Origin of the sequence: Aeromonas sp. 55A (genome assembly GCF_051919665.1) — a bacterium.
Classification (GTDB): Bacteria; Pseudomonadota; Gammaproteobacteria; order Enterobacterales; family Aeromonadaceae; genus Aeromonas; species Aeromonas veronii.
Map to the genome: position 1 here is coordinate 4020989 of NZ_JBQBEH010000008.1, position 57671 is coordinate 4078659.

Below are 57671 nucleotides of genomic sequence, written 5' to 3' on the forward strand. Positions count from 1 at the left end.
GTTCGCTCACTGCCAGATACTCGTGGCGCATATTGGCCCCGACGGACTCAGGCGGCCAATCCAGCAGTGAGTAGTAGATGGCCTGCGCCTGGGTCGGGAAGCGAGCCAGCAACATGGTGCGATCCTGACGACTCAGTTTGCGCAGGATAGCCACCATTTCGCGACGGGGAATAGCCTCCTGCAACACGCTGACGATGCTGCCATGGAGCCGCTGCAACAGGCGCCCGGCACTCTCGGCCGAGAGTGAACCAAGCAGTGCGGCCCCTTGCGGGATTGGCAGGGTATCAAAGATGCAGTTGAGCTCTTCCGGACGCAGGGTCAGCAGTTGATCGGCGCGCTGAACCGGATCCAGATTATGTTCCAGCCAACCCTGCAGGGCGGCCAGATCGAGCAGTTGGTGACGGTTAAGAATGGTATGTGTTTTCTTCATCACAGATATCCTCATGTGATTTCAGGCGAGCCTGAATGCCTCCGGAAATAGCCGGGTGCAACGACAAGAAAACAGCAATTTGATTGACGAGTAATAGGCAGGAAATGACGCCGTTCGGCGTGTCATCATCCCCACGTACCAGCTTTAGCACTGTATAACGTATCCGGCATGCCGGAAGCCACTTGGGTTTACACCTTAATCCGATGAAAACTGTCCTGATCTTGGGCGTCTCTGGACGTCGTGAGATCAGTGGCCTGTGTTTATACAGGAGCCTCGCCTAACGAGATGCTGCAAATAATTCGCACAACCCTCTGTTGTGCGGGCGGCATGATTATCCAATCCCGCAGGGAGGTCAACCCCGCAGCTCCCATTAAATGGGCAACGGCAACAGCTTGTTACAATTGGCAGGAGATGACACGGAACCAATTTTCATAGTCTGGACAAAAGAAAAGGCCCCAAAGGGGCCCTTCTTTAATTAGCGAATATAGTCAAATAGCGTCAGACGACTTATTTTGCTGAAAGAGAGTTGCGAGGCACTCAATGCCGCATCCTCTTTTGACAGCGCGGAAATCACTTCATAGAGATCCGCTTCCGATACCTTGGCTCTCGCCTCGGCGTTGAGGGTACTCAACCCCTCGTTAGAATCCATGACTGCCTCGAGACTGTTCATCCTGCCACCCAACTCCCCCAATCCATGATCGATATTCAGACGAGCATTTTTCATATGGACGGTAGCATCGGCTACTTCCAGCGCAAAGTTGTCAGCGGTAATAGCGGGATCACGCAAGGCGGTAATAAAATCCGACATACCATTCAATATGTTGTCATTCTTCGGTGGATTAAGATCAAACTGCTCAGAACTGCCCGCAGGCGAGCTGACGGTCAACTCCAATCCATTGAAAGGGATCTTGGTGCCAGCAGTGTAGTTACCCGTTTGCAGGGTAGCACCACCGGCATCCTTGATATCGTAGGTATCCGGTGGGCCTATGGTGGTTGATACGGTATAGGTATTACTGGGCAGTGCCGAGTTATAATTGGACTTATAGAAATTATCAAAGTTACCCTGATCGCCTATCCCAACCTTGATATTTGCTGTGGTTGCACTGGCGGTTCTTCTGGTCGCCACGATTTCAAACAGATCTTGCCCGGAATCATTGGCAGCAATTTGTACCGTGGGTGAGACCTGAATATTTCGCTGACCAGGGTCACCCTGATAAATATATTTTCCGTTAGCGTCTTTTATATATGGCTGGGTCTTGCTCTGATTGCCGCCAAATATAAATTCACCCGAGGAGTTTTTGCTATTCATCAGGTCAAACATCTGCTGCTGCAACCCTTCCAGCTCGCTGGCTATGGCCTTGCGATCATCCATGCTGATAGCGCCATTATTTGACTTCTGGATCAGAGTCTGGGCACTAAGCATCGCATTGTTAATCGACGTTAATACCGTCTCCTCATGCCCCAGGCTGTTTTCCAGCAAGCTGCCATTGACACTGTACTGCTTGAACAGGTCGATCTCCTTGGTCAGTGCCATCTTCTGGCTCATCCCCGCAGGATCTTCGCCGGCAGTCTGAAATTTATTGCCGGTTTGCAGCTGTTGATAGGCAGTATTCAACCGCTCGTTGGCACTGTTGAGGGAATAGATATTCCGGTCGTAGATCATGTTGGTGGTGATGCGCATGACGTTACCTCACGGAAGAGAGCAGTGTATCGAAAATGGTTTTGGCCGTGCTGACGATTTGCGCCGATGCCGCATAGGATTGCTGGAAGCGGATCAGATTGGCCGCCTCCTCCTCCAGATTGACCCCAGACACGCTTTCAAAGATGCCGGTGCTCTGGATAAGCTTGGACTCATTGGCCTTGAGCAGCGTTTTTGCCTGACTGGTATTGTTACCCACTTCCATCACCAACCCGGAATAGGCCTGATTGAAGGTCATCTTGTCGTTGGTCGTCCCACCATTGGTGCTCTTGCGCACCAGATCCTTGTTTTGCAGCTCAGCCAGAACCAGGCCATTGCTGTTATCGGCAAAGCCATTGCTGTTGTAACTGAGCTTGAAGCTGTCACCGGCATCCACCGTTCCGGTGATGCTGAACTCGTAGCCTGGCGCCTGTTTCGGGTTGGCATAGACTGCAGCTCCGGCGGGGAAAGGGTTAATGATAGCCGACATCAGGTTTTGCCCCTTGCTGCTCGCGGGGGCCGTGCCAATCAAGGTAGTGCCATCGGCTTGAAACACCTGATAGTTACCACTGCCATCGATTTTGACCACCTGAGGCGCTGTCGGGCTCAGGCTATTGGTACCAAAACCTGACCCCGCACCTGTATTGAATACACCACCCAGTTTGATATCCGCCCCGCCGCCATTATTGGTGGTCTTTTCCGCTTTAAGCGGAGAGGCCAGGGCCAAATCTTCCGGTCGGGTGATCAGCTGACCCAGACCGGCGGCCGCACTTTTGGTGGGTTGCAGCAACAGTTTGTCACCCGCAGCCGGCGTGCCGGTGAGATCGATCGAGATCCCGTGCCCGGTCAGCTCAAAGGTTGTTGGTGGGGTAGCCCCCGCTGTGATCAAGGTACGATTGCCAGACTTGTCGAGCGAGAACACCTCATAACCGGTAGCACTGCTAAATTGCACTTCGTAATCAAACGGAGTCACTGATGTCCCCTTGCCCGGCACGAAGCTGACATTCGCCCCGACCGTCCCCGTGTTATTGCCGTAGGGTAAGCCCTTGCTGGTAGGCAGGGTGAAGATATCACCGCCAATCTCGTTATCCAGATCCATCCCGAGGCGGTTCTGCTGGTTCATCGCATCCGCCATCGCCACGGCCAGCTGCCCCAGTTCGCGCTTGGTCGGCTCAAGGTCGGTACGCGCCTTGAACAGCCCCCCCATGGCACCACCAAACGTATCGTGATCGATGGTTGCCTTGTTCGCCCCCAGGGTCAGCTGCAGCTCCTGATCCCGGGAGTCAGGATCTCCTGCAATCACCTTGAACTGGGCGACGCCCCCATCGAGGATCAGCGAATGGCCGGTGCTCATATTGACCAGCATGCTGCCGTTGGGTTGGGCTACGGTGCGAATATCCATCTTCTCCGACAGCTGGCGGATCGCCTCATCCCGCTGATCAAACAGCATCAGGTTCTCTTCGGGTGACCCCTGGGTGCGGATGATGGCCTGATTAAGATCATTGATGCTGGTGAGCAGGCTGTTAACCTGCTTGGTTTCATCTTCAATGCGGGTGTTGAGGGTATCGCTCTGTTTGTCGAGCTGCGCCGAGAGGGTATGAAAACGGTTGACCATGCCACTCAACTCCGTCATCACCACCTTGCGCCCACCGATCTCGGCAGGCGATTCATTGGCAGAGTGAAATGACTTGAAGTAGGAGGTGATGGCCGCCCCCACGCTGTTGCTGGTATCCCCAAGCAAGCTGTCAACGCCAGCCAGCTGTTCATAATGGGTCAGGGAGGCATGATAAGCAGAGGTATCACGGCGCACCTCCCCCTGCATATAGTCGTTGATTACCCGCTCGGTCTTGATGTCACCGGTCCCCAGACCGATGGTATTGGTATACACCAGCGTACGCTCACGCACATAGCCCTGGCTATTGACGTTCACTATGTTGTTACTGGTGGTCTGCAGCAGGCGTTGCTGTGCCAGCACGCCCGATGAACCAATCCCAAGCAGGTCGCTTGCCATACGTTACAGCTCCATCTCGTTGTATTGGGCAATGGCATCACTGCGCAATACCTGTTTCAATTTTCTGGCGTAGTGCGGGTCGGTGGCATAACCCGCCTGTTGCAGCGCCTCGAAGTAGCGATCAGGGCTATCCACCTTCGCCAGGGCCCCCTTGTAGCGAGAGCCGGAAGTGAGGAAGTCCACATAGTCGTTGAAGCTCTCTTCAAACGACTCATAGGAGCGAAATGCCGCTTTCTGGCGGGAGGCGACGCCTTGCTCATACTCGAGCGTGCTGACCACCGCCTTTGGCCCTTCCCAGCGTGGATCGGCCTTGATGCCAAACAGGTTATGGGTCACCTGCCCCTCGCCATCCTTAATCACCCGCTTGCCCCAACCGCTCTCCAGTGCCGCCTGAGCGACCAGTACCGCCGGGCTTAACCCCAGCTTGTCGGCCGCTTTCTTGGCCAGCGGCATCAGGCGATTAACGAACTCTTCCGGTGTATCGAACTCTTTGCCCCCACTACCGGTGGCACTGCCCTCTTCGCTGGCCATGCGTCCCATGGGCGGAATGCTGCGGTGCGGTCGACGGGGCATAGTGAGTGCGTGACTCTCATTGGCTCCCTCGGCCATCTCTTTTTCAGCAAAATCTTTGCCAACTTTTGATGCTGCGATCAAATCATCGGCAGCCGCCGTAGGGGGCTGATAGGGTTTGTAGGTCCGTTCGGTGCGCTGCGGCATCTTGAGCACCCGTCCATCCTGATGGGTAAAGGTCTCGGGAGAGAGCTGCTTGGCCACCATGTCAGCCAATCCCAGCCCCCCCTTGCTGGACATGTCGGCAACTCGCTGCTCATCCAGCATCCCTTCATAGAACTGGGTATAGCTGCTGTTCATCGGGTTGTCCTGAGTCAACACCCCGTTGGCCTGACGCATGCTCTGAAACAGCATCTGGGTAAAGATTGACTCGAACTGGCGCGACGCACTCTTGAGCGCTTCGGCCTGTCCCTCTTTGCTTTGGCTCATCTGGCGCAGACGGTCCAGGTTCTTGATGTCCTGTACCATCCCGAGATTCATGCCGCTGTTGCTGTCAAACTCCGCCATTTTGCTTACCTCATTGCCACCCGTGGCAACCACTTGCCGCTTGTTACAATATGACCAGTTGCCCCTCGATGGCGCCTGCCTGCTGCAGCGCCTCAAGGATGGCCATCAAATCACCGGGGGCGACCCCGACCTGATTGACCGCCCGGACCAGATCGTCCAGGGTCGCACCGGTATCAAACTTGAACATCCTCCCCGGCTCCTGCTGGACATTGATGGTCGAGTTGTTTGTCACCGTCGTCTCTCCTCCCGCCAACGGGTTGGGCTGGGAGACCTGCTGGTTTTCGGCGATGGTCACCGTCAACCCGCCGTGGCTGATGGCCGCCGGTTTGAGCTTGACCTGACTGCCGATCACTATGGTGCCGGTGCGGGAGTTGACGATGATCTTGGCCGCCTCGTTGGCCGGATCCACCTCCAGATTCTCGATGGTGGCGAGATAGGAGACGCGTTGACCCGGATCTCGCGGGGCATAGACTTTGACCGAGGTGGCATCGAGCGCCTGAGCGGTATTGGGCCCCACCAGATCGTTGACCACATCGGCCAGACGGCGCGCTGTAGTAAAATCGGGTCGGTTAAGGTTGAAGGTGATGGTGTCCCCCTGACTGAAGGAGTTGGGCACCTCCCGCTCCACGGTCGCGCCGTTGGCAATCCGCCCGACGGTCGGGGTATTGATCACTACCTTGGAACCATCAGCCCCCTCGGCCCCCAGACCACCGACCACCAGACTGCCCTGGGCGACCGCATAAACCCGCCCATCGAGCCCTTTCAGGAAGCTTTGCAGCAGAGTGCCGCCCCGCAGGCTCTTGGCCTCGCCGATGGCAGAGACCGTCACGTCGATGGTCTGGCCCGGCTTGGAGAAGGGGGGCAGGTCGGCATGGATCGCCACCGGTGCCACATCCTTGATCTTGGGCTTGATGTTATCCGGCACCTTGATGCCAAAGTTGTTGAGCATGGTACGGAAGGTCTGCTCGGTGAAGGCGTTGTTCTTCTCGCCAGTGCCGGGCAACCCCACCACCAGACCGTAGCCAATCAGCTGGTTGTTACGCACCCCTTCAACCGAGCTGATGTCCTTGATCCGGGCCGCATTGGCCACACCCAAGGGCAGCAGACAGCAAAGCAGAGTGACAAGACGGAGTGACTTCATAACATCTCCTAGAGCGGCCACCAGGGACCATTGAAAAAGCTGGTAAGCCACCCTTGCTCCTGGCTATTGGCCAGATCGCCGGTACCACCGTAGTAAATGCGGGCATTGGCCACTTTCTGGGACGAAACGCTGTTATCAGACGTCACATCCTCCGGGCGAATAAGGCCGGTGATCCGGATATATTCATTGCCATTATTGAGCATGATCCACTTCTCGCCGCGCACCACCAGATTGCCGTTGGGCAGCACCTTGGCCACGCTGACCGAGATATTGCCCTGCAGGCTGTTGCTCTGGTCCGCTTTGGCCTGCCCCTTGAACGCGCTGTTCTGACCAATGGAAGCCGAAAGATCATAGGGACTGGCGGTGACCGGCACGCCACCCAGCTTGACCGGATCCAGATTGAACTTATTGTCCTTGCCACTCTGGGTATTGGCCTTTTTCGAAGCGGAGGTCGACTCTGACAACTCGATGGTGATGATGTCGCCAACCTTGTGCGCCTTGATATCCGAATAGATGCCATTGACCTGATCCGGCTGGAAAATCGCCCCTGTCGGTCGCACCGACACCGGCTCCGACTCCCCGTAGACGGGGGAAAACTCGGGATCATCAGGCTTGGGCGTATTGGGAGTGCTGCTACACCCTCCCAGCACCAACAATCCCAGCATCCATACGGCTTTCATCATGCACCTCCTAATTAAGTACGCTGGATCAGGAAGGACATCATGCCGTCCACGGCGGAGAGCACCTTGGAGTTCATCTCGTAGACCCGCTGAGCCTGAATGAGGTTTACCAGCTCTTCGGTCACGTTGACGTTGGAGGTCTCCAGCATCCCCTGCTTGATCACCCCCAAACCATCGGCACCGGCAGTCCCCTGCGCGGCAGCACCGCTGGATTGGGTCTCGACAAACATGTTCTCCCCCATCGGCTGCAAGCCGCTGGCATTAACGAAGTCGGAGATGTTGATCTGACCGACAACCTGAGAAGCGCCATCGCCCTTGAGCTGCACCGAGACCTGACCATCTTCACCCACCGTAACGCTCTGGGCGTTTTCCGGGATCTGGATTTCCGGTTGCAGCGGGTAGCCATTACCCGGGGTCACTATGGTCCCTTCATCGTTGAGGGTGAACTGACCGTTGCGGGTATAGGCCGCACTGCCATCCGGCAGCTGAATTTCAAAGTAGCCACGACCACTGATCATCAAATCGAGCGAGTTGTCAGTGGTTTGTACGTTGCCCTGGCTGTGGTTTTTCTGGGTCGCCACCACCTTGGCACCCGCCCCCAGCATCAGGCCGGAGGGGAGCTCGGTATCAGCAGAGGAGCGGCCACCGGGCTGATTGATGTTTTGATACAGCAGATCTTCAAAGATGGCCCGTGACTTTTTGAAGCCCACGGTGCTGGCGTTCGCCAGGTTGTTCGAAGTAACCGAAATATTGGTCTGCTGTGCATCCAACCCGGTCTTGCTGATCCAGAGTGCGGGATTCATAGGTAACTCCTTGATTAGCTGATTCGCAGCAGTTGGGTTTGAGCTTCATCATTCTCTTCGGCCGTCTTCATGATTTTGACCTGGGTTTCGAACTGGCGTTGCAGCCGGATCAGGTTGGTCATCTCATCCACCACATTGACGTTGCTCCCCTCAAGGGAGCCAGCAATCAGGCCAACGTTGGCAGAGGCGGGTTCATTCTGACCATCCTTGCGGCGAAACAGACCATCTTGCCCCTTCTCCACCGCATCGGCGGCCGGGTTGACCAGCTTGATCCGCTGAAAATCTTCCGGCAAGTTGGCGGCAGCCCCCTCCGGACGACCGCTGATGGTGCCATCCCGATTGATCTCGAGTTTCTCCATCGGCATCGGCAACACGATTGGCTGACCGCCGTCATCCACCACATTCAGGCCGGTCGAGGTCTGCAAGTTGCCGGTCGCATTGACCTGCAAATTCCCCATGCGGGTATAGGCCTCGCCCCCCTTGGGATCCTGCACGGCAATCCAGCCAGGACCATCCACCGCCACGTCCAGATCCCGTCCGGTGGTCATCAGCATGCCATGCTGCAGGTTCTGACCCGGGCGCTCAGCCATGGCAAACACCCGGCTTGGCAAGCCCTCTCCGAACGCCTGCATGCTTCTCGCCTGCTCAAAATCGGACTTGAAGCCGGTGGTATTGGCATTGGCGAGGTTGTTGCCCCGAACAGCCAGGCTGTTCATGGTCTCTTTGGCCCCGGACATGGCGATATAAAGCAGGTGATCCATGGAATTCTCCGTCAAACAGATGACTCTGACAGGAGAAATGCAATTAGAGTGCCAACAGCAGAAATATGGGGGATAAGGAGGATGGGAATGCGACAGAAACAGAGAGGGGGCCAAGCCCCCTCTCATTATCATGTATTGCGCGATTAACGGATCTGCAGGATGGTCTGCTGCAGCGAACTGTTGACCTCCAGAGAACGAGAGTTGGCCTGGAAGTTACGCTGAGCAGTGATCAGGTCCACAAGCTCGGAGGTCAAATCCACGTTGGACTGCTCCAGGGAGGATGATTTGATGGTGCCAAATGTCCCTGAGTTTGGCGTCCCCGGCAAGGCATCGCCAGAGAGCAGGGACTGTCGCCAGGAGGTATCGCCAACCTGAGTCAATCCTTGCGAGTTGGCAAACTTGGCCATTGCCACCATGGCCACCTTGATGGTGGTTGCGTTACTGTAAGTCGCGGACACGATGCCGTCCGGAGTGATCTCCACCTTGGTCAACCGGCCGACAGTGGAACCATCCTGAGTCAACTTGTTGACTTCAAACGGTGAGGCGTATTGGGTCACGGTTCCAAAATTGATATCCACCTGCTGGGTGGGATCTGCGCCGTTAGTAATGATACCTGCGCCAGCTGCGCCCACGGTTCCCAGTTGCTCTGTCTTGATGGTCGCCGGTGTAGTCGGAGTAATCATCTTGCCATCAGCCCCGAAGGTAACTCTTGCACCAGCAGGCGCCTGGCTCAGGCCTGCCGTCATGGTAGGCGTTACACCACCAACAATATCAATAGGCTTATCCCCTTGGTAAAGATACATACGCCAAGCTGTTGGGTTGGCCGGTTTGGTCAGATCTGCCGGGTCAGCTTCTTTGACAAAATATTGCGTGATGGTATGCGGCTCACCCAATGAGTCATAAATCACCACGGAGGTAGAAGATGAGTAGGTTTTCGAATCTTTTGGATCAAAGGTTGAGGCATCACCGGCACCGGCGCCAGCAGGCAGCGGCGATGCTGTAGACGGCAGGTTGAAACTGGCGTCAATTTTGGATGTCTTGATTGGTTCACCAGCCTTGTCAGGGATCTGAATAGGCTTGGTAGCATTGATACTCACTGCTTTGGGCGTGCCATCGGCGTTAATTTCATAACCTTGCAGATAATGGCCCTGATTATTGACCATATAGCTGTTTTCATTGAGCTTGAAGGCCCCGGCACGGGTATAGGTGCGATCCAGATTGGTCAGACCGTCAGAGGTCACAAAGAAGCCATTCCCCTGAATCGCCAGGTCCAGCGCGTTATTGGTAAATTGCAACGCCCCTTGGTGGAACTGCTGGGCAACCGCGCCAGTCGCCACACCATTACCGACCTGGGTCTTGGCATTGACAAAAATGGAGTTGGCGTAGACATCCGCAAACTCGGCACGGGACTCTTTAAAGCCCATGGTGTTAACGTTGGCAATGTTGTTGGCGGTGACGTTCAAGTCTTTTTGTGCCGCGTTGACACCGCTCAAGGCATTGTTAAATGACATATCCAGCTCCTTAGATCGATGCTGTCGACGTGGTTTTTGACGGTGTAACCGTCTGGTTTGAATTAGTTCCTGAAATTTGCAAGATGCTACTCAACAGCGTGCTACCCAAGCCTTTCACGTTAAGCATTGTCGGATTGCTCGCATTGCCCAGCGCCACACTATCCACCTTGCCGTAAGCATAAGCAGCAATACTTTCGGATTTGCCATCCAGAGTACCGCTTGCCTTAATCACATATTTACCTGACTTGACCCGCTTTCCATCTTTGTCTGTGCCATCCCAGGCAACTTCAACGTTGCCTCGCTGCTCCCCTTCGAGAGAGAATTCCTTGATAACCAGGCCTTTTTCATCTTCGATGGTGACCTTGACGCTCGAATATTTATTCGTCGTTCCCACAGCCACAACACCGGGGAGAGAGCCCTCCTTATCCAGATAGCCGGTATTGCTCTGCAACAGCACATTTTGTCCCACCAATGCGGAGGCTTGCAGTGCCTGACTGGAAATCATCTGGTCATTAAGCTTACCCATCTGAGTGGACAAACTGCTGATCCCCTCAGATGTCGACATGGATGCCATCTGGGAGAGCATCTGGGCGTTATCAACAGGCTTGAAAGGATCCTGATACGACAGCTGCATGGTCAGCAGCTTTAGAAAGGAAGCCTGATCCAGCTCTTTCTTGGGCGTCGTGGTAGTGCCTGTCGTCTGGGTCGTGGTACGGCTTATACCGTTAGCACTGTTGGTTGTATCGACCATGCTGCATCCCTCCTATCAGGATTTGCCAAGCTGGAGTGTCTGCTGCAGCATCTTCTTGGCCGAATCAGCAACCTGTACGTTGGTCTGGTAGCTGCGCGAGGAGTTGATCATGTCGGCCATCTCTTCAACCATGTTGACGTTTGGTTTGAAGATAAAGCCGTCTTTGTCCGCCATCGGGTGGTTGGGGTTGTACTCCTTGAGTAGTGGCGCCTTGCTCTCGACAATCCCCTTCACCTCAACCCCGACTGAACCCTGTTTGTCAGACATCGCCTGATCGAGCTGGGCGGCAAAGACTGGCCGCCTGGCGTGGTAAGTATTTTCCACACTGGAGCTGACGCTGTCCGCGTTGGCCATATTGCTGGCAACCGTGTTGAGGCGCACTGACTGTGCACTCATAGCCGAGCCTGCTATGTCAAAGACCTTGAACAAACTCATCACTGCTCTCCTTTCAGGGCCTTGAGCAGGCCACTGATCTTGCTATTCATAAATTCAAGGGAGGTTTGATACTCGAGGCTATTACGCAGAAATTCGCTGCGCTCCTGCTGCACATCGACTGTATTGCCGTCACCGGTATCCGGTTGCAGCGGGTTGCGATATTGCACAGTACCCGGGGCGTCCATATTCAAGGCAAAGTGCTTTTCGCTGGTCGTTGCCAAACCAAACCCCTGATGCGACTGTGCTTCCTGCAATGCCTGAGCAAAATTGATATCCCTGGCTTTGAAGCCCGGGGTATCTGCGTTGGCAATATTGCTGGAAAGCACCTCAGCACGCTTGGCGCGAACGCTTATGGTGTGTTGATGCACACCGAATGCCTTGTCGAATGAAAAAGCCATAGCACACCTCCTGCTTGGTATATTTTGCCTGCAAGAGATGTGCCAGACGATTTTCAAAATGCTGCGGGCCGTCGAGCCTAGCTATAAAAGCCTTTAGACGGAGTGCAAGGATCTGCTGCGCGATAGATAGGAACATGGCGCAATGCCATCACGAATGGAGCCATAAGAATGGAGCCATAAAGAGAGAAGGAGGCACTGTGCCTCCTTCTCTTATAAACAATGTCACCAATCACAACTCATTGAATACCGTGGGCTGCAACGTTATTTGACCTTGTAAACAATTCCGGGATTGCACCGAATCATCTCGAATCGGTCAGTCAAACCCGCCAGCGATTCCGACGCTCCCAGCATCAGGTATCCACCAGGATTGAGGCTGGATGCAAACTGGTTGAGGATTTTTGACTTCACTTCCGGTGCAAAGTAGATAAGCACGTTACGGCAAAAAATGATGTCAAATTTACCGAGCAGACTATAACTCTCCAGCAGATTGAGCGGCCGGAAGGTGGTCAATTTTCTGACTCGCTCTACCACCCGCATTTTGTTGTCACCATAGGGCTCAAAAAACATCTTCTTGCGCTCTGGCGACAATCCGCGTGCCAAAGCCAGACTGTCATATACCCCTTCCTTGCACTGATTGAGCATGGTAGTCGATATGTCTGTCCCGACAATCTGCACTCCACCGGGCAAGGTACCCGGCTTCTTCATCTGCTGCTCCAGCGCCGTCATGGCAATGGAATAGGGCTCCTGACCTGACGAGGATGCAGCCGACCAGATCTTGATGGGGCGGCCACTTTTCCCCAACTCGGGGAAAATCTTGTCGGTAAGAAGCTGAAACGGATAGGTATCACGAAACCAGAGGGTCTCGTTGGTGGTCATCGCATCAACGACCGCCATTTTCAGGTCACGCTCTCGTACACTCATTGCACGGGTGACCAGTTCAGACAGACTCTCGATGCCAAACTGTGCCATCAAAGGTGAAAGACGGCTCTTCACCAGATACTGTTTGTTATCACCCAGCACGATCCCGCTCTGAACCGCAAGAAAGTTGCTGAACTGTTTGTATAGGTCATCCGAAAGTGTCTTCATGCAGCTGTTCTTCTTTAAATTAGAGTGCGTTTTGTACGGCTTTGGCCAATTCATCAGGCTGGAACTTGGCAATAAAGTTGTTTGCACCAACTTTTTGCACCATAGCCTGGTTAAATACACCACTGAGCGAGGTATGCAGAATAACATGCAAATCTTTGAGATTGGGATTATTCCGGATCTCGGCAGTGAATGTATAGCCATCCATCTCGGGCATTTCGATATCGGAAATCACCAGCGCAATCTGATCCTTGATAGGGCCATTTTTGGTCATCTCCAGCAGCATGTTCAATGCTTCGCGGCCATCTTTTGCCAGCACGCATTCAACTCCGATCGCCTCCAGCGCACGCTGTACCTGTTTGCGCGCAACCGAAGAGTCGTCAGCAACCAATACGGGACGTCCCAAGGTCGGATGCTCGACACTGGCCTCCACCAGCTCCTGGCTGACCTCAGTAGAAACCGGAGATATTTCGTTGAGAATACGTTCAACGTCGAGGATCTCGACCAACTCGCCATCAACCTCGGTAACCGCCGTCATATAGTTGATGCGACCAGCCCCCTTGGGGGGAGGAAGGATAGATTCCCAGTTCATATTGATGATGCGCTCGACCGAGTGCACCAAAAAACCCTGAATGGAGCGGTTGTACTCGGAGATGATAATGAAGCACTTGCTCAAATCTTCAATGGGGCGCTTGCCCATTGCCATGCTGAGATCGATGACCGAGATAGTCTGGCCACGAATATGAGCCACTCCGCGAATACAGGAGTTCAACTTGGGCATCACGGTCAAGGGGGGGCACTGCAACACTTCACGCACTTTGAATACGTTGATGCCAAATCTTTGACGTCCATTGAGACGAAACAACAACAATTCCAGCCGGTTTTGCCCCACTAGCTGGGTACGTTGGTTGACCGAGTCCAGGATACTGGCCATAAACACTCCCTAAAAACGCTTGGCATTAATCATGCATGCGTGATGGATTGCGTCAGACTATCGATGTGACAACAAACAGATTCTGAAGCAATCATAGTTAAATATGGTGATATGCGTGAACAACTTATCGACCGACGAGCGAAAATGATTAACCGACTTTTACTCATCAGCCTCTTTTTTGGCAGCATATCCTCGAGCCATGCCTCGGATGTCACAACCTATCTGAGAGAGCAGGCACAAGAGTTCGTTTATGGTCAACTCGATCTGCCGCTGGATGCCAGAGCAGAGGTCACTGCCGCGACCCTTGATGAGAGACTCCCGCTAACCCGTTGCGATGATCTGTTGACCATCAGCTTGCCAGCAAAAATGGAAATTCGTCGTAATACAACTGTTTACATGAAGTGTGAGGAAGAAAAACCCTGGGATGTCTACTTACCGGTAAGGGTCAGCATTCAAAAGCCCTATGTCACTGTGACCAACCCCATCGCCAAGGGGGACCTACTGAGTGAAAGCCAGCTGGTGTTGGCCTATCAGGATCAGACCCTTATCCGCGGCGACTACCTGACTGACACAGCCCCTCTTGTCGGAGTACGCAGCAAGCGGGAGCTAAAACCTGGGCAACCCATCCGTTTGAGCCAGGTTTGTGTCGTGTGCAAAGGGGATCAGGTCACCCTGACGGCAGAAAATAGCAACTTCCAGATCAAAACCATGGCCCGAGCCTTGCAAGATGGCAGCTTCGGAGAGATCATCAAACTCGTCAATATTCGCTCCGGCAAAACCGTTGAGGGTAAAGTCAGTGCAGTAGGTGCCGTATCGGTCACTTTTTAAATCCGGATCCTTGACAACTTTTTTCTAAAGTTTTGATCTGCCGCACCGATAAACAGGTAAGCAAACCTTAAAGCAGACGAAGGTAACTAAAATGGCCATCAACAATATCAACAACTTGGCGAATAATCGGTTACAAAATACCGCTAATAGTCAGGGGACAGGCAGCAAGTCAGTCACCTCATCGCCCGAAAACAAAGCGGCTAGTGTCAAGCTGGACTCCGTCTCCTTGACCAGTGAGGCGCAACAATTGCAAAAGATGCAACAAAACCTCAATACCGCCTCGACCGGCAATGAGAGCAAGGTCGAACGGCTGAAAAAAGCCGTCGCGAGTGGTGAATATCAGGTTAACAGCGACGCTGTGGCCAAGAAGATGTTCAGTTTCGAGGCCAATCTGGACAAAGTTCTGGGATGATGGATTTACCTTCGTTACTGCACACCCAAGATGATTACCTCAGCCAGATGCAAAGCATTCTGGAAGAGGAGTTCAGCTTGCTCGAACAGCATCAGGCACTGGCCCTGCCCGCACTGACCGAGCGCAAACAGCAGTTGCTTGCTGCGATAGAAACTCTGGACAAGACACTGGCAGAGATGCCGGAACTGGCACTGCAGCTGGCAGCCTATCCCGACGAGATGGCGCAACTTCGTGCAAAACTGGATGCCTGCCAGGCACAAAATGATATCAACGGTCGCTTGCTTGAATTGAGCATCGTATCAAACCGTCGTCTGGCAACCTTTCTGAGTCAGCTGCGCGATCGCAACAGCCTGACCTATGACGCCAAGGGCAACACTCGCTCTGGCACCCGCTCCTACGGTATCAAGGCCTGACATCTCTTATCAGGCCTTGCATTTTTGCTCTCCGTTTTAAAGCACCAGTCGCAACAACTCTCGCCCGTCCTCACACGCATTGACGCGCAGTACTCCGTCCTCATAGCTCCCGTAACTGGCAGGCAACTCGCCGCGCGGGAAACAAATTGACCCCGGGTTCATCAAGATCCGTTCCCCCTGCCACTCCAGCACCGGCACATGGGTGTGGCCGCTCAGGAACAGACTACCCGGCGGTAGCTGTACCTCGTCCGGGCGATAAAGATGGCCATGGCTGACAAACCAGCGCCGCTCATCGACCAGCAACTGGTTGTAGGGGGCTGTGATGGGAAAGCGCAACAGCATCTGATCCACTTCGGAATCACAATTGCCCCGCACCGCGATGATCTGCGGTGCCAGCTCGTTGAGCCGATCAGCCACGGCGGCAGGGTTATATCCCTCCGGCAGAGGATTGCGCGGGCCATGGTTGAGCAGATCGCCGAGCAGCAGATAGTGGTCCGGCTGCCAGGGCTCAAGTTGGGTCAGCACCCGTTCCAGCGCAATGATGCTGCCGTGGATGTCGGAAATGATGGCAAGTTTCATGAAATGCACCTCACTGCGGGCTGAAATAGAGATCCTTGGTGGCAATCGTCCCTTTCAAATTCTGGCTGGGCAGTCCCCGCAGCGCGGGATCGACCAGTCTCATCTGATTGTAATGATACACGGGGAGGATCGGCGCCTCCTCAAGCAGCAACTGTTCGGCATGCCGGTAGAGTTCAACACGGCTCGCGCTGTCCAGAGTATTGGCTGCCTGCTCCAGCAACAGATCAAAATCGGGATTGCAGTAGCCGCTCTCGTTGCGCAGATCCTGACTACGGAAGCTGCCCAGCATGGCTGACGGCTCCACGTAATCGCCAAACAGAAAGCTTCTGGCCACCTGAAAATCACCGCTATCCTTGGCCACCTGATAGGCGCCCCACTCCAGACTGTTGAGAGTGACCTGTACCCCCAGCTTCTGCCACATGGCGGCAATGGCCATCGCCATCTGCTTGTGGGTTTCTGCGCTGTTGTAGGTAATGCTCAGCTTGAGTGGATTGGCACTGTTATACCCGGCCGCTGACAGCAGCGCTGCCGCTTTGGCCTGGCGGGTTGGCATATCCTCAAGCGCCACAGGCAATATCACCCGGGGGTAACCCGGCATCTCCGGCAACAGCGACCATGCCGCCTGTTCATCCTGCCCGCTCACCGATCCAATGAGCTGCTGTCGATCAACCGCCATGGAGAGCGCCTGACGCACCCGCACATCCTGCAGTTCGGGGCGCTTCAGATTGAACGCATAGAGATAGGTGCCAAACAGCGGCAAGCCCCAGAGCCGCTCCGGAGATTCGCGCTTCATCTTCTGGTAATAGCCGAGGGAGACCTTGTTGGTGAGCTGTATTTCACCAGCCTCATAGCGCAGCCGCTCTGCATGTTGCGAGGTGATCGGCAGGTAGGTGACCCGCCCGATACGGCTGTGAAGGTCGTCCCAGTAGTGGATATTGCGCTCGGCTTCGATCCGCTCGTTCGGCGTCCAGCTTGTCAGCCGGTACGCACCATTGCTCACCAACTTGCCGGGCTCGGTCCACTGCTTGCCAAACTGGGCTATCGCCTTCTGATTGACCGGCACAAAGGGGCGCTGACTGATGAGCTGCAGGAAATAGGGGGCCGGCCGCTCCAGAGTGATTTTCAGGATCTGATCGCTTTGCGCTTCAATGCCCAGATTGCCGAGCTCCAGCGCGCCGGCATAGATGGATTGCGCATTGTTGATCCCCGTCGCCAGCAGCAATCCGGCAGAAGGGGAGTTGATGGCCGGATCGAGCAGACGGCGCCAGGCATAGACAAAATCAGCAGCCACCAGCGGCTCGCCATTGGACCATTTCAGTTGGGGTCGCAGGAAGAATCGCCACTCCAGCCCATCTTCACTCACCTCCCAGCGCTGTGCCTGAGCGGGGACGATATGCCCCTGACCATCTTCGCTGACCAGCCCTTCAAACAGATCGACCAGCACGGCCTCCCCCGGGAAACCGGAGCGCACCAGCGCCGGATCCAGCGACTCCGGCTCGGCACCGTTGCCCTTGACCAGGGTTTGCCGATCGGCAAGCAGAGGCTGCTGCTCAACGGTGGTGGCATGGGCCAGGGGCCCAGCCAGCACGGCAAGCAATAGCGGGGAGAGCCAGCGTTGCGCCAGCTTGGGGAAGAAACCATACCTCATGACAAAACCTCGAATAACACCACTGCTGGAGGGGAAGGCCGACGGCGCGCCTGATGAATGCCTGATGCCGCTCTTGTTATCCCCGAAAACGCCCCGTATTGTATCGGGCTTGCCCGGGAGATGGAGTCTTTCGGGTTAATTTTTTCAGGAGTTTTTATGGGTTATGAGTGGCTGGCCCTCGCGTCGGCCAGTTTATGGGCAATTGCAGCGCTAATTTCGGTCAAACCGGCCCTTCATCTCGGCGCATTTGCCTACAGCCGCTGGCGCATGTTTCTGGTCAGTCTGATGCTCGGCACCATGAGTCTGCTCACCGGTGGCTGGCAAACCCTCACCGCAAGCGCCCTGCACCTGCTCGCCATCTCGGGGCTGGTCGGCATCTTCGTGGGCGATACCGCGCTGTTTGCCTGCATGAACCGGCTGGGGCCAAGGCGCAGTGCCCTGCTCTTCTCCTGCCATGCGCTGTTTTCCGCCCTGCTTGGGCTCTGGCTATTTAATGAACAGCTGACGAGCTGGCGACTGCTGGGGGCCGTGCTGGTCTTTGCCGGCGTGATGCTGGCGATCCTGTTTGGCAGACGCAGTAGCAGCAACGAGTGGGAGCAGATCCGTGGCAATCTGGCGCTGGGAATTGGCCTTGGCCTGACGGCGGCACTGTGTCAGAGCCTGGGAGCCATCATCGCCAAGCCGGTGATGATGAGTGGTGAGGTGGATGCGGTGAGTGCATCGGGTATCCGGATGGGCAGTGCCCTGCTGGCCCATTGCGTCCTGCGGCTGGGGCGCTTGCCGCTCGCCATGCCGCTCAAACCGGTCAATCGCCATATCCTCGCCATGATTGCCACCAACGGTTTTCTGGCGATGGGGCTGGGGATGACGCTGATCCTGATGGCGCTGCGGCAGGGCGAGGTGGGCATGGTGGCCATTCTCTCCTCTACCACGCCGGTACTGCTGCTGCCGCTGTTGTGGTGGCACTCGGGAGAGCGGCCATCCATTGCCGCCTGGGCGGGGGCACTGATTGCCACCCTGGGCACCGCACTGGTGCTGGGTTTCAGCACTCACTGACACCCGGCACCATCCCAGATCAGAACAGGGCAATCTCCTCAGCGGTCAGCTCACGATATTCACCGGGTGCCAACTCTTCATCCAGCGTCAGACCGCCCACCCGCTCGCGATGCAAGCCAACGACCTTGTTGCCGATGGAGGCAAACATCCGCTTGACCTGATGGTACTTGCCTTCGTGAATGGTCAGGCGGGCCTCGCACTCGCCGAGAATTTCCAGCTGGGCAGGACGGGTTTTATCGGTCTCGTTACGCAGGAATACCCCTTCGGCGAACAGCTCGATCGCATCCGGGCTAACCGGATCGGCTAACCAGACGTGATAGGTCTTGGCACACTCGTGGCGCGGCGAGGTGATGCGGTGGGACCATTGACCGTCATCGGTCACCAGCACCAGACCCGTGGTATCGAGGTCGAGGCGCCCCACTACATGCAGCTTGCCCATCGCCGGTTCATCCATCAGGAAGAAGACGGTCGGGTGATCCGGATCCTCGTTGGAGCAGACATACCCTTCCGGCTTGTGCAGCATGAAATAGCGGTTGCGCTGCTCCAGCGTCAGCAGCACGCCGTCAAACTCGATCTGGCTCTGCTCATTGATATGAAAGGCGGGCTGCTTGACCACAATGCCATCCACCATGACCTCACCCTGACGGATCAGTTTGCCTGCCAGCGAGCGGGTCAAATCGGAACAATCGCACAGAAATTTATCAAGCCGCATTCACAACCTCGGAGTCCAACAAGTAAAGGGGCGTCATTATATCGGGCGGGGGCGACAACGCCACTGTTAAGGGGTTGCCAATTATGACGAACTGGTCATCCGATGTTACACTTCTCCGGTGTGACCCATCCGAACGATACTCATAATAATAAGAGTCAGGAAGCCCTCATGAAGTCTCAAGCATCCTATCCCGTCATTCCCGTCAACCAGCTGAAACCCGGCATGTATGTGATTGCTATCGCCAGCCAGACAGGTGGGATGGAGATCGCCCAGATGGGCTTGGTGACCAGCGTGGCGCAAATTGCCAATCTGGTACGTCAGGGGGTGCTCACGGTACGCATCGATCTGGCCCGCAGCAAGCTGGGCAGTGCCGAGAGTGACGCCGTTACCTCCCCCGACCTCAATGCCAACAGCGCCCAGGTAGGGCGCCGGGCCAGTGCCAACGGCGAAGGACGGGAGCTTAAAATCCGCCGCCTCTATCAGGAAGCGCGCGAGCTGCAAGGCAAGTTCATTCGTCAGCTCAAGGCGGGTGAACCCATCGACATCACCCCGCTCGCCGAAGTCGCCGAGGAGATGGTGGACACCATGTTCACCCATGGCGATGCCATGCTCTGCCTGGCCCGTATTCGTGCCAAGGATGCCTATCTGATGGAGCACTCCATGAACGTGGCCATCCTGCTGGCCAACTTCGGCCGTTATCTGGGGCTGGAGCGCAGCGTGCTCAAGGAGTTGACTCTGGGAGGGCTGTTGCACGACGTGGGCAAGATCATGACGCCGGACGAGGTGCTCAACAAACCGGGCAAGCTGACCGACGAGGAGTTTGCCATCATGCGCCAGCATGTGGTGCATAGCTACGACATTCTCCGCAATACCCCCGGCATCACCCCAACCATGCTGGAAGTAGCCGCCAACCACCACGAGCGGCTCGATGGTACTGGCTACCCACTAAGGCTCAAAGGGGATGAACTCTCCCTCTATACCCGCATGAGCGGTATTGTCGATGTCTATGACGCAGTAACTGCCGACAGAGTCTACAAGGCTGGCATGCAACCCACCCAGGCCTTTCGCATTCTGCTAAAGGGAGTCAACCAGCACTTCGATGCCGAACTGGTCACCAAGTTCATCAAGTGCATGGGGGTCTATCCGGTGGGAACGCTGGTACAGCTTTCAAACCAGCGGTTGGCCATCGTGATGCAGCGCAACGAGCAGCAGCCGCTCAAGCCGGTGGTCAAGGTGATCTATCACGCTTCCCAGCGCCACTACCTCGATGTGCAGTGGCTGGATCTGGCCAGATCGAGTGTGAAGGAGAGCATCGAGTGCACGGTCGACCCCAAAGAGTTTGGCATCAACCTCACCAACTTCTTCTAACTCTGTCCTCACGACTGGCGCTGGCTATCGAGCCAGTGCCGGATCAGAAACTCCTCATCCAACGGCGAGAGATCGAAACGCAGGCTGGCCTCTTCGATGGCGGCGATATCGTACTGGTGGTGCTCACTGAGCCAGCGCACCGCACGTCGCAGATCTTCACCATGGGGGAGCAGCAGATGGTCGCTCATGGGATACCTCCGGTAGATCGCAAGGCAGTCAGCGCATCTGACTGCCTATTACAAGTCTAGTCGGTCAATCCCAATCCCCTCCTGCGTCTCCTCACCCTCCCCCATCTGTCACTGCAATCAGGCAATCAGCGACCGAAAGCGCGCTGCCAATCCTGATCGAACTTCACCAGCGCCGCATCCACCGCTGGCACGTTCATCAGCTGCTCCGCCACATCGAGCGGCAGAGTGATGGACCGGCAACCCGCCAGCAGGCAGTCGAGCGCCTGGCGCGGGGTACGGAACGATGCCGCCAGCACCTTGCTGTTCGGCGCGTGCAGCGCAAGCAGCTGTTGCAGCTCCTGCACGGTGGCGATGCCGTCACCCCCCTGGGCATCCAACCGGTTGACGTAGGGCGCCACGTACTCTGCCCCCGCCACCGCCGCCAGCCAACCCTGCAGCGGGGTATAGACAGCGGTGCCCAAAGTCGGCACACCGTTGGCGGTCAGGCTCTTGATGGCCGCCAGCCCCTCTGCGCATACCGGGATTTTGATCACCAGATCCGGGTCCAGCTCACGCAGAGCGAACGCCTCGCGCACCATCTCGGTTTCAGTTTTGGCCATCACCTGGGCAAACAGGCGCGCCTTGGGCCCCAGTACATCGCGCAAGACGGGCAGCAGCTCGGAGAGCGGCAATCCCCCGGCGGCGGTAATGGAAGGATTGGTGGTGACACCGGCCAACGGCAGGATCCGTGACCAGCGACGCACTGCCGCCACATCGGCGGTATCGAGATACAGCTCCATCTCTAACTCCTTAACGGGATGTTCAATATGTCGCCATTCTAGCGAGAAAACATCTGCAAACAGCTTGATCGAAATCAAATCAACTTTCGAACAAAAGCAAATAGAATGCGAATACAAAAGGAGGCGGTATGATTTTCGACCTGCAACGATATTCAACTCACGATGGCCCCGGCATTCGCACCCTGGTGTTTCTCAAGGGGTGCTCGCTGGCCTGTCGCTGGTGTCAAAACCCGGAAAGCCGCTCTCCCAAGCCGGACATACTACTCGACCGGCGCCAGTGCATCGAGGGATGCCAGCTCTGCAGCCAGGCTTGTCCGGCAATCTTGCGTGACAGCGAGGGCATCCAGCTCAGCCGTTCTGCCCTCAAGGCCGATGATATGGAACGGCTGCGCGGCCTCTGCCCAAGCGAAGCGCTGCAGGTGTGCGGCCGCGATGAAACCCTGGACACCCTGATGGACACCATCTTGCGGGATCGCCCCTTCTTCGAGCGCAGCGGCGGTGGCATCACCCTCTCCGGTGGCGAGCCGTTTATGCAGCCCGACTTTGCCGCGTCCCTGCTGGCCCGCTGCAAGGCCGAAGGGCTGCACACCGCGGTCGAGAGCTGCCTGCATGTGCCTTGGCATCAGATTGAGCCAAGCCTCCCCTCACTGGATCTGGTGCTGGCGGATCTCAAACACGTTGATAAAGAACGTTTCTTCCACTGGACCCGCGGCAAGGTGGAGCTGCCCATCGCTAACCTCAAACGCCTCGCCGAGCACGGCGTGCCGATGCAGATCCGGGTGCCGCTCATTCCCAGCTTCAATGCCGACCGCGCATCGATCAGCTCCATCACCGACACCGCTGCCAGCCTCGGCACCGTGCAGGAGATCCACTTCCTCCCCTACCACACCCTGGGGATGGGCAAATATGCCCTGCTGGATCTGCCCTATCAGGCGCCGGACACACCGCTCGACGATCCCGATTTACTCAGCTTTGCCCATGCATACGCCCAACGTCAGGGGCTGACCCCTGTGACCAGAGGATAAGATCATGACCCAGCTCGACCTCAATACCCTCAGCCCGCGGATCCGCGCCCACAAAGAGAGCCTGATCCACATCGTTCAGCCACCGGTCTGCACCGAGCGTGCCCGCCACTACACCGAGGCCTATCAGGCTCATCTCGCCCGGCCGCTGCCGGTGCGCCGCGCTCTGGCGCTGGCCCATCACCTCAAGGAACGCTCCATCTGGATCAAGCACGACGAGCTTATCGTCGGCAATCAGGCCAGTCAGGTGCGGGCGGCGCCGCTGTTTCCCGAATACACGGTGAGCTGGATTGAGAAGGAGATCGACGAGCTGGCAGACAGACCCGGCGCCGGTTTTGCGGTGAGCGAAACCGACAAGGAGATCATCCACGCCCTCACCCCCTTCTGGCGCGGCCAGACGGTGCAGGATCGCTGCTTCGGCCTCTTTACCGACGAGCAGAAAGCGCTGCTGGAGAGCGGCATCATCAAGGCCGAGGGCAACATGACCTCGGGGGATGCCCACCTCGCGGTCAACTATGAGGAGCTGCTCACGCTGGGGCTCGATGGCTTCAAGGCCAAGGTGGCCGAGCGGCGCAGTCGGCTGGATCTGGCGGATTGGGGCGATCTGCAGCGCGAGCAGTTCCTGCACGCCGTCGCCATCACCCTGGAGGCGGTCAGCGATCATATCGGGCGCTACGCCGCCCTTGCCAGCAGCATGGCCGCGCAAGAGCCGCGCCCCGAGCGCCGAAGCGAGCTTGAAACCATAGCGCTCAACTGCGCCCACATCGCCCACCAGCCCCCCGAGACCTTCTGGCAGGCACTGCAACTCTGCTACTTTATCCAGCTCATTCTGCAGATCGAATCCAACGGCCACTCGGTGTCGTTTGGCCGGATGGATCAGTACCTCTACCCCTGGTATCGCCGCGAAGTGGAGCTGTCAGAATCCCTGTCACGCCCTCGCGCCATCGAGCTGCTGCAAGGGTGCTGGCTCAAGTTGCTGGAAGTGAACAAGATCCGCTCCGGCACCCACTCCAAAGCCTCCGCTGGCAGCCCGCTCTATCAAAACGTCACCATCGGCGGCCAGAACTGGCAGGATGGCAGTGCCCATGACGCGGTCAACGGCCTCTCCTACGCGATTCTGGAGTCCTGCGGCCAGCTGCGCTCCACCCAGCCCAACCTCTCGGTGCGCTACCACGCCGGAATGAGCGAGGATTTTCTCGACGCCTGCATTCAGGTGATCCGCTGCGGCTTTGGCATGCCCGCCTTCAACAACGACGAGGTGGTGATCCCCGAGTTCATCAAGCTCGGGGTGAGCGTGGAGGATGCCCACCACTATGCCGCCATCGGCTGCATCGAGACCGCCGTGCCCGGCAAGTGGGGCTACCGCTGCACCGGCATGAGCTTTATCAACTTCGCCCGCATCCTGCTGGCCTCCCTCGATGGTGGCCGCGATGCCACCACCGGCAAGGTATTCCTGCCCCAGCCCCAGTCGCTGCGAGACGGGAGTTTTGGCAACTTTGACGAGGTGATGGCCCGCTGGGATGAGCAGGTGCGCTACTTCACCCGCAAATCCATCGAGATCGACTGCGTGGTCGACAGCGTGCTGGAGGCTCAAGCCCATGACATCCTCTGCAGCACCCTGGTGGATGACTGCATCGAGCGCGGCAAAACCATCAAGGAGGGGGGCGCCGTCTATGACTGGGTCTCCGGTCTGCAGGTGGGGATCGCCAACCTCGGTAACAGCCTGGCGGCCCTGAAGAAACTGGTGTTCGAGCAGGGGATTGTGGATCAGCAAGAGCTGGCCGCCGCACTGGAGCAAGACTTTGCCGGGCTGGCGGGGGAGCAGCTGCGCCAGCGCCTCACCAACGCCGCCCCCAAATATGGCAACGATCTGGACGAGGTAGACCTGCTGCTGGTACAGGCTTACCAGAGCTATATCGACGAGCTCAAGGGGCTGCACAACACCCGCTTCGGCCGCGGCCCCATCGGCGGTACCTACTATGCGGGCACCTCCTCCATCTCCGCCAACGTGCCGTTTGGTGCCGCCACCATGGCGACCCCGGATGGTCGCCATGCCCGCACGCCGCTGGCGGAAGGGGCCAGCCCCTCGTCGGGTTCGGATCGTCTCGGCCCGACAGCGGTATTCAACTCCATCGGCAAGCTGCCCACGGCGGCCATTCTCGGCGGGGTGCTGCTCAACCAAAAGCTGAGCCCGGCCAGCCTCGAGAGCAAGCGGGACAAGGCCAAGCTGATGAGCCTGCTGCGCACCTTCTTCGAGGTGCACAAGGGGTGGCACGTGCAGTACAACATTGTCTCGCGCGAGACCCTGCTGGCGGCCAAGGCCCATCCCGATCAATACCGGGATCTGGTGGTACGGGTGGCCGGCTATTCAGCCTTCTTCACCGCCTTATCCCCGGATGCGCAAGATGATATCATCGCCCGCACCGAGCACAGTCTCTGACGGGGCGCACCCCATGGCGCCTGTGACGTCATATGATTGGCAAGCCACCCCACGGGTGGCTTGCCGCTATCCACCACCTTGCATGTGAGCGCACCATGAATCCACGCCACCAACTGATCCTCACTCTGGTCCATCAGGCTCGCAAGATGAGCGTTAGTGAACTCTCCCGACACACAGGCGTGTCTGAGGTGACGGTGCGCAACGACCTCACCGCGCTGGAGAAACAGGGACTGCTCAGACGGGTACACGGCTCGGCCATGGCGCTGGAGACCGATGACCCGGATGCCCGGATGAACATCAATTACCTGCTCAAGGAGCGCCTCGCCGAGCGAGCCGCCCAGCTGGTGGAAGATGGCGAGACGGTCTTTATCGAGGGGGGCAGTGCCAACGCCATGCTGGCACGCCATCTGGCCCTGCACAAACGGGTCACCATCATCACCATTAGCAGCTATATCGCCCATCTGCTCAAAGACACCCCGGCTCAGGTGGTGCTGCTCGGCGGGTTGTTCCAGCATCAGAGCGAGAGCGTGGTGGGGCCGCTCACTCGCCTCTGCATCGAGCAGGTGCACTTCTCCAAGGCCTTTATCGGGGTCGACGGTTTTCATCCCGAGATGGGTTTCACTGGCCGCGACATGATGCGGGCCGATGTGGTCAACAGTGTGCTGGCCAAGGGGATGACCAATGTGGTGATCACCGACAGCAGCAAATTTGGCGCCATCCACCCGAGCCAGCTTGGCGCGCCGGGCCAGATCAACGTGCTGGTTACCGACGATGCCCTGCCCGCCCCCATGCGGACTGCCATCGCGGCCAAGGGGATCACCCTGCACTGCGTTGCGGCCTAGGCCACCCGCTAATTCACTCTATTTCATTGACCTGACAGGATAAAATTTCCATGATGAGCCAGTCCCCATCGGGACTGACATCACCAGTGCGTGATCTGCAGGAAGCAGACTTCAGGAGAGCAAGGACATGCCATCGACCATCACCGCCGGGGAGTGCCGACTCTCCCCTATCATTCGCGCCACCGCCATCACCCTGACCCTGTGCTGGAGCCCGTTTGGCTGGAGTGCCACGCTGCCCGCTGGCTTGAAGTGGGAGAGCAACAACCAGGATCCTCTCTATGCCGATCCGGCCGCCAAGCGCGGCGGCACCTTTCGCACCTTTATGACCAGCTTCCCCCTGACCCTGCGCAAATATGGCCCCGACTCCAACGGGGGCTTTGCCGGTTACGTGCGGGAAACCAACCTGCCACTGCTGAGCACTCATCCCGTCACCGGCAACCCCATGCCGATGCTGGCAAACGAGTGGGCTTTCGGCGCCGACAACAAGACCCTCTATTTTCGCATCAATCCCAAAGCGCGCTGGTCAGACGGCCAGCCGGTCACCGCCGATGACTGGCTCTTTACCCTCAAGATGATGCGCAGCAAAGAGATCAACGACCCCTGGTACAACAACTACTACAGCACTCAGATAGCAGACATCACCAAGTTTGATGATCACACCCTGGCCATCACCAGCGGCACCGAAAAGAGCCGCCAAGATCTGCTCGAGTCACTGCCCATCAGCCCGGAGCCGAGCCACGCCATCAAGCTCACCGCCAACTGGGTCAAGGAGTACAACTGGAAGGTGTTGCCGGTCACCGGCCCCTATCAGCTCGATCAGGTGAAAAAGGGTAAATCGGTCACCTTCAAACGGATTGAACACTGGTGGGGGGATGACGAGCGCTACTTCCAGCATCGCTTCAATCCTGCGCGGATCGAGATCAAGGTGCTCAGGGATCTGAACATCGCCTGGCAGCACTTCCTGCGCGGCGATCTCGACACCTTCCCGCTGGTGATGCCCAACTGGTGGCACGACAAGACCAACACCGCGGAGTTCGAGAAGGGTTATATCACGCGTACCTGGTTCTACAACCAGACTCCGCAATCGCCGATGGGGCTCTATCTCAACACCGCCGATCCGCAGCTGAATAATCTCGATGTGCGGCTCGGGGTCCAGCATGCCCTCAACCTCGACAAGATGCTCACCACCCTGCTGCGGGGGGATTACCAGCGACTCAACAGTTATGGCTCCGGTCAGGGTGAATTTACCAACAGCGAGATCAAGGCCCGTCCGTTCGCTCCCAAACTGGCACGGGAATACTTTGCCAAAGCCGGTTTCAACAAAGTGGGGCCGCAGGGAATTTTGCAAAACGACAATGGGCAGTCACTTACCCTCGCCATCACCTACACCACGGCGGAGCACGCCCAGCGGCTCACCTTGCTACGGGAAGAGGCCAAGAAGGCGGGGCTTAATCTGGAGCTCAACCTGATGGATGCCTCGGCCGGTTTCAAATCGATGCTGGAGAAAAAGCACCAGAGCGCCTGGATGGCCTGGGCGGGCAGCCGCTATCCCGCCTATTGGGAGTTCTTCCACAAGGTCAACGCCAACAAGCCCCAGACCAACAACATCATGAACATCGATGACGATGCCATCACGGCTCTGGTGGAGCAGTATGACAAGGAGTTCGACTTTGCCAAAAAGGCGGCCCTGTCACGGCAGATCCAGCAGCGGCTCTATGAGCTGGCAAGCTTCGTCCCCGCCTATCAGGTGCCCTACACCCGGGAAGGCGCCTGGCGCTGGATCAAACTGCCAAAAGTACCTGCCACCCCCAAGAGCGAGCAGCTTTACTGGCCTGTTGGGGGCGACAACAGCGGTTACAGCTATGGCGGTCTGCTATGGATTGATGAAGAGCTAAAATCCGAGACTAGGGCAGCCATCAAGAGTGGCAAGACTTTCCCGGCCGAGCCTATCATCGACACCACTTATCGCCAGCCCTGATTGCATCAGCCCATCGGCAAAAGTCCTTAAAACAAAAGACCCCGCCAGATAGCGGGGTCTTTGTTGGCAACCGGTGTTGCGAATAGCTCGGAGATCAGCCGCGTTTGGCCTGCTTCTCGGCAATGGCGTCAGCCACATCGGCCGGCTCCAGTACGATGCCTTCCTGATCCGGGGTCGGGAACACGGCAACACACAGCTCGTCCTGCTCCATACCGTCAACCCAACGCTCCAGCCACACCTTGAGGGTGATGGACTGCGGCTTGCAATCGGCCCACTCACCTTCGGCCCACGCCTTGGCGTACTCCGGGTGCGGCCATACCGGGATGCAATCTTCATCGTCGGTGGTCAGCATCATGACGCCATGCTCGTCAGTCAGGACGAACAGCTCTTCATGCTCGACCAGCTTGCTGATGAAGTGATCGTAACGGTAATCAGCGTTCAGTTGCAGCGCGGCATTGCGCTCGGTGTCGCTCAGTTCATAGCTCATTGGCCAAGTCTCTCTCTCGATAAAGGGCGCCATGTTCACATCTTGTCGTCAGCTTGTCCAGCTTGCAGCCCCTTGGCACCGGATGGGGAGGACAATGACGCCAATAAGGATAGAGCAGCCTCCTCGATAACGAGACCGCCAGCTATCATATTGCCCCTTTTACAACGCAGGGGTGATCAGCTCCACATCAGGCTGCTCGCTCAGCTTTTGCCGCAGCCAGTAGGCGGACTCCACCTCGACAAAGCAGAGCAGATCCCGGCCATTGGCCGCCATCGCCATCAGCTGCTCAAAACGCAGCTGTTGTTGCTGCTCCCAGGCGGCAGCGAGTTTGGCACCGTGGGCCTCATCCACCACTTCGCGACGCAGCTCGAACAGGTTATCGGTGATCGGGCTGTTGATCTTGGCGGCGGTGTGCCAGTACATCAGCAGGTTATCCATCATCTCGCTGTCGTAGTTGGCCAGTGCATCCAGCTCGGGTGTATCACCTCTGTCGCTGGCGGCAAAATCACACCAGCCCGCATCGAGTGACGCCAGCTCATGAGCCCCCTTGGCATGCTTGCGCAACAGTGCAATGTCGGCCCCCTTGCGTGCAGGCAACCACACCTCGCCCTGATGGGCATCCAGCAGGGACGTCAACGAAGCAGCGGGGTAAACCGGAAAGCGGGTACAAAGTGAATGCAGCAGGGATACCAGAGTGATCTTGACCATGAGCGATACCTTGAACAGGGCGAACAGCCACCAATAGACCGTCCGATATAAAGAAGTGCCCTATCCTACCACGTTTGGTCCGGCTCGGCCCTTGGCGAAGCTGTCAGCCAACCATCTGATTACGCCGAAAAAAACAGCATTTGAAACGCAGCATCCAGCCAAAGATCAATAATTTGAGCCAGCGCCCACTAAAGTGGATCCGGGGATGCTAGTTTGCATACATCTTTAGCGTAAGGAGTAAATCCATGATTGGGATCGACCAGGTTTCTAACGAATTCGTGAACGATTTGAAAATACTGGCATGCTTTGATCCGGCCAACATGAGCCTAGGGATTAAATTACGCAGCGATATGTCTGAAGAGTTGTGCCAGGCGGCAGCCCGTCTGCATCAACAGGGGCTCATCAGCGCAGAAGATGGCGGCTATCTCACCCCGTTTGGCATGACCATGGTTGAACACCTGCAACATCTACTGGTCGCACTCAAACCACTTTGATCGGCTGTGGTGCCCAAAGTGAAAAGTTGAGTAGCTCCCAGCGCTCCCCTTGGTGAAGATGACAGGCAAACAGCAAAGGACCTTCGGGTCCTTTTACTTTACCATCCACCAGCCACTCCCCCTCCCTTTCAGGGACCAGTCGCGCATTCACCTCATCAGGTTGCTGTGCAGTGCCCATCCGGATCTGGACAAATTGCTGGCAGATCACCTGCGCTTCCATCGCGGATTGAACCGGTACCGGCGTATCTGAAGTCGGAGTCAAGGTGGCAGCAAGCAAGAGCGATAGCAGCATGATTCAGCACATGGGAGTCAGTAGCAGAAGCCAGATAAACAAAAAGCCGTGGCACCAGAGGTACCACGGCTTTCTTAAATTCTGTAAGAATTACAGAGCGGTTACGTTCTCAGCCTGCGGGCCTTTCTGACCTTGGGTCACAGAGAACTGTACGCGCTGACCTTCAGCCAGGGTACGGAAACCGTTACCTTGAATGGCGCTGAAGTGAACGAAAACGTCCGGGCCGTTTTCTTGCTGGATGAAGCCAAAACCTTTGGTTTCGTTGAAAAACTTAACGGTACCGGTGATCATGTTAGACATATCTTTTAAACCTGTATTCAAAATAATTACTTATGCTTTTCAGCGGGTAAAGCTCAAAAAACGGGATTAACTTATGAACAACAGGACAAGATGTGAAACATCGTATTCATTGACATAACTATCGCCCTTTCAAGCTGGTTTGGATTATACGTGGCTTTGTAGATTACGCAAACAAATTTGTGCCCTGCCAACGGCAGGGCACAAACTGTTATAAGGTCGCTGCTTCCAACGCTTCGACCAGCGCTTTGAGAAAACGAGCCGCCTCCCCGCCAGTACAGGCTCTGTGGTCAAATGTCATCGACAGCGGCAGTGCCCTGACGGGACGCGCTTCACCATGGATGAACACCACTTTTTCGAACAGTTTGCCAGCCCCTATGATGGCCACCTGCGGCGGCGTGACAATGGGGCTGGCATAGCGACCTGCGATGGCACCGAAGTTGGTGAGCGTAATGGTCGCCCCCTGCAACATCTCGCGCGGCACGGCGCGCGCCTTCACATCGGCGATCATCCGATCCAGCCCCAGCCGGATATCCGCCCCCTCCCGCTCGGCCACGTTCTCCATCACCGGCACATAGAGGCCATGCTTTGAATCCACCGCGATGGCCACATTAACCTCTTTGAACAGCCGCCGTGACAGGGTGTCGCCATCAAACCAGGCGTTCATCGAGGGCTCGGCGCGGCACGCCACGCCAATGGCCTTGATCAGGCGCACCGTCACATCCTCATCAGGCCGCCAGTGACGCAAATCCACCTCGTCGGTGATGCTGACCGGCACCACAGTCTGATGAGAGAGCTCCATCGCCTTGGCCATGGCCCTCCGCGACCCTTTGAGGAATTCGTTGCCACTGCTCTGCTGTGACTCGAATGCCTGCTGCACATCCAGCTCGGTCACCATTCCGCCGCTGCCACTCCCCTTGATCCGGTCGATATCCACACCCAGTTTTTGTGCAAGCAGGCGCACGGCAGGCATGGCTTGCACCAGCGCGCCACCCGGGGCAATGGCCCCCACCACGAAATGATCCTCGATATGTTGCTGATGGGCGCTCACCTTGCCCACCACGGTCCCATCATCTTCGCCCCCCTCGAACTCCACCAGCGGCGCACCGATATGGAGGATATCCCCCTCGGCGCCGCAGAGACGGGCGATCACCCCGGCCACCGGAGAGGGCACATCCACCAGCGCTTTGGCCGTTTCCACCGACAACAGCACCTGATCGACCGCAACGGTATCACCGGCGCTCACCTTCCATTCGACGATCTCGGCTTCGGCCAACCCTTCACCCAGATCCGGTAATTTGAAAAATTTCATAGCCACTGGTTCTCCATCAGCTGGTGAGCGGCATCGGCGATATCCTGCTCGGTGATGAGGTAATACGCTTCGTTGCGATAGTAGGGAACGGCGGCATCCACGCCGGTCAGCCGCTTGGGCGGCGCCTTGAGGCTGGGAAGTGCTTGCTCGGTCACCCGCGCTACAATTTCGGCCCCGACCCCGAAGCTGCCACACGCCTCGTGTACCACCAGCAACCGGCCGGTCTTGCGTACCGAGGTGAGGATGGTCTCCATATCCAGAGGCTTGATGGTGGCCAGATCCAGCACCTCGCACTGGATATCCTGCTCGGCCAGCAGGTTCGCCGCCCGCATCACCTCCTGAATGCAGGCCCCCCAGGCCACTACCGTGATATCCCGGCCCGGGCGCAGGGTGAAGCAGACATCCAGCGGCAGGCCGACACCGTCATCCACCACCTCGGATTTCATCGAGCGATAGATGCGATCCGGTTCGAAAAACATCACGGGATCCGGATCGCGGATGGCCGAGAGCAGCAGGCCATAGGCGCGTCTCGGGCTGGAGGGGATCACTACCCGTAGCCCAGGGATATGGGCAAACAGCGCCTCGACACTCTCGCTGTGATGCTCCGGCGAATGGATGCCCGCGCCATACGGGGAGCGATAGACGAGGGGACAGGAGAGGCGGCCACGGGTGCGGTTTCGCATCCGCGCCGCCTGACAGATGATCTGCTCCATCCCGGGGAAGATGAAGCCCTGAAACTGGAACTCAGCCACCGGCTTGAGCCCCTGGGTCGCCATGCCGACCGCCACCCCGGCGATCAGCCCCTCGGCCAGCGGCGTATCGATCACCCGCTTGAAACCGAACTTGTCGCGCAGGCCAACGGTGGCGCGAAACACCCCGCCGTTGACCCCCACATCCTCGCCCAGTACCACCACATCCGGGTCGTGCTCCATCTCGTAGTGAAGGGCCATGTTGACTGCTTCCAGCAAACTGATCTCACTCATGGCCCACCTCCTGCTTCATCCCCTTGGCAATCACTCGCTCGCGCTGGGGCAAGAGTTCGGCGGGCAGGCTGGCGTAGTGATAATCGAGCATCGCCTCCGGCGGCTGGGGCGCCATCGCCTCATAGCGGGCGACCGCCTGCTCTACCTCCCGGGTGGCTTCCGCCAGCAGGCTCTGCTCCTGCTCTTCATCCCACCAGCCTTGGCTGTGCATAAACTGGCGCAGCCGCTTGACCGGCTCTTTCGCCCAGGCGGCCTCGACCTCGGCCCCGTCGCGATAGCGAGTGGCATCGTCGGCCGTGGTGTGATCGCCGAGGCGATAACTGACCGCTTCTATCAGGGTCGGCCCCTTGCCACTGCGGGCCCGTTCGACGGCACTGCGCGCGGCATCGTAGACCGCGACCACATCGTTGCCATCCACCTGCAGGCTGCGCACCCCTGCACCAATCCCCTTTTGGGCCAGCGTAGGAGCGCTCGATTGCAGCTTGCGTGGCACCGAGATGGCCCACTGGTTGTTGTTGACGATGATGACCATCGGCAGGTGCCATACCCCGGCGCAGTTGAGCCCCTCCAGAAAATCCCCCTTGGAGGTACCGCCGTCGCCGATAGTGACTACGGCAACCCGCGGTTGATTACGCAGTTTGAAGGCCGAGGCAATACCGCAGGCGTGGGTGATCTGGGTGGCGATGGGGACGCAGATGGGGAGATCTTCAGAGGGAGTTCCATCGGGTTTGAGAAAATAACTGCCCCGCTCGTCACCACCCCAATATTGCAGGTTCTTCTCCATCGGTACGCCCCGCACATAGAGGGTGGGCATGTCCCGATAGTAGGGAACGTAGACATCCTGCGGCTGCATGGCGAGACCAATGCCAATCCCCACAGCTTCTGCGCCGAGATGGGAGGGAAAAGTACCGAGTTTGCCGGTTCGTTGCAGCGCTATCGCTTTTTTGTCATAGCTGCGCACCATCACCATATTGCGGTAAAAGGTGTGCAGTATCGCCTTGTCCAGCCAGGTCGGTAAGGTGGCGACCGGGCACCCTTCCGCATCGAGGTAACGAAGGAAAGGGATGTCGACATGGGTCATAACTGGCTCCTTGCCGTTGTAGGCGTCACCGATGCTGGTGACACTTAGATGTAAATACCTTGTTAAATAAAAAGCAAAGGGATTTACTCAGGTAAGACCAGTAGAAACTTCTTTAAAGTAGCGAAGGAGCTGAATTTTCGGCGATGAGTGGCAAGGTATGCCGTAAATGGTGCAACTTTGCAGCGCTGAATGCAGGATGCCAAATGTGAAAAAGGGGAGCCTTGCTCCCCCATTGAGTTACTCAAGTCAGCAGTTACGCCAGCCACTGTTGCAGCTGGCGGGCCATGCCAACTGGCAGCAGGTGAGCGCGACTCAACAAGCGGCTGCGCCAGGGCTCGGCCAGCAAGGTGGGGCAAATTCGCATCTCCCGCCCCCGGTCAGCCACGCGCACCAACCTGTCGATAAGAGTTTCCAGCGGCGGATGCACCGGCCAGTGGGGATAGAGATTGGCAGTCCTGATATCGGCCAGCTCGCACACCCGCTCCTCTTTCTCATCTCCCTTCCCAGCAACCATTGGCCAAGGGTGAAGCACCTGCAGCCAACCCGGTCTTGCCGCCTCCAGCAACTGACCCAGCGTCGGCTGAGCAAAGTGGGGATCTCCTGCGGCTTTGAGCAGATGACGCGCCCCTGCCAGCACCACCACGCCGCGCGGAGGAAGTGCAAGAAGATAGTCAGCCTGCGCCTGATCCCGCCCCCTGTTGTGCTGCTGCCATCGCTCCGGACTCATCTCCTGCCACTCGAATGAGGGCTCGCAGAGATGCACCCGCAGCCGCACATGTTCGGGGCGCGCCAGATTGCTCTGGCGCAGGGCGGCAAAGAAGGCCGGAAACTCGGGGGCCATCCAGGCAGGAAAGGCGCAAGAGTCGAGCCAGACCGGATAGAGCCGTGCCAGCGTCAGCGGCTCACCCTGCCAGCTCTTCTCCCCCGTCAGCCAGGCATCGAGCAAGCCCTGATGGCGGCGGTTGCCGCACTCCAGCACCAGATCGGTCATGACTCCCCAGAGCGCCGGATCACACAGCCAGGCATGCTGGCGCCGGATAAAATCCGGGTGCCAATGCGGCTCCCCCAGCCCCACCAGCTTGCCCGCCAGCAAGGCTTCCCGGATGGCGGCAACCGGGGTCATGCGTCCTCCTTCTGCCGGATGTGCGGTTGCTGCCCGACCCCATCGACCCGCTCACAGATAAGGGCGCCGACCTTCGCCAGCCAGTCGGGATGCACCATCTCCTGATGCAGACAGGGGAAGCGCTCATAGCGGATCTCCTCTTTTGTCAGCGACTCCCAGCCGCGCCCATCCAGCCAGGGCTGGCGAGAGGCTGACGCCTCGATAAAGATCACCTCCCCGTGGTAGCAGTAGTCGACCGGCTCACGGATGAGCCGGTTGTTGTGGCCCACCAGCTCAATCATGGCGCTCACCACCTGCTCGTCGAGCATGGCCAGCGCACTCCCCTCCGCCCCCAGTCGGGCCACCACCTCGTCACGAGTAAGGGAATCGAGCGCATCGTCCGCAACCGCAATCCCCCCCATTCGCAGCAGCGCATCGAGCATCCGTTGCTCGTCGGGCAACGGCTGGGTTTGCCACTGCTGACAGGGGTAGGCATCGAGCAGCAGCACCATGGCCACCTCCTGTCCCTGCTCTTGCAGCATGGCGGCCATCCGGTGCACCAGCATGCCCCCGAGCGACCAGCCGAGCAGCCAGTAGGGCCCCTCGCTCTGCTGACGACGCAGCTCGGTCACATAGTCGAGGGCCAGCTCGTCGAAGCTGGCAGGCAGAGGTGCATCCGGCTGGCAGAGCGCTCGCGCCTGCAGGGCATAGACCGCCATGTCGGTCGGCAGATGGGGCACCAGGGGCGCATAACACCAGCCGAGCCCCCCTGCGGGGGGGACGCAAAAGAGGGTGGGGCACGATGTGCCAGACTGCGCACCATGCGCCCGCAGGGGCAACAGCATGGGCATGGCCTCCCGCTCGCCGCCAAGACGACGCGCCAGCTGGGCTGGGCTCGGCGCTTCGAACAGGCTGGCCAGAGTGAGACCCTGTCCTATTGATTCCTCAATACGCACCACCAGCTGCGCCGCCAGCAGGGAGTGGCCGCCGAGGGCAAAGAAGTTATCGTCGGCGCCGACCCGCGCCAGCCCCAGAACCTCGGCGAAGAGGCGACAGAGCCGCTCCTCCAGCAGGTTTTTTGGCAGCGACTGACCGACCGCCGACGCTATGTCAGGCAGCGGCAGCCCCTTGCGATCCAGCTTGCCATTGGGGGTGAGTGGCAGCTCGGCCAGGTTTACCAGGAGCCCCGGCACCATGTAGTCGGGCAAGGCGGCGCCAAGGGCGGGTGCCAACTCGGCCAGCGTCAACTCGCTACTATCTGCGGCCACCACATAGGCCACCAGACGGCGATCGCCGGGGGCAAATTCGGGAGCCAGCACCACCGCCTGCGCCACCCGGGGATGGCGCAGCAGTACTTGCTCGATCTCCTCCAGCTCGATTCGCAGGCCACGGATCTTCACCTGAAAATCGAGGCGCCCCAGATACTCGATGGCGCCATCCTTGCGCCAGGCAGCCAGATCGCCGCTGCGATAGAGCCGTCCCGTCCCGAAGGGATTGGCAATAAAGCGCTCGGCAGTGAGCTCGGGCTGACCAAAGTAGCCCTCCGCCACCTGCACGCCGCCGATCCAGAGCTCGCCTGCCACACCGGGGGGTACCGGCTGCAACCAGGGGTCGAGAATGTGGATGCAGGTATTCCAGACCGGATAACCGATGGGCACGCTGGTCACCGCCTCGTCTGCCCGGCAGGGATACCAAGTGACATCCACCGCCGCCTCGGTCGGGCCATAGAGGTTGTGCAGGGGGGCTGAGAATGTCCCATACCAGCGCTGCACCAGATCGGCGGGCAGCGCCTCGCCGGAGCAGAAGACCTGCCGCAGTGACCTGCAACATGCAGGCTCGGCTTGTGCGACGAAGATCTGCAGCATGGAGGGGACAAAGTGCAAGGTGGTGATCCCCGCCAGCTCAATCAGCTCAGCAAGGTAGGCGGGATCCTTGTGGCCGCCCGGTTTGGCGAGCACCAGCCGCGCCCCTGTCATAAAGGGCCAGAAAAACTCCCAGATGGAGACATCGAAACCGGCAGGGGTCTTTTGCAGCACCCGATCCGCCGGGCCGATGGGATACATGTGCTGCATCCAGAGCAGCCGATTGACGATGGCGCCATGGCTCACCACCACCCCTTTGGGCCGACCGGTCGAGCCGGAGGTGTAGATGATGTAGGCCGCATCTTCCGGCTTGGAGGCTGGCAGCTCACAAGGTGCTACAGCCGCCAGCTGCTCTGCCACACCGGGGGCATCGAGGTAGACAAGTGGCGCCGTCACGTCGAGCGGCATCAGAAGCGTCCGGCTGGTCAACACCAGCGCAGGATCGCTGCTGGCGAGAATGTAGCCGATCCGCTCCGCCGGATAGTCAGGGTCAACGGGTACATAGACGGCCCCCGCCGCCATGATGGCCTGCTGGGCGAGGATAAGCTCGGGAGAGCGCGGGATCACCACCGCCACCCGGCAACCGGGGCCCACGCCCCTCCCCGCCAGATAGCATGCCAGCTGGCGGGTGCGCTGGCGCAGCTCAGCCACACGCCAGCGCTCGGCACCACACTCCAGCGAGATGGTGCTCTGATCTGCCGCCGCCAGCCCCTCGGCCAGCAGTGCGCTCAGGGTGGTGGTCGGCAACGGATGGTCGGTCTGGTTCCAGCGCGTCAGCTCAGCCTGCTCGCAGGGCAGCAGCAGCGGCAAGCGCACTGCCTCGACTTCGTCACCCGCCTCACTCCAAGCGGCCAGATAGGCTACCAGTCGGGCCAGATGACATTCACTCTCCTGTTGGCTGAAGCGTCCCTGATGTGCTTCGAGGGTCAGGGTCATCGCGCCTGCCTCCTCGGCAAAGTAGAAGGCGCACTCCTCCACCGGCCCCGCCGCCAGCACCTGCACCTCACCACGAACCTGGTTGTGCCCTTCACCAAAGCTGAGGGTGCGGGCAAAGGGCATCAGATTGACCTGGGGGCCAAACAGCGGCTGGCCCGGCTGACGCTGTTGCAACCACTCCTGACGGCAGCCCTGATGACGGCGCAGGGCGGCAAATTGCCGCTCGACCTGTGCCAGCAACTCCCCTACCCGGCTGGTGCCGCTCAGCTCGATGCGCAGGGGCACCACATTGACCTTCATGCAGGGGGTATCGGCCGCCGCTGAGCCCAGCCGCCCCATCAGCGGAATACCCAGCACCACCTCGCCAGCGCCGCTCATCCGCTGCACATAGCTGGCCACCGCCGCCAGCAGCAGACTGTAGGGGTGATAGGCCGAACGACTCGCCCGTGCCACCAATGCCTGCCACTGGCGGCCAGCCAGCCGCTGCTCAAGACGATAGGTGGGGCCCGGCCCTTGCGCCGGACGGCGGGAGAGCGACGCCGGGTTCTCCACCCCGGCCAGCTGCTGCACGAAGAAATCGCGATCCCGCGCGGCACGCGGCGAATCCTGATAGGCCGCCTCCTCGGCCAGCAACTCCTGCTGGGTCGCATAACGACAGGGGGCTGGCTGCTCGCCGATGCAAAGCGCCTCATACCAGCTCGCCACCCGCTGGCAGAGCAGGCTCAGGCCAAAGCCGTCGATGGCGATATGGTGCACGGCGATAAACCAGGCCCACCGCCCCTCGCCAAGGCGATAGAGGGTGGTGGCAAACAGCGGCCCCCCGGCCAGATTGAAGGGGACGGCCAGCTGCGCACGCATCTCGGCCTGCGCGACTGCGAGCGGGTCGGCCTCGCTGCGCAGATCCCGCTCGGTCAGCTGCCAGCAGGCGGGGTTGGCCACCATTTGCGGGCCATCGGCAGTAGCCACAAAGGCGCAGTGCAGACCGGGGATCTCGTCGATGGTCTGGCGCACCGCGCGGGTGAAGTGATGGGGAGCCAGCGCCCCCTCCAGCAGCCAGTACTCGCCGGTATTGCAGGCGGGGCTCTGCAGGTATTTTTGCTGGGCAAACCAGATGCCCGCCTGAGCAGTGGTAAGCGGCCAGCGCGGGTGCTCACCACGCTGGTGAGTGGCGCGCATCGCCATTGTCTGTTCCATGGGAATGTCCTTGCGCAAACATCGGGCGGGCAGCGGCTTGCCTCTGCCCGCATGGCTGAAAAGCGAGGAGGCCAGGCCTCCTCCATAAAGAGAGTGTCACGCCTGCCAGATTGGCAACGCGCGGGCTAAGCCCCCAGGGTGGCACCGCCATCGACCACCAGATCCTGCAGGGTGATATGGCTCGCGGCATCGGAGGCGAGAAACAGCACGCAAGCAGCCACCTCGTCGGGGGTCCCAAGTTTGCCAAGGGGGATCCCCAGCTTGAACTGCCCGGGCAGGCCCGCGATGGTTCGCAGTTCCCCTTCTCGCTGTTCCCCCTCCTGCCACATGCCGTACAGCATGGGGGTGCGGGTCGAGCCCGGCGACACCAGATTGCAGCGCACCCCATAGGGGGCAAGCTCCAACCCAGCCGTTTGGGTGAGGCTGGTCAGCGCCGCCTTGGAGGCGCCATAGATACCCATCCCCACTCGCGGTACCCGACCGGCATTGGAGGAGACATTGACGATGGCGCCCCTGTGCCGTCCCTGAAACCAGGGGGTCAGGGCCCGCATCAGATAGAAGGGGGCGAAGGTGTTGATGGCGAAGGTGCGCTGCAAGAGGGCGTCATCCACCTCATCGAGCCTGCCGGTCGCCAGTACGCCCGCGACATTGACCAGTACATCGGGCCCCAGCCCCTCATCCAGCAGCTGTTCGCAGCAGCGGGTCACGGCCTCGCTGTCGCTGACATCGATCACCACCCTCTTCACGTTGCCGGGCAGTGCCTCGGCCAGTTGCAGATCGAACGCAACCACGCTGGCCCCTGCCTCGGCAAAAGTGCGCGCCACCGCATGGCCAATTCCCTGCGCCGCGCCGGTCACCCAGATGGTTCTACCTTGCCACTCGCTCATGGGGTGCACTCCGGTTCACTGACGTGATCTTCGTTGACCACCTGATAAGCCGTGGCCTGACTAACGTGAAGCTGACGGGAGAGGAGCTCCCACCAGTGAGCCAGGGTCGGCGTGCGGGCCAGCTCGGCCAGATCCACCACCAGCTCCTGCTGACGCCACTCTTCCACCAGCCCCATCACAGCCAGCGAGTCGAGACCGTAGTCGAGCAGGTTGTCATCCTCGGTGGGCTGCTCCTGCTGCATCTCGGCGGGCAGCCGTGCCAACACCTGAGCACGTAGTGACTCCCGAGTCAAAGGGCGTTTGCTGGCCGCCATCACCTCGGCCACGGTAATCACCCGACCGGCATTGCGGCTGACGTAGGAGAGCGCCAGCAGATGATCTTCGCGGGAAAAATCGGCGATGGCATCAGCCACCAGGAAGGGGCGAATATCGCGCATAAAGGAATCGACCGCCGTCTGCATCACCCCGATATGGCCGTAGATGCCGCAGATCACCAGCTGATCCCGCCCCCATTGGGCCATCAGCTCTGCCAGTGGAGAGCGGCAAAAAGCGCTGTAGCGCCACTTGGTCAGCACCGTATCCTGCGGCTCGGGGGCCAGCGCCGAAACAATCGGCTGACGCTCCGGCGCTCGGGTCAGCCCCGGCCCCCACATGTCATTGAGCAGCGCCCGATCGACCTGACTCTGTTCGGCGGGCTGGGCGGTATAGACCACCGGCATGCCGAGAGCACGCGCCTGACGGATCAGGGTGGCGATATGGTCGATGACCTGATTGATCAGCGGATTGTCCGGCCCGTAGAAGTCGACGAAATAGTGCTGCATATCGTGGACCAGCAAGGCGGCGTGGCCCGGTTCGAAGGGCCAGTTCACCCGCCCGGTGGGCAGCTCCTCGGCGGTAGGCAGCGGATAGGCGGCGAGGGATTGAATGGTCATGCACACTCCTTGGCGAGCTGCTCGCGCAGCGTCTGTTTGTCTATCTTGCCGACCGGGGTGTGGGGCAGTTGCTCCACCAGCACCAGGCGATCGGGCAGTTTGTAATCGGCTACCCCCTGCTCGCGCAGGAAACGGCGCAAGCGGGGCAGATTGAGGGGCTCGCGGCACATCAGAAAGGCGCAGCTGCGCTCCCCGAGCATGGGATCAGGCATGGCGACCAGCGCCGCCTGCCGTACCTCCGGGTGGGTCAGCAACAGCTCTTCAATCTCGAGGGCGTCGATCTTCTCCCCGCCCCGGTTGATCTGATCCTTGTTGCGCCCCACCACCATCAGATGACCGCCGGGCAAGCGGCAGACCAGATCGCCGGTGCAGTAGAAACCGTCCCGGTCGAAAGCGCGCTGATTGTGGGCATCAGCCTTGAAGTAGCCGCGAAAGGTGTAGGGGCCACGCGTCCAGAGCTCGCCACACTCGCCATCGGGCAAGGGGTGCCCATCGCTATCCCGCACCTCCACCTCGTCACCCGAGCTCATCGGGCGGCCCTGGGTATTGACGATGTGCCACTGGTCATCCTCGGTGCGGGTGTAGTTGACCAGCCCCTCGGCCATGCCGAACACCTGCTGCAAGCGGCAGCCAAGGCGGCTCGCTACCGCATCGGCGTGAACCGGGCTGAGGCGCGCCCCTCCCACCTGCACACACTCCAGAGAGGTCTGCGGATAGTGGCTGGCCGCCTCCAGCCAGAGCGCCAGAGCCGGTGGCACCAGTGCCGCCCAGTTGACCTGATGGCGCTGCACCAGCGGCAGACAGGTTGCTGCAGAGGGATCCTTTGCCAGCACCACGCAGCCACCGGCATAAAACACCCCGAGTGCCCCGGGGGAGCTCAGGGGAAAGTTGTGGGGCGCTGGCAGAGCGCATAGATAGATCACCCGCTCATCCCAACCGCACACCTCTACGCTCTGGCGCACGCTGTAGCCATAGTCATCGTGGGTACGGGGGATCAGTTTTGGGGTGCCGGTGCTGCCGCCGGAGAGCTGGAAAAAAGCGACCTGATCGGCCGGGGTAGGAGTTGGCGCAGTTGCCGCCAGCGGCGAACCATCAGCACTAGCCATAAATTCAGGCCGACGCCATGCAAATCCTGACTGAAGATCGCCACCTTCTGCTGGCTCGAACAGCAGTGTCTGACTGGAGGACGATGCCAACTCTTCAAGGGCCACGAGACTTCCCGCTGCACCGGCAAAGCCAGGATGGGAGGGACTCAGTACCAGCAAGGCAGGTTCAATCTGGCGGGCAAAGGCTACCAGCTCGCGCCGCTGATGGCTGTAGAGGGCATGCACCGCCACCACTCCGCAGCGGATCAGGGCAAACCAGCAGATATAGAACTCGGCGCAGTTGGGCAACTGCACCAGCGCGGTATCGCCGTGGCCCAGCCCGCGCGCGGCCAGCCGCGCCGCCAGCGCATCAACCTCACGCTTTAACTGGCCATAACTGAGGGTACGTTCGCCGCAGATCAGGGCCGCGCGCTCGGGATAACGTTCGGCGGAGTCATCGAGCAGGGCGGTGAGCGGTTGCCCGCGCCACCAACCTTGTGCTCTGTAGTGGGCCGCCAGCTCGGCGGGCCAGGGAGTAAAGGGCACCAGCGGCTTCATATTGTCAACTCCGGCTCCCGGCTTTCGAGGCCAAACGCCCGCAGCATGGTGCCGAGCTTGGCGGCGGTCTCCTGCCACTCCGCTTCCGGCGAGGAGCCCACCACAACCCCGGCGCCGGCATAGAGCCGCAATTGTCTGCCAGCCAGTACGCCACAGCGGATGGTGACCACCCACTCGCCATTGCCATCGGCATCCATCCAGCCGACGGCACCACAGTAGAAGCGGCGATCGTACCCCTCGAGCCTGGCGATGGCCTGACGCGCAGCCGAGAGCGGCGTGCCGCATACCGCCGGCGTCGGGTGTAGCGCCAGTGCCAGTGCCAGCACGGGAGAGGGTTCATGGAGCCGCCCGGCGATGCGGGTCGAGAGGTGCCACATGGTAGGAGTGGCGATCACCTGCGGCTCCGTGGGGACATCCAGCTCGCGGCAGAAGGGAGAGAGGGCCGCAGCGACCGCATCGGCCACCAGCGCATGTTCATAGCGATCTTTTTGCGCCCCCAGCAGTTCGGCACTGGCCGCCTGTTGTTCAGGAAAAGCGTGGCGCGGACGGGAGCCCGCCAACGGATTGCTCACCACCGCCATCTCGCTGCGCGATACCAGCAGCTCGGGGCTCGCGCCAAGCAGGGTCTCTCCCTCCGGCAGCGGGATCTGGAACACATAGGCGCCCGGATTCTGGGCCAGCAGAGAGCCAAAGGCGTGTGCAGGTGAGGTCTGCTCTGCGCTCTGCACGTCGATGGCGCGCGACAGCACCACCTTCTCAAGCTGCCCCTCGCTGAACTGCTGCAGCGCCGCCCGCACCGCCCCCTGATAGTGGGCAGCGCCGGTCACTTCACTCACCTCACCATGGAGCTGGCAACAGCGGGCGGGCAACAGGGCATCCCTTGCGACCCACTGCGATTGCGCCGGGATCACCAGATGCCAGGGGGATTGGGTATCAAACGGGATGGCGCCGATGGCGATGGGATTGACCATCCCCTGCTGGCGCAACTGACGCAGATGGGCGAGCAGTTTTTCCGGTGGGATGCCGGTAAAACTGTCGTGGATACCGGAAGCGACCAGTACCCTGTCACCGCTGGCAAAACAGCACACTTTATCCAGCCCGACCGCTGTGGCGGGCCACTCTCCTTCCAGTGCATGGTCACACATGACGGTGCTACTCCTTGGAATGAATCACTACCTGAAACGACAGAATGCGAGTCATTTGACTCACCGCATCGCAGGGTGAGCGGCATCCTAACAAGGAGTGAAAAAACGATCAATACAAATGATAATCAATTTCATTAACTTCTTTTTAGTCAAAAGAGAGGGGCGAACGAAACCGAACATCACCGATAAAAAAGAGTTGCGATCGGAGCAAATTCAACTTGATAATGATAACGCTTATCATTTGAATGTTATGGAAGATGTAAATAATGAAATCCTCAACCTCCCGTTTTATTGCCCCCAGCCTGCTGGCCACCACCATCGTCACCCTGCTGACCCAGCAAGCCATCGCAGCCAGCAACGCCCCACAAGCCGACGAGGTGATCACCGTCACCACCACGGCGCACAATACCCGCTCGGCACCGGCCTCTATCTCTGTCATCACGGCCGAACAGATCGCCGCCGCGCCCGTCAATGACCTTGCCGACCTGCTGCGCCACGAAGTGGGCATTCAGGCTGAAGCTGACACCAATGGCCGCAGCGATATCGGTATTCGCGGCATGTCCGGCAAGTACACGCTAGTGCTGGTGGATGGCAAACGCCTCTCCTCCTCCAATGCCCTGTGGCGCGGCGGCAACTTCGACAATACTCCGGTGCCCCTTGGCATGATCCAGCGGGTCGAGGTGATCCGTGGCCCCATGTCGGCACTTTACGGCTCCGATGCCATCGGTGGTGTCATCAACATCATCACCAAACAGCCGGGCAAAACCTGGCAAGGGGCGGCCGATGCCGACTTCAAGGCCATCGAAGGCAAGGATGGCGGCGATCAGCACAGAACCAACCTGGGCTTTACCGGCCCGCTGACCGACAACCTGCTGATCCGGATGAACGGCGAGGTGTATGACCGTCAAGCCTGGACCCCCACCGAAGCTGCTAACGGCATCCCCCTTATCGAAGCCAAACAGACCCGCAACTTCGCCTCCACCCTGAGCTGGCTGGTGGATGAGCAGCAGCGCTTCGAGCTGGATTACCTCTACAACCAGGATGAGCGGCCTCTCGATATCTTCCGCAAAACCGGCAACAAGGTGCACAGCCGCCAGCAGCAAAACGATCGCAACCTGTTTGGTCTGACCCACAAGGGGAACTGGAGTTGGGGTGACACCACCGTCATGGCCAACTACGAGACCTCCCAGATCGACGACTTCAACACCAGCTACTCTGCCCCGCAGCAGCGGGAGCTGGAAGAGAACACCTTGACCCTCAAGGGCTATACCAACGTGGCGCTGGCCAACCACTACCTGACCCTGGGTGGTGAATATCTGGATCGGGAGCTGGTGGATGCGGTGAGCTACAAGGATATCGGCGGCAAAGAGAGTCACTCTCAGGAGGCGCTGTTTGCTCAGGACGAAATTGGCCTGACCGACAGCCTGACCTTCACGCTGGGCGGCCGTTACGATCACCACGAGATCTACGGCAGCCACTTCACCCCGCGCGGCTATCTGGTCTATGAGATGAACGATGTGGTGACAGTGAAAGGCGGTGTCAGCCAGGCCTTCAAGGCACCGGCACCGCACCAGTACTCCAACGGTTACAGCATCGAGAGCTGTGGCGGCAGCTGCCGCATCTATGGCAGTGACAAGGTCAAGCCGGAAACCAGCACCAACTACGAGCTGGGTGTCATCGCAGGAGAAGGGATCTGGGAGACCAGCGCCACCCTGTTTGGTGATGCATCCGATCGGTTGAGTTGATATGATGAACTCTTTTGAGACCGACAGCTTCATGGCATCCATCACCGTTCACTGCCCTCGCTGCAACTCTGACCACGTATATCGCCATGGGAAGACCCCTGCCGGCCATGTTCGCTATCGTTGCCCCGTCTGTCCGCACGTGTTTCAGCTCACCTACACCTATGAAGCCCGCAAGCCTGGCGTCAAAGACAAGATTGTTGATATGGCGTTCAACGGCTCAGGTGTTCGTGATACTGCTCGCGTCCTCAAGATTGGCATCAACACAGTCATACGCACCCTAAAAAACTCACCCCAAGGCAAGTAACCTCCGAAAAGGTGGTGCTCGATGACGTGGCACTTATCTGTGAACTTGATGAGCAATGGGCCTATGTTGGCAACAAACAGCATCGACATTGGCTTTGGTATGCTTTTGATACCAAGAGAAAACGAGTCGTGGCATATACCTTTGGCCCACGCAACGATGAGACATGCCGTCGGTTGCTGAGCCTGCTTTCTCCGTTCCAGATAGGCTTTATCACCAGTGATGATTGGGGAAGCTATGCCAGAGAGGTGCCGAGCGAGATGCATCTGACCGGGAAGATATTCACCCAGCGTATCGAGCGTAACAACCTGACGCTCAGAATGCGCATCAAGCGATTGGCTCGCAAGACCATCTGCTTCTCTCGTTCCGTTGAGCTCCACGAGAAAGTGATTGGTGCCTTTATAGAAAGACACCATTTCAACTGATTGGAGTCATTACCCCCTGTTTTACTCCGACATCGACGACATGCTCACCTTCAAGCAGTTGCCGAACTCCACTGACCGCACCTGGTACAACCTGGAGAAAGCCACCACCAAGGGGCTGGAGCTGACCGGCAAGCTCGATCTGACCGACAATATCAACCTTGGCGCGAACTACACCTACCTCAAGGCGGAAGGCGATCAGGGTCAGGCTCTGCCCGAGCGACCGGAGCACAAGGCCAATGCCAAGATCACCTGGCAGGCCACCGAGCGGGTCAATGCCTTTGTCGGCACCACCTACACCGGCACCCAGTTTGCCGAGCAGACCGTCAACAAGGTTGTCGTACTGCACAAGCTGCCCAGCTATCAGACCTTCGATCTCGGCACCGGCTTCAAGGTCACCGAGAACTTTGACCTGCGACTGGGGATCAACAACCTGACCGACGTGCGCCTGCAAGAGAAAGACACCGTCTTCCAGAACGTCGAACCGGGTCGCAGCTACTACGTCAGCGGCTCAGCCCGCTTCTAAGGTAGCCAAGGCCGATATAACAGAGCGCGGGCCCATGCCCGCGCTCTGTTAACCAAGAGAATAAGGGGAAGATCCCCACTGGACAGCAAAGAGCATGCAGATTTCCATTTTCATCAGGATCGCTCATGTTCACCTCACTTCTGAATGCTTCACCCCTTGCCACCCTGCCCACCCCTGACGAGATGTTAAAGGCCAGACCCTGTCCGGCACGGCTCGCTCGCCAGATCGCTCGCTGCCGCCAGCAAGCCCGCCATATTCTGCAGGGAGAGGATGATCGCCTGCTGCTGGTGATCGGCCCCTGCTCCATTCACGATCCGGCAGCCGCCCGCGACTATGGTGGCCAGCTCGCTGAACTGCAGGGCCAATACGGGGAGCAGCTGCAACTGGTGATGCGCACCTATTTCGAAAAGCCGCGCACGACGCTCGGCTGGAAAGGATTTATCTTCGATCCCGACCTCGATGGCAGCGATCAACTGGAAAAGGGACTAACCCAGGCCCGCGAGTTACTGCTGGCCCTTGGAAAGGAAGGGCTCGCCTGTGCCACCGAATTTCTCGATCTCACCAGCATGCTCTATCTGGGGGACCTCATCAGCTGGGGCGCCATCGGTGCCCGCACCACCGAATCCCAGCTCCACCGTCAGCTGGCCTCGGCCCTTCCCTGCCCGATCGGTTTTAAAAACGGCACCGATGGCAATATCCGGATCGCGGTCGAGGCGATCCTCGCCAGCCGGGCGGCCCACCTCTATACCCAACCTTCCGGTGATGGCCAGCTGGCACTGGTGCGCAGCCATGGCAACCCCGACTGCCACCTGATCCTGCGCGGTGGCCGCCAGCCCAACTATCAGAGCTGTCATGTGGCAGAGGCTGGAGACTTGCTGCGCCAGCACCATCTCTCCCCTCGCCTGATGGTTGATTGCAGCCACGGCAACAGCCAGAAGCAGCATGCCCGCCAGCTGCTGGTTGCCCGTGACATTGCCGACCAGCTGGGTGCTGGTAGCCATGCCATCGCCGCCATCATGGTGGAAAGTTTTATCGGCGAAGGGCGTCAGGAGATAAGCAGCAAACCGCTGCGCTACGGCCAGTCGATCACCGATAGCTGCATCGGCTGGGAGCAGACGCGGGTAGTGCTCGATACCCTTGCCGAAGGTGTGGAAGCGCGCCGCCAGCAGCGCATTGCCCTGGCGGGGTAAACCGGAACTCGCCTGTGGCAGATAAAGATATGGCCCCGACGGGGCCATATTGCTCTGAACCTCTCGCCGCAAATCAGGCGACTGACTCACGCTCAACCAGCTGGGCTTCAAACTTGAGCGCCAGGCCGTCCACCGGCTTGTGATCGAGCAAACGCAGCGCCAGCTCGGCAGCGCGGCTGCCCATCTCCTCAATGGGGTAGCGCACCGTGGTGAGCTTGGGATAGATGTAGCGGGCGTAGGGGATATCGTCGAACCCCACCACCGACACCTGCTGCGGGATCTTGTAACCCCGCTCCAGCAGGCAAGAGATGGCGCCGGCCACCATACCGTCGTTGAAACCGAGCACGGCAGTGAACTCGACACCACGGGCCAGCAGTTCACTCATCGCCACATAGCCGCCATTTTCGTCGGCAAAGGCGCGGCTGACGAGTGCAGGATCAAAGGCGATCCCGGCTCTGGCCAGGGTCTGGGTGTAACCGGCCATCCGCTGCTGACCATCGACAAACTCTTCATCATCGGAGGTGATAAAGGCGATGTTGCGATGACCGGCATCCAGCAAGTGCTGGCACGCGGTGGTGATCCCCGCCTGGTTATCGAGCCAGACGCAGCGATCCTCAAAGCCCGGTACCTGACGGTTGATGAAAACGATGGGGGTAGAGCCTGCCGCCAGCTCGCTCAGCTCCTCGTCCGGAAGCGCCTTGCTGTGGAGGATCAGCGCATCGCACTGGCGCTGCAGCAGCGCCTGAATGGCGTGACGCTCGCGCGCGATATCGTGGTTGCCAGACATGACGATGGTGAACTTGTTGGCCTGATCGACCATGGCTTCGATGCCACGCATCATCTGGGCAAAGAAGGGGCCGCCGCAGAGGTCGCCAACCAGCACGCCAATGCAGTTGGAACGCTTGCTGACCAGTGCCTGGGCAAAACTGTTGGGTCGAAAATTCAGTTCCTTCATGGCCGCCAGTACGGCCTCACGCTTTTCCGGTGCTACCTGTGCCGTGTTGTTGATAACCCGCGACACGGTGGAGATAGACACATTTGCCAGCTGAGAAACGTCTTTAATCGTTGCCACTATCCATTCCTTTATTGTGGGGGAACCTGTCGATGCCGACGCCCGAGTATACCCTGCGGCCTGATGCAATTCCCGGAGCCAGGTCACCAGGCATGTTTCCTTTGGTAACAAAACCTTACCAGATGATACCTGGCAGCAGGGAAATTTGAAAACAGGGGCCGGCTGGCGGCCCCCGACTCAATAGGCGTGATTGAGCTCCCGCTCTGACATGAAGCGCAGCGGCTGCTGCAGCTTGTGCTGATAAATGAGATCGAACGACAACACGTTTTGTACGTAGTTGCGGGTCTCCTTGTAGGGAATGCTCTCGACCCACACGTCCATCGGCTTGTTGTCACTCTGCTCTCGCCAGCGTTTTACCCGTCCCGGCCCGGCGTTGTAGGCTGCGGCCGCCAGGATCCGGTTGCCATCATAGACATCCAGCAAGCGCTTGAGATAGGCACTCCCCAGACGAATATTCATCGTCGGATCAAACAGTTGCTGCTCGTTGCGATAGGGCACCCCCAGCTTGCCGGCAGTCTCTTTGGCAGTAGCAGGCATCAGCTGCATCAGACCGCGCGCCCCCACCGGCGACTGGGCCAGCGGATAGAGGGCACTCTCCTGACGGGAAATGGCATAGAGCAAACTGGTGTTCATGGTGCGCTCTTGCGCCATCTGGGAGAAGGTGCGCTTGAGCGGCAGCGGGAAGCGCAGGTCGAGGGCATCCCACGCTTCGGCGCGAATGCTGGCGAGAATGGCCAGCTCGTGCCAACCCTGATTGAGGGCGATATGACCAAACTCGATGCGCTGGGCCACCGGATTGCGATCCATGTTATGGATCCACTCCGAGCGGGCCGCCGCAATCTCGTTCATCGACAGCAATTCGCGCACCCGCAACAGGAAGGGCCAGCGCTGGCTGGCCGTGCGCCAGTCCGGTACATGCTTGACGCTCTGGTTCTTGATGCGATAGGACACGCCGGTGCGCTGGGCGGCCATAAAGCCGTAGAAACCGCGCAGGTTGGCAGTCTCCAGATAAAGATCCCGCGCCGGTTTTTGCTGCCCCTGCACCTCAAGGGAGCGCGCCATCCAGTAGCGCCAACGATCCTCTTTCTGACGGGCCATCGGCATCATCTTCACCCAGCCGGAGAGGCCACGCCAATCCTGCTCCCAGATGGCCAGTCGCGCCCGCAGCTCGGTGATGTCGGGATCCGCCAGCTTTTTCACCGTGCTGTCGACCCAGCTACGCTGGGCAATAGAGCGATCCAGCAGCAGGCGGCGGGCAATGGCACGCTCTACCGGTTTCACCTCGGCCTGGGTCAGGCCGAAACGGCTGCGAAACAGCGCAAGCTGGCGCAGCACCGACTCAGGCTCCTGATTGGCATAGCGGGTCAAGCCGAGGGAGAGCAGCTTGCGGGAATAGGGATTGCTGCTGAAATAGGCCGGGTTCATCGCCTTGGCTGGCTGCTCGAACAGGGTCACCATCTGATCGCCATAGCTCTGCAAGCCGCTACCCAGGGTCGCGCCAAGGTGGCGGATCAGATTGGGATTTTCCGCCTCGAACGCCAGCGTCATCCGCTGCCAGATCTTCTCCTGGGTACGCTGACCGGATGCCTGCCACAGCTGGAACAGCGGTGAGCAGGCATCGGGGCGCGATTGACCACTCATCCAGATCTTGCCCGCCCCCTGCAACGCCTCTTTCGGCTTGCCGGTGTAATAGAGCGCCTGATAGTGCATGCAGAGCAGATCGGTGGAGCTCGGCTTGGCCGGATAGAAGCGCAGGAACTGCGACCATTGCTGGCTCTGGGCCAGATAGGTCAGATAGCTGCGCTCCAGCCGGTTGGACTGGGGAGTATCCCCATGCTGGCGGATAAAGCGGGTCACATCGTTGTAATCCGCCGCCCCCGGACGAAAGGCGAGCTGATAGTAATCGAGGTAAGGGAGCAGGGGGTAATGGGTCAAACGGGCACGAATTTGCTGGAAACGGGCCTGATCATTGGCCCGTACGGCGTCATACGCCTGACGGTAGAGCGTCTGGTCGGCAGTCTGCGCCATCAGGGTCGGCACAAACAGCGCCGACAAAACAATTCCCCATACAGCTTTCACTGAACATCTCCATTGAGGGCAATACACCGCCCGGTGGCGGTGGGTCTACTGCCTCTCATTCTACCCGTTGCCGGGCAGCGCTACAGCGGGGAGTAGGGACTATTTTTCTGCCTCACTCAGCTGTATTTCGCGCAGTTGCTCCGGTCTGGTCAGCCGCTGTACATATTTCTCCAGATAGGGCACCGGCAGCGGCTTGGAGGCGAGATAGCCCTGATAGAAACTGCACCCCTGCGCCTTGAGAAACTCCAGTTGCTGACGGGACTCCACTCCTTCCGCCGTGACGTTAAAGCCCATATGGCGGGCCATGGCGATCACCGCCTCGACGATGGCCATGTTGTCGCCATCTTTCGGGATGTCCTGAATGAAGGAGCGGTCGATCTTGAGCTCATCGGCAGGTAGCCGCTTGAGGTAGCTCAGGGAGGAGTAACCGGCGCCAAAATCGTCGATGGCAAAGCTGATGCCGAGCTCCTTGAGCTCGGTCATCTTGCTGATGGTGTCCTCGGCATGGCCCAGCACCACGGACTCGGTGATCTCCAGATTGAGGCAGGCCGGATCCATGCCGGTTTGCGCCAACACATCGTGGATCCGCTCGACAAAATCGGTGGCATGGAACTGCTTGGCACTGACGTTGACCGAGATCTGCGGAATGTGGATGCCGTTCTCCTCCCACAGCACATACTGGGCGCACGCCTCGTGCAGCACCCAGTTGCCGATATCGACAATCAGATCGGTCTCCTCGGCGATGGGGATAAATTCTGCCGGCGAGACCAGCGAGCGACCGGCCGGCTGCCAGCGAATGAGCGCCTCGACACCGATAATATCGCCGCCATCGACCATATGCTGGGGCTGATAGTAGAGGGTCAGCTCTTGCTGGCTGAGGGCGTTACGCAATTCGTTGTGAATAAGCAGACGGCGATCCGCCTGCTGCTGCATCGAGGCATCGAAGAAGCGACGGGTCTTGCGGCCAGCGGACTTGGCCTGATACATAGCGGTATCTGCCTGCTTGAGCAGATCATCGACCCCCTGCTCCCGATCCGGAAACAGGGTAATGCCGACACTGGCGCCGATGTGCAGCACCTGCCCCACATAGGTATAAGGAGCGGCAATCTCGGTGATAAGCCGTTCGGCAATGATATCGGCCTGCATCTCCGCCTGGGGCGGGCTCGCCGAGAGCGATGGCAGCAGCAACACAAACTCGTCACCGCCGAGGCGGGCCAGACAATCCCCCTGTCTCACCAACCGTTTGAGACGGGCGGCGACCTCCTTGAGCAGCCAGTCACCGGTGGCGTGGCCGAGGGAGTCGTTGATGGTCTTGAAGTGATCGAGATCGATAAAGAGCAGCGCGCCAATCAAGCCATCGCGGGTCGCCTCGTTGAAGGTCTGCACCAGGGTCTCATGCAACTGACGGCGATTGGGTAATCCGGTCAGCTCGTCGTAATAGGCGAGATCCTGAATGCGTCGCTCGGCCGCCTTGCGCTCGGAGATATCCTCGAAGCAGATGACAAAGTGGCTGATCACCCCCTTCTCGTCCTGCACCGGCGTCACTATCTCCCACTGGGGATAGGTGTGACCATCGACATGGCGACGCTGGGTCTCCCCCTGCCAGCGGCTGAGGGTATTGAGCTCGTAACCGAGCCCACCCAGATTTGGCCAGAGATCCTCTTCCAGATGCAGGCCCAGCACCGATTGGCTGTCAAAGCCGGTAATCTGGCTGAAGGCGTTGTTGACCCGCAGGATCTTGAACCCCGGATCCGTGATGATGATCCCTTCGTGGGTCTCGAATGCAACGGCAGAGAGCCGCATCTGGGCATCTGATTGCAATCGCTCCAGCTCGGCCACCATCCGTACCGAAAAGGTATTGAGCACCGAGGTGAGGTTGCTGGTATCTGCCGGGGCCGAATAGAGCAGCGCCAGATGGCCCAGAAGTTGGCCTCTGGCATCAAACAGCGGCTGACCATAATAAGTCTGCCCGGCCGCCAGCCAGGGTTGATACTCCTGCGACTCGTCGATCACCTCGAAACAGCTGGCCCCTTGCTTGTAGAGCTCCTGACAGGGGGAGCCCGCCAGCGGATAGTCCTTCTGCGCCAGCCCGTCGGCGGCCAGCACTTTGACCCGGTCGGCACCGCACAACTCCCCCACCCAGACCGCATCCACCTTGAGGATATGGGCCAGCTGGCTGACCAGGGTATTGAAGAAATCGAGCCCAGTGCGGGCAGAGAGCGCCTGCGCCAACTGGGTGAGCAGGGTGGTTTGCAGCAATGGCAAAGAGAGATTGAGGGAGGAGACCGCACTGTTGGCGGTATCAAGAGGGGCCAGCCAGCCACAGCAGATCTGCTGGGTAGGCACAAACTGGCCGCTCCAGAGCACATGGTTGAGCTGCCCCCGATCATCTTTCAGATGACCGATGAACTGTTCAGGCAGATGTGATTCATGAAGCCGGACGAGAAAGTCGGCAAAGCCTGCCTCATCTTCCGGTAACAGGCGAGCGGCCCAGGGATGATTGCCCTCCCCTTGCCACTGCTGGTAGGCCCCCTGATCAGAGAGACTCCACTGATCATGTTGCCGATCGAAAAACCACATGACTTGCGTGGCCTGCTGCTTCATTTACCACTCCAACACAACAACCAACCACGTTTGATGTCCAATCAGGCATAGCAACGCCCCCTGCATCCACTCATCAGATCAGAGGTTGCGAGGGAAGAGTACAAACATGCGATATCAAGCAGTGGAAACCGGACATGAGGTCGACACGAAGTGCTGCCAAGAAGGGACAGAAACGATCCTATTCCCGTCATACTGCCTGCCAGTTTCATGGAGCTCAAGCTGTTTTTGGCACGAAACCGGAAAAGATCACAATTTATAAGTTGCTGAATAGCCAAGGGAAGGTTATGTGACATGGATCACATTTCAATCTTTACCAATGAGTAATCTGAAGGTGAAGACACAAGCAAGACGACCCGAAGGGGGCCAATATGAAAATCGAAATTACCAGCAAAATCATCGACATCACCCCGGCTATCCGCGAGCGCATCGAATCCCGTTTTGAAAAGCTCGAACGTCTTCAGGTGCCTCTCATCACACCCCATGTGATTGTTTCCAAAGAGCGTCTGATGTTCACTGTCGAAGCCAGTGCTGGCATCCCCAACGGCAAACTGTTTGCCCAGGCAGAGCATGAGGATCTCTACGCCGCCATCAACGAACTGGGGCAAAAACTGGAGCGCCAACTCAACCGTCACACCGAAAAGCCGATTGCCCGTCGTGCCAACGCAGCGCTCAAAGAGCAGCCGCAACCGGATGAAGCTGACGCTTGATTGCATGCCGCAAGGCTAAAAATTCTAAAGAGCATAAAGGCGGGGTCACCCGCCTTTTTGTTGCCTGTGATTTGCCGACAAGCATCGCGTTACACCAGTGAACAGGCGACATCAACTGAGCCAGTGCAACCGGGTATCCACCCCCTCTTGCAAACGATCGAGGATCGGCAGCAATACCAGCGGATCCTCCTGCCTCGGCACATCGGCCAGCTTTCCTTGCAACCGCTCCCGCGCCAGCGGTGACAGGTTATCGTAGACAGCCTCATCCAGCAGCGGTTGTTTGACCGCCAGCGGCGGTGTTTGCAGCGCCAGCCAGAGCCGCACATCCACCATGCTTCCCCCCTGTTGCAGCCGCTCATTGATGGCACTGCAATCACTCCCCGCCCCTTCAGCCACCAGCACCTCTGCCGGTCTCAGCGCAAAGTGCAGACGCCAGTCACAGCTTTGGGGAGTGGCCGCCGGTTTGGCATCAAACCAGGGCTGCTCCTCCACCGCATCAGTCAGCAGGGCCAGATGCAACCGGAAATCCGCGCGATCGCCATGCTGCAGGTCACGGTTGAGGCGCTGCCCCAACTGGCCCTCATCGACGAGCAGGTGATTACGGATTGAACTGGGCAGCATGAGATAACTCTCGAAAATGGCGATTTCACTGGTTATCGGCCAAAAATCCAATTCTTTTAATGGAAAAATCCTGCTTGGGGGTTCACAAAACCGGAAGATCTGTTAGTATGCGCCTCGCACTTGTGGAGGGGTTCCCGAGCGGCCAAAGGGATCAGACTGTAAATCTGACGGCTCTGCCTTCGAAGGTTCGAATCCTTCTCCCTCCACCATTTCAAGTGCGACAATTTGAAAGCAATACCCCGTGGAGGGGTTCCCGAGCGGCCAAAGGGATCAGACTGTAAATCTGACGGCTCTGCCTTCGAAGGTTCGAATCCTTCTCCCTCCACCATCATTCAGAAAACCCGGCCTAGCGCCGGGTTTTCGCATTTATAGTCCGCTGCAATTCATTCTCCCTCTGCACTGCCAACCTTTATCACGGCTTGCCCGCGGCCGATTGCGCAATAAAAAACGGGAGGCCTGCGCCTCCCGTTTACTCTCATCTCTGCCTTGTTACAGAGTGAAGCGTTACAGGGTGAAGCGATAGAAGATATCGACCGCCTGAGCCACCCCGCTCATCGCCTGCAAATAGAGCCGTGGCAATACCTCGTAGCGCAGCTTGAATTCGGCGATGGGGCTGAAGACTCCGACCCCGTACTGGAACTGCAAGCCCGGCAGCAGATAGGCCGACAGCGTCACCTGAGTGTTGTCGCCACTGCCCGCGGTATCGAGGGAGACATCGCTCATCCCCAGCGACTCGCCGATACTCGACACCACACCGTTGGCCTGGCTCACCGCTCCGGCCACCAGCAGACCGTTGAAACCGCCATCCTCACCGCCGGTCTGCAACCCTTTGCCGCGCAGCAGATAGGAGAGTTGTTCCGACTGCGCCATCTGCGGCTCGGAGTAGACAGTGATCTCAGGCTTGCTGGCAGGGCCGGTCACCCGCACCCCAACCGTCACCTGATCTTCGATGGTATCGGGATCCCGGTTAGCCTCGATGTTGAGGAAGGGCCGATCCAGCGGACCGGAGAAGAGGATCCGCCCCTCCTTGATGATGAGGTTCTGACCGTAAGCCTTGAAGCGGCCGTTGGTCAGCACCAGCTGGCCGTTGCCTGCCAGCGGTTTCTCGGGATCCTGACGGATATTGAGGCCACCGGAGACATCGGTCTTCAGCCCCATGGCATCGAGCTTCACATCGTTGCCAAGGCGGATCGCCACCTTCATCGCCAGCGGCAGGCTGGCCTGCTTGGGAGCAGGGGGCAGATCGTCATAGACCACAGTCACATCATCTGAGACCGCCACCGCCGAATCCGGCAGGCTCTTGACCAGAATGCGCGCCCAGGGAATATCCACCTGACCGGTAATGCGGGTCTCCTCACCCAGCGACACCGCGATATCGGGCGAGACTCTGACCCGGCCCATGCCCGGATATTGCGCCTCCAGATCCTTGCCCTGAATGGTGAGGCTGCCGCTGACCGGCATCTTGGCCCAGCTGAGCCAGCCGCCCAGTGCCAGCGGCCCCTTGCCCACCAGCATGGAGCCATCGAGCTCGGCGCGGTTGCCCTCGATCTTGAGGCGGGTCACCAGCTTGGTCAGGGTCACCATATCGGAGTGAGTCTGCACTTCACCGTCACGCAGGTTGAGCTGGCCAAACAGCAGGGGCGCCGCCAGGGTGCCGTCGAAGCGGGCATCGGCGGAGATGATCCCTTGCAGGGAGCGCACCTCAGGGATGAGCGGCGCGAAGGTATTGAGCTTGAGATCGTCAAACTTGAGCTGACCACCGAGCAGACCGCGACCGGCGGGCTCCTTGATCAGCAGATCGGTATCGATATTGCCGATCTGTTTGGAGGCAAAATCGAGGCGAATGGCCGCCTGCTGCCGCTCGAAATCCAGGGCCAGGGCCAGCTGCTGATAATCAGTCTTGAGACCATCAGCCACAAAAGTGCCCGGCGTGGTGCGCACCACCGCATGCAGGGTCGGCTGATTGCCACGCCAGCTGGCGCGGCCATCGGCGGAGAGCATCGCCTGCCAGCGGAAGTTGTCCGGCAACCAGGGGCGCAGCCGCTTGAGATCAAACTCGCTCAGGGCAAACTCCAGAGTCCCCTGGGCAGCGGAAACCTGACTCCCCTTGACGCAGAGGCTGGCCCCCTGGGAGCCGAGGCAGAGATCCCCCATCGCCAGCCGCTGACGCGGCAGATCGAGATCCAGCGCCCAGGGGGAGCTCAAGTCCCAACGGCGCAGCGGGGTTTTCAGCCGCAACTCGGAAAGCGCCCCGCGCCAGTGATCCCCGCGCACGCCGCCACCCAGTTTGAGGTTGGCCGCAACAGGGTCACCCTTCATGGTCAGGGTCAACAGATGCTGACTGATATCGCCGCTGAGGTTCAGGGCCAGCTGGCTGAGCTTGGTTTCGCCCTGTTTCAGCTGCGCCACCAACAACGCGAGCTCACCGGCCGGTTTGGCGCCGATCACCGCATTGCCCTTGAGGCTAATACCCTTCAGGTCGGTGCCGGCATAGTAGAGCCGGTCGGAGGCCAGATCCGCATCGATTTTTGGCGTCTGCTGATTGCCACTGACCTTCACCTGTCCCTTGATATCCCCTTTCAGGCCGGGATAGATGCCCCCCAGCTGGGGAGCCTGCAGGTTGGCATCGAGCTTCCACTGGGCGCTGCTGATACTGCCCTTGGCCTGCAACTGGTTGGGGCCACTTTGCAGCGAGAGCGCCGGGATCAGCCACTCCATCTTGTCGTTGCCGCTAAGCTCCCCCTTGAGGGCCAGCGGGTACTGGTTGAGTTTGCCATCCACCTTGAGCTTGGGCAGTTTCAGCTCCCAGTGGCCCGCTTCGTTCATCACGAAACGGCTCTCCAGCTCACCGGCCAGCGTCCCTTTCAGCTCGGGCAGCAGCTCGGCCGGATTGATCCCCTTGAACAGGGTGGTCCCCTGCCACTCAATCCCCTTGTTCCATGCCAGCTTGCCATCGAGCTTGAGCTCCCCCTTGAGAGCGTTGAGCTGCAAGGCGATCTTGCTGAGCCGCTCCAGATCCCCCTTGCCCTCCAGCGCAAGCTTGAAGGGGGGGACATCGGTCCCCTTGCCGGAGGTATTGAGGGCAAACTGG

52 protein-coding genes, 2 tRNA genes and 1 riboswitch (2 of these 55 running past the window's edge) are annotated in these 57671 nt (G+C 59.0%); of the genes, 17 read left to right on the forward strand and 37 right to left on the reverse strand.

Going from position 1 to position 57671, the window contains the following annotated elements; translation table 11 throughout:
- The 14 genes from mgtE to ACTG2G_RS22485 all read right to left on the reverse strand — a co-directional run.
- Positions 1–430, reverse strand: partial view of a magnesium transporter gene (mgtE, locus tag ACTG2G_RS22420; RefSeq protein WP_421386015.1) — the 5' portion only. Its footprint begins 914 nt before the window's first position; 430 of the gene's 1344 nt are visible here — the first part of the coding sequence; the start codon lies at positions 428–430; its stop codon lies off the left edge, out of view.
- A 122-nt stretch (positions 431–552) separates the two neighbouring features.
- Positions 553–722, reverse strand: a riboswitch (M-box (ykoK) riboswitch).
- Between the two features lie 183 nt (positions 723–905).
- Positions 906–2111, reverse strand: a complete 1206-nt coding sequence (gene flgL, locus ACTG2G_RS22425) for a flagellar hook-associated protein FlgL (protein WP_270819028.1) — start codon at positions 2109–2111, stop codon at positions 906–908.
- A gap of 4 nt (positions 2112–2115) precedes the next feature.
- Entirely contained in the window at positions 2116–4119 is a 2004-nt protein-coding gene (locus ACTG2G_RS22430; RefSeq protein WP_421386016.1) for a FlgK family flagellar hook-associated protein, read from the reverse strand.
- A gap of 3 nt (positions 4120–4122) precedes the next feature.
- Entirely contained in the window at positions 4123–5196 is a 1074-nt protein-coding gene (flgJ, locus tag ACTG2G_RS22435) for a flagellar assembly peptidoglycan hydrolase FlgJ (protein WP_371166538.1), read from the reverse strand.
- A gap of 43 nt (positions 5197–5239) precedes the next feature.
- The gene (locus tag ACTG2G_RS22440; protein ID WP_005350664.1) at positions 5240–6337 is read right to left on the reverse strand and encodes a flagellar basal body P-ring protein FlgI; all 1098 of its coding nucleotides are present in this window, start codon (positions 6335–6337) and stop codon (positions 5240–5242) included.
- Positions 6338–6345: 8 nt separating this feature from the next.
- Positions 6346–7017, reverse strand: a complete 672-nt coding sequence (flgH, locus tag ACTG2G_RS22445) for a flagellar basal body L-ring protein FlgH (RefSeq protein ID WP_005334152.1) — start codon at positions 7015–7017, stop codon at positions 6346–6348.
- A gap of 14 nt (positions 7018–7031) precedes the next feature.
- Positions 7032–7820, reverse strand: coding sequence for a flagellar basal-body rod protein FlgG (flgG, locus tag ACTG2G_RS22450; RefSeq protein ID WP_005334158.1), 789 nt, complete (start codon positions 7818–7820; stop codon positions 7032–7034).
- Between the two features lie 14 nt (positions 7821–7834).
- Positions 7835–8581, reverse strand: coding sequence for a flagellar basal-body rod protein FlgF (gene flgF, locus ACTG2G_RS22455; RefSeq protein WP_005334159.1), 747 nt, complete (start codon positions 8579–8581; stop codon positions 7835–7837).
- A gap of 143 nt (positions 8582–8724) precedes the next feature.
- Complete coding sequence (gene flgE / locus ACTG2G_RS22460) at positions 8725–10092, reverse strand: flagellar hook protein FlgE (RefSeq protein ID WP_139459808.1); 1368 nt, start codon at positions 10090–10092, stop codon at positions 8725–8727.
- A 10-nt stretch (positions 10093–10102) separates the two neighbouring features.
- Positions 10103–10843: a flagellar hook assembly protein FlgD gene (locus tag ACTG2G_RS22465; protein ID WP_421386017.1), complete on the reverse strand. Its 741-nt coding sequence runs from the start codon at positions 10841–10843 to the stop codon at positions 10103–10105.
- A 15-nt stretch (positions 10844–10858) separates the two neighbouring features.
- Positions 10859–11278 (reverse strand): flagellar basal body rod protein FlgC, encoded by a 420-nt coding sequence (gene flgC, locus ACTG2G_RS22470; RefSeq protein WP_421386018.1) that lies wholly within the window; start codon positions 11276–11278, stop codon positions 10859–10861.
- Entirely contained in the window at positions 11278–11676 is a 399-nt protein-coding gene (gene flgB / locus ACTG2G_RS22475; protein ID WP_019446132.1) for a flagellar basal body rod protein FlgB, read from the reverse strand. The genes flgC and flgB overlap by 1 nt, the downstream gene beginning before the upstream one ends.
- Before the next feature lie 261 nt (positions 11677–11937).
- Positions 11938–12762: a CheR family methyltransferase gene (locus ACTG2G_RS22480; RefSeq protein WP_421386019.1), complete on the reverse strand. Its 825-nt coding sequence runs from the start codon at positions 12760–12762 to the stop codon at positions 11938–11940.
- A 19-nt stretch (positions 12763–12781) separates the two neighbouring features.
- Positions 12782–13693, reverse strand: a complete 912-nt coding sequence (locus tag ACTG2G_RS22485; RefSeq protein ID WP_005344523.1) for a chemotaxis protein CheV — start codon at positions 13691–13693, stop codon at positions 12782–12784.
- Between the two features lie 144 nt (positions 13694–13837).
- On the opposite strand from ACTG2G_RS22485, the gene flgA reads away from it, so the two are divergent.
- The 3 genes from flgA (at position 13838) to ACTG2G_RS22500 (ending at position 15346) form a co-directional block, all read left to right on the forward strand.
- Positions 13838–14521: a flagellar basal body P-ring formation chaperone FlgA gene (gene flgA / locus ACTG2G_RS22490; RefSeq protein WP_421386043.1), complete on the forward strand. Its 684-nt coding sequence runs from the start codon at positions 13838–13840 to the stop codon at positions 14519–14521.
- Between the two features lie 91 nt (positions 14522–14612).
- On the forward strand, positions 14613–14933 hold the full coding sequence (flgM, locus tag ACTG2G_RS22495) for a flagellar biosynthesis anti-sigma factor FlgM (RefSeq protein WP_421386020.1): 321 nt from the start codon (positions 14613–14615) through the stop codon (positions 14931–14933).
- Positions 14930–15346 carry a flagella synthesis protein FlgN gene (locus tag ACTG2G_RS22500; protein WP_167558034.1) on the forward strand — a complete coding sequence of 139 codons (417 nt, stop codon included), beginning with the start codon at positions 14930–14932 and terminating at the stop codon, positions 15344–15346. Before flgM ends, ACTG2G_RS22500 begins: the two co-directional genes overlap by 4 nt.
- 36 nt (positions 15347–15382) lie before the next feature.
- Here the strand turns inward: ACTG2G_RS22500 and yfcE are convergent, their stop codons facing one another.
- The gene (gene yfcE / locus ACTG2G_RS22505; protein WP_043823319.1) at positions 15383–15925 is read right to left on the reverse strand and encodes a phosphodiesterase; all 543 of its coding nucleotides are present in this window, start codon (positions 15923–15925) and stop codon (positions 15383–15385) included.
- Between the two features lie 10 nt (positions 15926–15935).
- Entirely contained in the window at positions 15936–17573 is a 1638-nt protein-coding gene (locus ACTG2G_RS22510) for a peptide ABC transporter substrate-binding protein (protein ID WP_439985856.1), read from the reverse strand.
- A gap of 156 nt (positions 17574–17729) precedes the next feature.
- On the opposite strand from ACTG2G_RS22510, the gene ACTG2G_RS22515 reads away from it, so the two are divergent.
- Positions 17730–18629, forward strand: coding sequence for a DMT family transporter (locus tag ACTG2G_RS22515; RefSeq protein ID WP_421386021.1), 900 nt, complete (start codon positions 17730–17732; stop codon positions 18627–18629).
- 19 nt (positions 18630–18648) lie between these two features.
- On the opposite strand, the gene rsuA is transcribed toward ACTG2G_RS22515, so the two are convergent.
- On the reverse strand, positions 18649–19341 hold the full coding sequence (gene rsuA / locus ACTG2G_RS22520) for a 16S rRNA pseudouridine(516) synthase RsuA (RefSeq protein ID WP_421386022.1): 693 nt from the start codon (positions 19339–19341) through the stop codon (positions 18649–18651).
- Between the two features lie 168 nt (positions 19342–19509).
- Here rsuA and ACTG2G_RS22525 point away from each other — a divergent pair, with 168 nt between their 5' ends.
- Positions 19510–20709 carry an HD-GYP domain-containing protein gene (locus tag ACTG2G_RS22525; protein ID WP_421386023.1) on the forward strand — a complete coding sequence of 400 codons (1200 nt, stop codon included), beginning with the start codon at positions 19510–19512 and terminating at the stop codon, positions 20707–20709.
- Between the two features lie 8 nt (positions 20710–20717).
- On the opposite strand, the gene ACTG2G_RS22530 is transcribed toward ACTG2G_RS22525, so the two are convergent.
- Positions 20718–20897 carry a hypothetical protein gene (locus ACTG2G_RS22530; protein WP_216954119.1) on the reverse strand — a complete coding sequence of 60 codons (180 nt, stop codon included), beginning with the start codon at positions 20895–20897 and terminating at the stop codon, positions 20718–20720.
- A gap of 125 nt (positions 20898–21022) precedes the next feature.
- The gene (gene fsa, locus ACTG2G_RS22535; RefSeq protein ID WP_439985857.1) at positions 21023–21676 is read right to left on the reverse strand and encodes a fructose-6-phosphate aldolase; all 654 of its coding nucleotides are present in this window, start codon (positions 21674–21676) and stop codon (positions 21023–21025) included.
- Between the two features lie 128 nt (positions 21677–21804).
- Between fsa and ACTG2G_RS22540 the strand changes: the two genes are divergently transcribed.
- From ACTG2G_RS22540 to ACTG2G_RS22555, 4 genes are all read left to right on the forward strand, one after another.
- Positions 21805–22701: a glycyl-radical enzyme activating protein gene (locus tag ACTG2G_RS22540; RefSeq protein ID WP_421386025.1), complete on the forward strand. Its 897-nt coding sequence runs from the start codon at positions 21805–21807 to the stop codon at positions 22699–22701.
- 4 nt (positions 22702–22705) lie between these two features.
- A complete protein-coding gene (locus ACTG2G_RS22545) occupies positions 22706–25138 on the forward strand; it encodes a formate C-acetyltransferase/glycerol dehydratase family glycyl radical enzyme (protein ID WP_429204923.1) in 2433 nt (810 codons plus the stop codon).
- Positions 25139–25233: 95 nt separating this feature from the next.
- Positions 25234–25980, forward strand: a complete 747-nt coding sequence (locus ACTG2G_RS22550) for a DeoR/GlpR family DNA-binding transcription regulator (RefSeq protein WP_113738736.1) — start codon at positions 25234–25236, stop codon at positions 25978–25980.
- Between the two features lie 127 nt (positions 25981–26107).
- A complete protein-coding gene (locus ACTG2G_RS22555; RefSeq protein ID WP_439985858.1) occupies positions 26108–27958 on the forward strand; it encodes an extracellular solute-binding protein in 1851 nt (616 codons plus the stop codon).
- Positions 27959–28052: 94 nt separating this feature from the next.
- Here the strand turns inward: ACTG2G_RS22555 and ACTG2G_RS22560 are convergent, their stop codons facing one another.
- Positions 28053–28445, reverse strand: a complete 393-nt coding sequence (locus tag ACTG2G_RS22560) for a DUF2750 domain-containing protein (RefSeq protein WP_005334204.1) — start codon at positions 28443–28445, stop codon at positions 28053–28055.
- A gap of 159 nt (positions 28446–28604) precedes the next feature.
- Complete coding sequence (locus ACTG2G_RS22565) at positions 28605–29153, reverse strand: hypothetical protein (protein ID WP_429204919.1); 549 nt, start codon at positions 29151–29153, stop codon at positions 28605–28607.
- Between the two features lie 245 nt (positions 29154–29398).
- Here ACTG2G_RS22565 and ACTG2G_RS22570 point away from each other — a divergent pair, with 245 nt between their 5' ends.
- Positions 29399–29647 carry a TIGR02647 family protein gene (locus ACTG2G_RS22570; RefSeq protein ID WP_005334209.1) on the forward strand — a complete coding sequence of 83 codons (249 nt, stop codon included), beginning with the start codon at positions 29399–29401 and terminating at the stop codon, positions 29645–29647.
- Here the strand turns inward: ACTG2G_RS22570 and ACTG2G_RS22575 are convergent.
- From ACTG2G_RS22575 to ACTG2G_RS22625, 11 genes are all read right to left on the reverse strand, one after another.
- Positions 29634–29939 carry a hypothetical protein gene (locus ACTG2G_RS22575; RefSeq protein WP_421204648.1) on the reverse strand — a complete coding sequence of 102 codons (306 nt, stop codon included), beginning with the start codon at positions 29937–29939 and terminating at the stop codon, positions 29634–29636. The genes ACTG2G_RS22570 and ACTG2G_RS22575 overlap by 14 nt on opposite strands.
- Before the next feature lie 90 nt (positions 29940–30029).
- Positions 30030–30239, reverse strand: coding sequence for a cold-shock protein (locus ACTG2G_RS22580; RefSeq protein WP_005302803.1), 210 nt, complete (start codon positions 30237–30239; stop codon positions 30030–30032).
- Positions 30240–30447: 208 nt separating this feature from the next.
- The gene (locus tag ACTG2G_RS22585) at positions 30448–31548 is read right to left on the reverse strand and encodes a dihydrolipoamide acetyltransferase family protein (protein ID WP_421386028.1); all 1101 of its coding nucleotides are present in this window, start codon (positions 31546–31548) and stop codon (positions 30448–30450) included.
- On the reverse strand, positions 31545–32531 hold the full coding sequence (locus ACTG2G_RS22590) for an alpha-ketoacid dehydrogenase subunit beta (protein ID WP_021231077.1): 987 nt from the start codon (positions 32529–32531) through the stop codon (positions 31545–31547). The genes ACTG2G_RS22585 and ACTG2G_RS22590 overlap by 4 nt, the downstream gene beginning before the upstream one ends.
- Positions 32524–33612 (reverse strand): pyruvate dehydrogenase (acetyl-transferring) E1 component subunit alpha, encoded by a 1089-nt coding sequence (pdhA, locus tag ACTG2G_RS22595; protein ID WP_021231078.1) that lies wholly within the window; start codon positions 33610–33612, stop codon positions 32524–32526. The genes ACTG2G_RS22590 and pdhA overlap by 8 nt, the downstream gene beginning before the upstream one ends.
- 253 nt (positions 33613–33865) lie before the next feature.
- Positions 33866–34735, reverse strand: coding sequence for a hypothetical protein (locus ACTG2G_RS22600; RefSeq protein WP_421386029.1), 870 nt, complete (start codon positions 34733–34735; stop codon positions 33866–33868).
- Complete coding sequence (locus ACTG2G_RS22605) at positions 34732–38706, reverse strand: amino acid adenylation domain-containing protein (RefSeq protein ID WP_439985859.1); 3975 nt, start codon at positions 38704–38706, stop codon at positions 34732–34734. The genes ACTG2G_RS22600 and ACTG2G_RS22605 overlap by 4 nt, the downstream gene beginning before the upstream one ends.
- A 125-nt stretch (positions 38707–38831) precedes the next feature.
- Positions 38832–39593: a 2,3-dihydro-2,3-dihydroxybenzoate dehydrogenase gene (dhbA, locus tag ACTG2G_RS22610; RefSeq protein ID WP_421386031.1), complete on the reverse strand. Its 762-nt coding sequence runs from the start codon at positions 39591–39593 to the stop codon at positions 38832–38834.
- Positions 39590–40525 (reverse strand): isochorismatase family protein, encoded by a 936-nt coding sequence (locus tag ACTG2G_RS22615; protein WP_421386032.1) that lies wholly within the window; start codon positions 40523–40525, stop codon positions 39590–39592. Before ACTG2G_RS22615 ends, dhbA begins: the two co-directional genes overlap by 4 nt.
- A complete protein-coding gene (locus ACTG2G_RS22620; protein WP_421386033.1) occupies positions 40522–42168 on the reverse strand; it encodes a (2,3-dihydroxybenzoyl)adenylate synthase in 1647 nt (548 codons plus the stop codon). The genes ACTG2G_RS22615 and ACTG2G_RS22620 overlap by 4 nt, the downstream gene beginning before the upstream one ends.
- Entirely contained in the window at positions 42165–43313 is a 1149-nt protein-coding gene (locus tag ACTG2G_RS22625; RefSeq protein WP_421386034.1) for an isochorismate synthase, read from the reverse strand. The genes ACTG2G_RS22620 and ACTG2G_RS22625 overlap by 4 nt, the downstream gene beginning before the upstream one ends.
- Positions 43314–43579: 266 nt before the next feature.
- Between ACTG2G_RS22625 and ACTG2G_RS22630 the strand changes: the two genes are divergently transcribed.
- The 4 genes from ACTG2G_RS22630 to ACTG2G_RS22645 all read left to right on the forward strand — a co-directional run bounded on the left by ACTG2G_RS22630 (position 43580) and on the right by ACTG2G_RS22645 (position 47497).
- Complete coding sequence (locus tag ACTG2G_RS22630) at positions 43580–45058, forward strand: TonB-dependent receptor domain-containing protein (protein ID WP_439985860.1); 1479 nt, start codon at positions 43580–43582, stop codon at positions 45056–45058.
- A gap of 31 nt (positions 45059–45089) precedes the next feature.
- Positions 45090–45784, forward strand: a protein-coding gene (locus tag ACTG2G_RS22635) for an IS1 family transposase (protein WP_270657729.1) whose coding sequence is annotated in 2 segments (ribosomal slippage) — positions 45090–45336 and positions 45336–45784 — 696 coding nt in all. Because the reading frame shifts where the segments join, the coding sequence is not laid out codon by codon here.
- A 16-nt stretch (positions 45785–45800) separates the two neighbouring features.
- Positions 45801–46307 carry a TonB-dependent receptor domain-containing protein gene (locus tag ACTG2G_RS22640; RefSeq protein ID WP_439985924.1) on the forward strand — a complete coding sequence of 169 codons (507 nt, stop codon included), beginning with the start codon at positions 45801–45803 and terminating at the stop codon, positions 46305–46307.
- A gap of 125 nt (positions 46308–46432) precedes the next feature.
- Positions 46433–47497 carry a 3-deoxy-7-phosphoheptulonate synthase gene (locus ACTG2G_RS22645; protein ID WP_421386036.1) on the forward strand — a complete coding sequence of 355 codons (1065 nt, stop codon included), beginning with the start codon at positions 46433–46435 and terminating at the stop codon, positions 47495–47497.
- 73 nt (positions 47498–47570) lie between these two features.
- Here ACTG2G_RS22645 and ACTG2G_RS22650 read toward each other — a convergent pair whose 3' ends face one another.
- The 3 genes from ACTG2G_RS22650 to ACTG2G_RS22660 all read right to left on the reverse strand — a co-directional run bounded on the left by ACTG2G_RS22650 (position 47571) and on the right by ACTG2G_RS22660 (position 53252).
- Positions 47571–48569 carry a LacI family DNA-binding transcriptional regulator gene (locus ACTG2G_RS22650; protein ID WP_164537168.1) on the reverse strand — a complete coding sequence of 333 codons (999 nt, stop codon included), beginning with the start codon at positions 48567–48569 and terminating at the stop codon, positions 47571–47573.
- A gap of 177 nt (positions 48570–48746) precedes the next feature.
- Complete coding sequence (locus tag ACTG2G_RS22655) at positions 48747–50648, reverse strand: transglycosylase SLT domain-containing protein (RefSeq protein ID WP_439985861.1); 1902 nt, start codon at positions 50646–50648, stop codon at positions 48747–48749.
- A gap of 99 nt (positions 50649–50747) precedes the next feature.
- Positions 50748–53252, reverse strand: coding sequence for a putative bifunctional diguanylate cyclase/phosphodiesterase (locus ACTG2G_RS22660; protein ID WP_439985862.1), 2505 nt, complete (start codon positions 53250–53252; stop codon positions 50748–50750).
- A 368-nt stretch (positions 53253–53620) separates the two neighbouring features.
- Between ACTG2G_RS22660 and hpf the strand changes: the two genes are divergently transcribed.
- The gene (hpf, locus tag ACTG2G_RS22665; RefSeq protein ID WP_005334257.1) at positions 53621–53959 is read left to right on the forward strand and encodes a ribosome hibernation-promoting factor, HPF/YfiA family; all 339 of its coding nucleotides are present in this window, start codon (positions 53621–53623) and stop codon (positions 53957–53959) included.
- A 111-nt stretch (positions 53960–54070) separates the two neighbouring features.
- Here hpf and ACTG2G_RS22670 read toward each other — a convergent pair whose 3' ends face one another.
- Positions 54071–54580, reverse strand: coding sequence for a VC2046/SO_2500 family protein (locus ACTG2G_RS22670; protein ID WP_100647292.1), 510 nt, complete (start codon positions 54578–54580; stop codon positions 54071–54073).
- 124 nt (positions 54581–54704) lie between these two features.
- On the opposite strand from ACTG2G_RS22670, the gene ACTG2G_RS22675 reads away from it, so the two are divergent.
- A tRNA-Tyr gene (locus ACTG2G_RS22675) sits at positions 54705–54789 on the forward strand.
- A 34-nt stretch (positions 54790–54823) separates the two neighbouring features.
- A tRNA-Tyr gene (locus tag ACTG2G_RS22680) sits at positions 54824–54908 on the forward strand.
- A 176-nt stretch (positions 54909–55084) separates the two neighbouring features.
- On the opposite strand, the gene tamB is transcribed toward ACTG2G_RS22680, so the two are convergent.
- On the reverse strand, positions 55085–57671 hold the 3' portion of the coding sequence (tamB, locus tag ACTG2G_RS22685) for an autotransporter assembly complex protein TamB (RefSeq protein ID WP_429204181.1). 1214 nt of this gene lie beyond the right edge of the window; only the last 2587 of its 3801 coding nucleotides appear in the window; its start codon lies off the right edge, out of view; it ends in the stop codon at positions 55085–55087.

Coding starts and splice junctions, on each gene's coding strand:
- flgL (WP_270819028.1), bottom strand. CDS start 2,111: ATGCGCATCACCACCAACATGATCTACGACCGGAATATCTATTCCCTC.
- ACTG2G_RS22430 (WP_421386016.1), bottom strand. CDS start 4,119: ATGGCAAGCGACCTGCTTGGGATTGGTTCATCGGGCGTGCTGGCACAG.
- flgJ (WP_371166538.1), bottom strand. CDS start 5,196: ATGGCGGAGTTTGACAGCAACAGCGGCATGAATCTCGGGATGGTACAG.
- ACTG2G_RS22440 (WP_005350664.1), bottom strand. CDS start 6,337: ATGAAGTCACTCCGTCTTGTCACTCTGCTTTGCTGTCTGCTGCCCTTG.
- flgH (WP_005334152.1), bottom strand. CDS start 7,017: ATGAAAGCCGTATGGATGCTGGGATTGTTGGTGCTGGGAGGGTGTAGC.
- flgG (WP_005334158.1), bottom strand. CDS start 7,820: ATGAATCCCGCACTCTGGATCAGCAAGACCGGGTTGGATGCACAGCAG.
- flgF (WP_005334159.1), bottom strand. CDS start 8,581: ATGGATCACCTGCTTTATATCGCCATGTCCGGGGCCAAAGAGACCATG.
- flgE (WP_139459808.1), bottom strand. CDS start 10,092: ATGTCATTTAACAATGCCTTGAGCGGTGTCAACGCGGCACAAAAAGAC.
- ACTG2G_RS22465 (WP_421386017.1), bottom strand. CDS start 10,843: ATGGTCGATACAACCAACAGTGCTAACGGTATAAGCCGTACCACGACC.
- flgC (WP_421386018.1), bottom strand. CDS start 11,278: ATGAGTTTGTTCAAGGTCTTTGACATAGCAGGCTCGGCTATGAGTGCA.
- flgB (WP_019446132.1), bottom strand. CDS start 11,676: ATGGCTTTTTCATTCGACAAGGCATTCGGTGTGCATCAACACACCATA.
- ACTG2G_RS22480 (WP_421386019.1), bottom strand. CDS start 12,762: ATGAAGACACTTTCGGATGACCTATACAAACAGTTCAGCAACTTTCTT.
- ACTG2G_RS22485 (WP_005344523.1), bottom strand. CDS start 13,693: ATGGCCAGTATCCTGGACTCGGTCAACCAACGTACCCAGCTAGTGGGG.
- flgA (WP_421386043.1), top strand. CDS start 13,838: ATGATTAACCGACTTTTACTCATCAGCCTCTTTTTTGGCAGCATATCC.
- flgM (WP_421386020.1), top strand. CDS start 14,613: ATGGCCATCAACAATATCAACAACTTGGCGAATAATCGGTTACAAAAT.
- ACTG2G_RS22500 (WP_167558034.1), top strand. CDS start 14,930: ATGATGGATTTACCTTCGTTACTGCACACCCAAGATGATTACCTCAGC.
- yfcE (WP_043823319.1), bottom strand. CDS start 15,925: ATGAAACTTGCCATCATTTCCGACATCCACGGCAGCATCATTGCGCTG.
- ACTG2G_RS22510 (WP_439985856.1), bottom strand. CDS start 17,573: ATGAGGTATGGTTTCTTCCCCAAGCTGGCGCAACGCTGGCTCTCCCCG.
- ACTG2G_RS22515 (WP_421386021.1), top strand. CDS start 17,730: ATGGGTTATGAGTGGCTGGCCCTCGCGTCGGCCAGTTTATGGGCAATT.
- rsuA (WP_421386022.1), bottom strand. CDS start 19,341: ATGCGGCTTGATAAATTTCTGTGCGATTGTTCCGATTTGACCCGCTCG.
- ACTG2G_RS22525 (WP_421386023.1), top strand. CDS start 19,510: ATGAAGTCTCAAGCATCCTATCCCGTCATTCCCGTCAACCAGCTGAAA.
- ACTG2G_RS22530 (WP_216954119.1), bottom strand. CDS start 20,897: ATGAGCGACCATCTGCTGCTCCCCCATGGTGAAGATCTGCGACGTGCG.
- fsa (WP_439985857.1), bottom strand. CDS start 21,676: ATGGAGCTGTATCTCGATACCGCCGATGTGGCGGCAGTGCGTCGCTGG.
- ACTG2G_RS22540 (WP_421386025.1), top strand. CDS start 21,805: ATGATTTTCGACCTGCAACGATATTCAACTCACGATGGCCCCGGCATT.
- ACTG2G_RS22545 (WP_429204923.1), top strand. CDS start 22,706: ATGACCCAGCTCGACCTCAATACCCTCAGCCCGCGGATCCGCGCCCAC.
- ACTG2G_RS22550 (WP_113738736.1), top strand. CDS start 25,234: ATGAATCCACGCCACCAACTGATCCTCACTCTGGTCCATCAGGCTCGC.
- ACTG2G_RS22555 (WP_439985858.1), top strand. CDS start 26,108: ATGCCATCGACCATCACCGCCGGGGAGTGCCGACTCTCCCCTATCATT.
- ACTG2G_RS22560 (WP_005334204.1), bottom strand. CDS start 28,445: ATGAGCTATGAACTGAGCGACACCGAGCGCAATGCCGCGCTGCAACTG.
- ACTG2G_RS22565 (WP_429204919.1), bottom strand. CDS start 29,153: ATGGTCAAGATCACTCTGGTATCCCTGCTGCATTCACTTTGTACCCGC.
- ACTG2G_RS22570 (WP_005334209.1), top strand. CDS start 29,399: ATGATTGGGATCGACCAGGTTTCTAACGAATTCGTGAACGATTTGAAA.
- ACTG2G_RS22575 (WP_421204648.1), bottom strand. CDS start 29,939: ATGCTGCTATCGCTCTTGCTTGCTGCCACCTTGACTCCGACTTCAGAT.
- ACTG2G_RS22580 (WP_005302803.1), bottom strand. CDS start 30,239: ATGTCTAACATGATCACCGGTACCGTTAAGTTTTTCAACGAAACCAAA.
- ACTG2G_RS22585 (WP_421386028.1), bottom strand. CDS start 31,548: ATGAAATTTTTCAAATTACCGGATCTGGGTGAAGGGTTGGCCGAAGCC.
- ACTG2G_RS22590 (WP_021231077.1), bottom strand. CDS start 32,531: ATGAGTGAGATCAGTTTGCTGGAAGCAGTCAACATGGCCCTTCACTAC.
- pdhA (WP_021231078.1), bottom strand. CDS start 33,612: ATGACCCATGTCGACATCCCTTTCCTTCGTTACCTCGATGCGGAAGGG.
- ACTG2G_RS22600 (WP_421386029.1), bottom strand. CDS start 34,735: ATGACCCCGGTTGCCGCCATCCGGGAAGCCTTGCTGGCGGGCAAGCTG.
- ACTG2G_RS22605 (WP_439985859.1), bottom strand. CDS start 38,706: ATGGAACAGACAATGGCGATGCGCGCCACTCACCAGCGTGGTGAGCAC.
- dhbA (WP_421386031.1), bottom strand. CDS start 39,593: ATGAGCGAGTGGCAAGGTAGAACCATCTGGGTGACCGGCGCGGCGCAG.
- ACTG2G_RS22615 (WP_421386032.1), bottom strand. CDS start 40,525: ATGACCATTCAATCCCTCGCCGCCTATCCGCTGCCTACCGCCGAGGAG.
- ACTG2G_RS22620 (WP_421386033.1), bottom strand. CDS start 42,168: ATGAAGCCGCTGGTGCCCTTTACTCCCTGGCCCGCCGAGCTGGCGGCC.
- ACTG2G_RS22625 (WP_421386034.1), bottom strand. CDS start 43,313: ATGTGTGACCATGCACTGGAAGGAGAGTGGCCCGCCACAGCGGTCGGG.
- ACTG2G_RS22630 (WP_439985860.1), top strand. CDS start 43,580: ATGAAATCCTCAACCTCCCGTTTTATTGCCCCCAGCCTGCTGGCCACC.
- ACTG2G_RS22645 (WP_421386036.1), top strand. CDS start 46,433: ATGTTCACCTCACTTCTGAATGCTTCACCCCTTGCCACCCTGCCCACC.
- ACTG2G_RS22660 (WP_439985862.1), bottom strand. CDS start 53,252: ATGAAGCAGCAGGCCACGCAAGTCATGTGGTTTTTCGATCGGCAACAT.
- hpf (WP_005334257.1), top strand. CDS start 53,621: ATGAAAATCGAAATTACCAGCAAAATCATCGACATCACCCCGGCTATC.
- ACTG2G_RS22670 (WP_100647292.1), bottom strand. CDS start 54,580: ATGCTGCCCAGTTCAATCCGTAATCACCTGCTCGTCGATGAGGGCCAG.